The sequence below is a fragment of the Fodinicurvata sp. EGI_FJ10296 genome (assembly GCF_040712075.1).
Taxonomy (GTDB): Bacteria; Pseudomonadota; Alphaproteobacteria; order DSM-16000; family Inquilinaceae; genus JBFCVL01.
In genome coordinates, this window is sequence record NZ_JBFCVL010000012.1 from 1 (window position 1) to 56,941 (window position 56,941).

Genomic DNA, 56,941 nt, shown 5'->3' on the forward strand with positions numbered 1-56,941 from the left:
CTCCCCCTTCCCTTTCCCGGCAACTGTGTTTATTGACACCGCATCCGCCGCCTTCTCCTCCCCGGAAGCACGAAGTGCTGTCCGGGGTCCACACGCGCCGGTGGAACCCGGCTCGCGCTTGGATCGCCGAGAGCCACCGCACCAGATCCCGGGTCTGCAGCGCGTCACTGCCGTGCCGCGCAGCGCACGGGAATTGGTGACGGCGGAAGCGGCAAGGTCGGGCGGCGCAACCTCCCATTCCTGTCCCCGGCCCCGACCCGGATGAGCCGCTTCGCGTTTCAGGCGTCGATGGTCAGGGCCGCAGCACGACCTTGGTCGTGCGATCCTGCTCCTCGGCGAACATGCGGTATCCCTCTGGGCCCTCTTCCAGCGACATGTGGTGACTGATCAGGAAGCGTGTATCGATCTTGCCGTCCTGCACGAGTTGCAGCAGTTTGGGCAGGTATCGGTGGACCGGCGTCTGGCCCGTGCGCACCGTCAGCCCCGACGCGCACGTCCTTCTTGCCGTGCCAGGTCAGAGCTCTCATCGGTATCTCCGTTTTCAGGCCCGCGGCGCCGCGGGACCGGGTTCGGTGTTGGCGATTTCGCCAGCTTCCATGAGCTGCTTGAACCGCTTCAGATCGCGCCGTGCCTGGATTTTCGGTTCCCGCTGAAAGATCTTCGCGGCGAGCCGGCCCATCGCGCCGTCCGGCGGATCATAGGCAATGGTCGCCGCGACCTCTGTCCCCCGTCCGGCCGGCGCGTCGCGGAACTCGATCCGGCCGCTGTTGCGCACCGGCGCGTCGTCGTCGGACTGCCAGGCTATCACCTCGTTCGGCCGCTCCTCGACGATGGTGGCGCCGAATTCGATATCCTGCCCGCCGGGGCCGGCGATCACCCATTTTGACCGCGTGTCGTCCACAATGGTGACCCGGCGCACGTTTTCCATGAAGTCCGGCAATCTGGTGAAATCGCGCCAGAAGGCATAAAGCTGCTCGCGGGGCCGGCGGATGGTCACCGTCCGGCCGACAAGCGTCTTTTCGCGCATCTGCGACTTGTAGCGCCGCAGTGCCTTGGCCGGCGCCGTCCCGGTATAGCGTCCGCCATAAGCCAAGGAACCGTCGGCGACGCTGCGCGCCACCAGAAAAGTGCCGGCGCCAACAGCGAAGGCCAACAGCGCGAGCCCCATCCCCGTCCCGGCACGCGCGCGGGAACGGTCGGTCCTGCCACCATGGTCGAAGCGGCGATCGTTTCGCTGGTTCATGGTCCCCGTCCGTCTGGGTCGATTGACGTCAGACCGTGGAACGACGAACCAGCGCTATTGTTCCGGCAGGACGCCGGGTATGGCTGCTAGTGAATGCAGTGCCGATCGACATGATAGGGCGTTGCCGCCAGACCGGGACAGAAGCTGGCGACGGCCTTTTCCAGCTTGTAGAACAACACCTCGTTGTCGCGGCAGGCGACCTCCAGGCGTTCCCGCGCGTCGTCCAGCCGGCGGTAGAGGGCATCGAAATCGACCGTCAGCAGAACGCCGTCGCTGACGACCATCCGGCCGCCGACCATGACATGGCGCACCGCCGTGCCGTCTTCGGTCAGCACCAGTTGATTGATGGCGTTGTTCAGCGGCATCCAGTTCGGGTGGCGCAGCGACAGCGCGACGAGATCGGCCTTGTAGCCGGGCGCGATGCGTCCGATCGTCGATTCCATGCCCAGCGACCGGGCGCTGCCGATGGTGGCGGCGCGGAACGCCTCGGCGGTGGAAATCCATCGGCCCGGATCGAGATGGCACACCCGGCTGACCAGGGCCGCCATGCGCATGGCCTCGTACATGTTCAGATTGTCGGAACAGTTGGCCCCATCGGTGCCGATACCGAGATTGACGCCGAGGTCGAGCATCCGGCGCGTGTCGGCGATGCCGCTGCCCAGGCGCAGATTGCTGCCCGGGTTGTGGGAGACGCTGCAACCGTGATCGCCCAGCAGGGCCATGTCCTCGGGGTCGAGCCAGACGCCGTGGGCGGCGGTGAATCGGCCGTCGAAAAAGCCCATCTCCGCCATGTGGCGGGCCAGGGTATGGCCATAGACCTTCATGCCGGTCAGCGCCTGGACCTTCGATTCCAGCAGATGGGTCTGGATCGCGACATCGTGGTCCCGGGCAAGCGTCAGCGTGCCGGTCAGGAAATCGTCCGTGCAATGATGGGGGATCGTCGGCGCCAGCGCCGGCCGGATCCGGTCCCGGTCGAAGGCCCAGTTCTCCAGTACCCTGGCGACATTGGCCAGCGTGGTTTCAGCCGGGGCCATGGTCATCGCGCGCACCGCCTCGCGACCGTCCTCCGGCATGGCGTCGATCAGGCCGGGAATGGCCTGAAAGAATGTCCGATCGGCAATCATCGGCGCCACGACGGCCCGCATGCCGGTTTCGTCATACGCCCGTCCGACGGCGGTCATGCCGTCGACAGAGGGCACCGGGAACTCGAAGAACATGTCGTAGGCGGCCGTGCAGCCTTTCATCAGCATTTCCGCCGCGCCCAGTTGGGCGGTCAGAAACTTGTCCTCTTCGGTACGATTGCCGCCGACCCATGGCGCCGCCGTCAGCAACAGCTCCAGCGTCCAGCGGTCGCCCATGCCCTTGCTCATGCTGCCATGGGCGTGGGTGTGGGCATTGACCAGACCGGGATGGACCAGATGTCCGGAAAGATCCACCACCCGCGCGTTTTCGCTCACGGCCTCACCCGGCGCCAGCAGGTCAACAATGGTGTCGCCTTGAACGAGGATATCGAGGGCGGCTGGCTCCGACATCAGCGGGTCGAGCACGCGCGCACCGCGCAGAATGGTTTTATCGTCGGTCATGAACGGACTCCTGCGATGGGTGCGGATGTGTCGAAAAGCCTGCCGATCGGTACCGGCGGCCGGGCCGTTACACCGACCGCCCGCAGCGCCCGCCACAGAAGGGCCAGGTTCGAGGAAACCACCGGCTTGTCCAACGCATTCTCGATCGCCGGAATGACGCCGAATGTCGGCAGATCGGTGGCCAGCAGAACGACGGCGTCGGCGCTGTCGGTCATCAACCCGGCGGCAAGGCTGGTTACAGCCGACGCCGGTGTCAGCGGCACATCGCTGACGGCAAGGATGTCGAGGGTCTCGTCATCGACCACGGTATAGCCGGCATCGGCGAAGAACGGCCGCGCCATGGCGTGGATGCTGCGCGGATAGGGCGAGCCGATGACGACACGCCGCGCGCCCAGCGCCGTCAGCGCATCGTTCAGCGTCGCCCAGGCCGACAGGCAGGGAACGCCGGTGCCCTCGGCCAGCTGGGCCATGCGATCCGCATTCCACGCCGCGCCCATAATGAACGAGGTCACCATGTCGGCATAGACCAGCACGTCGACGCCCGTGGCCATCAGCTCGTCGATGGCGCGGTCGGTCTCGGCTTCCATCCGGTGAATGGCGTCTTCCGTAAGGTCGCCCGTGACCAGAATGCGGGTCGCGAAGAACGCCGCGCCGGGCACGAGCGCCCTGTTCAGTTCCGGCTCGATCACCGCGTTGTTGGCCGGTACGACCAGCCCGATCCGCGCCTCTCTATTGGCCACACTTGCCTCCTCAACAGCATATGATCGCATTTTGGATACAATTATCCAAATCGGGCAGCCCGTCAATCAGTTCGGGCGGCCCGGCGATCGAAATCGATACTTGCCATATGGCATAACTCTGTCTATATTTGCCATAAGGAGACCGACCATGCTGCACGAAGTTCCGCATACGCAAGCTGCCCCCGACCGCGCCCAAATCACGGCGGATGAGGCGAAAGCGATGGCGCGCGCGGCAATCAACCTCTTCGACAGGTGGGGGCTTTCGGACGCCGAGGCTCGCGAGATTCTGGGCGGCATCGCCGCGCGGACCTTTGCACGGTGGAAGGTTGGCGAGATCGGGCGCATCGACCGCGACCTCGCCACGCGTCTGTCGCTGCTCATCGGCATCCACAAGGGGCTGCGCTATCTGTTTTCCGACCCGCAGCGCGGCTACGCCTGGGTCAGGAAAGCCAACCGTGCCTTTGGCGGACGCAGCCCGGCCGATATCATGGCAGAGGGTGATATATTCTCGCTGGCGCGTGTTCGCGCATATCTCGACGCCGAGCGCGGCGGCTGGTGACCGAGGGCATCGACCGCAACCGGGTTCGCTGGCCTGCCGCATGGCGCCTGATCCGCTCGATCCATCCGCCGATCGACCTGTTCGAGGATATCGCCGACCCACAGGACTGGGAGGCGCTGGCCTCGGCGGAATCCAAGACCAACCCGCGCATCCAGGCACATATCGGCAAGCTTGATCTGGTGCCGCCGAACCGGCGCGTCGGCGGACCCGGGGCCAGCTATCTGATGGCGCCCTTCGTCCATGTCAGCACCGACCGGCCGGGGCGGTTCACCGATGGCAGCTATGGCGTTTACAGCGCCGGCAATCGTGAAGACGTCGCCATCCGGGAGGTGGCGTACCATCACGGCCGGGCGATGGCCAACAGCGGCGAAGAACCGGGCTGGACGTCGCAGTTCCGCATGCTCACCAACAGTGTCGACCTCGACCTGCACGATGTCCGGCCGCACGACCTGTACCACGCGCCGGATGACTATCGGCCGTCGCAGGCCCTGGGGCGGCACCTGCGCGACAGTGGCGCGAACGGCATCGTCTATCGCAGCGTCCGCTGCCCGTCCGGCGAATGCGTGGCGATCTTCTGGCCCGACCTCATGACCATCCCTGTGCAGGGCGACCATTTCGATTATCACTGGAACGGCAGCCGGGTCGACAGGATCCGCAACCGCCGGACCAACGCCATTTTCACACTCTGACGGCCCTCACAGAATCCGCACCGCCCCGTCGGCTTCCAGCAGCCGTTTGATGGCGGCGCGGTCGTATTTTCCGGCGGGGTTGAGCGGGAGATCGCGGCAGAACGCGATATACCTGGGATGCAGATAGGCCGGCGCGTTTTCCAGGCAGAACGCACGCAGTTCGTCGGCCGTCACGGATTGCCCCTGCCCTGTTTCGCCCGGCGCCAGTCGGACCAGCGCCGCCGGTGCCGCGCCCTTGGTGGCGTGATGCATCGGCATGACCACGGCCTCGGCGACCGCCGGATGGCCGAGCAGCAGATCCTCGACTTCCTTGGGATAGACGTTCTCGCCGCCGCAATTGAACATGTCATCGGTCCGGCCCCGGAAGTAATAGAAGCCGGCCTCGTCGCGGGCGAACAGATCGCCGGTTTTCAGCCAGCCATCGGGCAGCCGCTCGCGCGTCAGGTCGGGCAGATTGTGGTACTCGCGCGCGACATAGGGGCTCTTCATCCAGAGTTCGCCGATGTCGCCTTCGGCGCCGGTCGACGGGTCGATCAGCTTCACCTGATAACCGGGAGCCAGATAGCCGCAACTGCCGCCGGGCGTCGGCAGTCCGTCGGGATGCGGCCAGAACGGCGACCCGCCCTCGGTCAGACCATAGCTTTCCTTGATTGCCGCATTGGGGAAGATCCGGGTCAGCCGGTCGACCATCTCCGGCGACACTGTTGCCGAGCCGACCGCGATCATGCTCAGGCTGGACAGATCGCGTCCCTCGGCTCTTTGGCGCTCGGCGTGCAGAATGTTGAACGCGGCCGGTACGCCACTGGTATAGGTGCATTTGTAGTCATGGATCGCCGCAAAGAAACTCTCGGCGTCCAGCGTCGGCAGAATGACGATCGAGGCACCGGCATAAAGCATCGGTTTGACGATGCCGCGCATGGCGTTCTTGTGAAACATCGGCAGGGCGATCAGACCGCGCGCTGTCGGCGACACCGGCAAATGCCGCTGCGCGTGCTCCAGGCTCCACAGCATGCCGCCATGGGTCAGGATCACGCCCTTGGGGACGCCCGTCGACCCCGAGGTATAGGTATGGATGGCTGTATCGTCCGCCTGCATCTGTGCGACCGGGGGGCCGGCCGGATCGGTACCGAAAGCGGTCATCCGCGCCCTGAGGTCGATGACGCCGGCGGGCGTGCCGGAACCGGCGGACGCCGTCGCCTCGCCGTAGATCGTCACCGGGGCATGGGCCTGCAGGGACGCCAGCAACTGAGGGCGGATGGCATCAGAGATGACGGCGGCCCGGGCGCCGCTGTCACTCAGAACATGGTCCAGCGTCGCCTCGGCCATGGCGACGTTCAGAGGCACCGGCACGGCGCCAATCCGCATGATGGCGAAGAATGCTTCGACGAACAGACAGCGGTTGCCGGTCAGCACCAGGACGCGGTCGCCGCGACGGATGCCGTCGTCATGAAGAACCCGGGCGATCCGGCACATCCGTGCATCCAGCTCGGCATACGAAAGCCGGTCGACTGGCGATTGGCCGGCGTCGATGATCGCCGTTCGATCCGGTGTTGCCGACAATGCGCCGGCGAAGAACGTCCCCAAATTCATGACGTGCAGATCCCGATCTCAGGTTGCGGTACCAATGCCGTTTGCGACGGCAACTTCTTTTTGGATAAATGGATACATTTATACTAGCATGGACGGCCGGTCGAGTCCCCGCGTCGCTCCCCCGGACACCCTATGCCCGGCAACGGGACCGGAACGCGGAAAACAGTGGAATGATCGACCTGATGGTAGTGGCCCGGTCGTCAGACGGGATGGGGAACTGAGATGGACAGGAATAATCACGAAAGCCTTGCGGATCTGCAAGCCGACATCGATCTGGCGCCGTTTCACGGCTTTCTTCGCCCGAAGGTCGAGGCACTGAACGCCGAGGCCGGGACAGTGACGATCACCCTGGCGGTGCGCCCGGAAATGGGGCGCGTGCCCGGCGAACCGGCAGCCCATGGCGGCATCGTGGCATCGCTGGCCGACCTTACCGCCCATGCCGCCGTCCGGGCCCGTGTCGGACATTCGGTGCCCACGGTCGACCTGCGCCTCGACTATCTCCGCCCGGCCAACGGCGCCCGCCTGTCAGCAACGGCGACAATCCTGAAATGCGGCCAAACGCTGGCGATTGTCGACGTTACAATCACCACCGACGCCGGCAAGACCGCCGCCGTTGCCCGGGCGACATTTCTGACCACCGGGCCGACGGGAAATGCCAAACCGCGCAGACAGGGATCGGCACAATGACCGCCACCCTTTCCAGCCCCGATGCAGCGTCCGGTATTGTATCTCTGGCTCAGGCGCTCGTCCGGCATCCGAGCGAACAGTCCGACCAAATGGAAGCCGACCCCGCCGTCGTCTCGCTGATTTCCGACGTGATCGCACCGTGGCTGAGTGCGCGCGGGATCGGCTTCGAGCGCGACGGCATGGGCAATCTGATTGCCGGCATTGGCGACACCGAAACCGGCCCTCATCTGATGTTCGTCTGTTATGCGATGACCCATCCCGCCGGCCGCATGACCGGACCATTTGATGGTGAACTGATCGACATCGACGGCGAAAGCTGTTTGCGCGGGCGCGGCGTTTCCGAACAGAAGGGCGCGATGGCCTCGGCGCTGTCCGCTTTCGCGTATCTTTACGCCGATGGCGGCCCCAGGGCCGGACGGGTTTCGCTCGCCGTCGTCACGGCGGGTGAAACCGGCCGGCACGATGCGGTGGCCAGCGTCGTGGATCATCTGGGCGGTCATCCCGATCACGCCGTTATCGTGCTGGGCACGGGCGGGGCGGTGGCGATCGGCAACCGGGGCCGAATCGACGTGGACGTCGAGATCGCCGGCCGCGCGGCGCACAGCTCCACGCCCGAGCGCGGCATCGACGCCATTCGGGGCGCGCGCGCGGCGATGGACCGGCTCGACGCCCTGGCAGACAGCTGGCCGCAGGATACCGGCACGATGGGCCGCCGTACCCTCACCGTCACGGCCATCGAAAGCTCACCCGGCGCAACCCATACCATCCAGGACCGGGTGCGCATGACGATCGATCGCCGGCTTCTGCCGGACGACGATCCCGACACCGCCCTGGCGGAAATCCGAACCGCGCTGGACGGGATGGCGCCATGGGCCGTGGACGTCACCCTCGGCCCGGTCATGTATCCGGCGCGCGAACCGGCAGATTCGGCTCTGGTTCGCGCCATTGCTGCCTCGGCCACAGATATTGGCCTGGAGCCACCATCGACAGCCTTCAGTCAGGCTGCACTCGACGCCGGCTATTTCCAGAAGGCAGGCGCCGGCGCCGTCATGTGGGGGCCGGGCGACATGAACCAGTTTCATTCGGAAGAAGAGCATGTGGCCTTGTCGGCGCTGGTCGAGGGCGCGCGCCGATACCGCGCATTGATCGATGCATTGTGTTTATAGCCTCATTCCGTGCAAAGACAGGCGATCTGCCGACCTCAGGTATGCTAATCGTTGACGGTCGGCACGAACGGAAAGATATCGGTAGGCATCTCAATCATGAAGATATTCGCGACGGCCCAGCACCAGGCTTACGAGTTCCTGAGGGATCGGATCATCCTCGGCGAATACCCGGGCGGCATGCGCCTCAAGCCGGAGCACATTGCCGAGACCATGGGACTGAGCCGGATGCCGGTGCGCGAGGCGCTGCGCCAATTGGACAGCGAGGGGCTGGTCACGATCCACCCCAACCGCGGCGCCAGCGTGACGCTGCTGACCGCTGACGACATTCTGGAATTCTTCGAAATGCGGGCGGCGCTGGAAGGCGTGGCCGTACGTCTGGCGACCCCGAACATCGGCGACGACGGGTTGCACGATCTCGACCACTATCTGGAAAAGATGCGCCGTTCGGAAAACGATCACCTCGTGTGGATCGACCGTCACGACGAATTTCACGAGTTCCTGTGCGGATGGAGCCGGCGGCCCCGCCTTTGCGCGGAAATCAAGCGATTGCGCATCACCATCGTGCCGTATCTCAGGCTCTACACTGCGCATTTTCAGGAACGGGAAATTCCCGGTTACGAGCACGAGGTCATACTCGACGCCATACGGCAGGGTGACCCCGATGTCGCCGAGGATTGCATGCGCAAACACGTCATGGCCAATGCCCACAACATTGCCCATTGCCTGAGCGATGCGCGCAATGTCATTCCCGCGGCCGGTTCCTCCGCGGACTCAAAACCCGGCAGCGGCCCGGCGGGCGCCCTGTCAAGATGACCGGAGTCTCGCCTGCCGTCCCGACATCACGCGCCTGCTCCCGGGAACACATGTATGGATTGCGCGCCACGGTGGATCGTGCAACATATGTTAGGGTGGGTTAGGCAATCAAATGTGAAAATGCATGGCGCGTCTGACAGATCTTGTTGTGATTGGTGCGGGCTGGGCAGGGCTTTATGCAGCGAAATATGCCCGGGCTGCGGGTCTCTCGGTGCAAATCCTTGAAAAGCGCGAGGCTCCGGGCGGCGTGTGGAATTACAGCGACGATCCCCGGACGATCACTGTCATGCGCAACACCGTGTCCTCGTCGTCGCGCCATGTAACCGAAGCCTCCGATTTCGCCATGAGCCCCGAGGCGGGGAACCTGTTCCGCCACGACGATGCTTTGGCCTATCTGCACTCTTACGCTGACGCATTTGGACTGACGCCGTTCATCGAAACGGGGGTGCATGTGGCACGCGCCCACAAAACCAACGGTGAATGGCGTGTGGAGGCTGCCGACGGCCGCGTGTTCCGGGCTCATCGCATTGCCGTTTGCACCGGTGTTCACCAGCGCAAACGCCCCATCACCGGCCCTGCGGCCGACTTCACCGGCCAGATCATCCATGCCGGGGATATCAAGCATCCTGCCGACCTGCAGATCGGCCAAGACGATCATGTCATCGTCTATGGCGGCGGTGAAACCGCATCCGACATCGTGAATGACCTGGCAAACCAGACCGGCGCAAGGGTGACATGGGCCATCAGGGGCGGGCAGCACTTTTTTCGCAAGGTACCGCTGCGGCACGGCCAGAAAGCGGGGGAATACGACCGCCACGACATCGCGCTGGACGAATATTCTTCCGCCGTGGTGGGCATCTTCAGCCCACCCGAACGCGGCAAGCCCGGGATGCGCTATCGCTGCAATCTTGCGTCATCAGGTAGCGTGCTTTCCTATCAGGGCCACGGCGTGGCGGAATGGTGCAACGACATTCCGTGGTTCAAGCAATTCTTCAACAAGAACGCCCATGCGCTGGACCATGTGTGGAACGGGCGGGTTACGCCCGCTCGCGCCATTACCGCGTGCGAGGGCGACATCGTGGCGTTCGAGGATGGCCGCACGGCGCGGGCCACCCATGTCATCTGCTGTTTCGGGTACATGTCCGACGTCTCGTTTCTGCCGGAAAACATCCGTGAGGTTCCGTCAAACAAGCTCTTCAAGCTGGTGTTTCATCCTGACGATCCGTCGGTCTCATTTTTCGGGCTTGCGCGGCCCACGATCCTTTCGCTGCCCTACATGATCGAATTGCAGTGCATGTATGCGCAGAAGGTCTGGTCCGGCGACTTGCCCCTTCCGGACAGGGAGGCACGCTGGTCCGAAGCCGAAGCGGAAGCCGCCGAAATGGATGCCACGTTCGGGCATGCGCGGTCCAATCGGAACGTCACCTGCCCGTTTCTCTATACCCGGAACATGCTTCGCCTCCTCGGTGGGGCGCGCCACGAGGCTCACCTTCTTTTCCGTCACTTCCCTCCGCTTCGCGACTGGCGTGGTTTCTCGCGCGTCATCCGTTTGCCTCTGACACCCCTGCTGCTGCGGTCGTTGCTGGGCGGCGCGGGCGCGGCTGAACGCGAACGCATGGACAGGATCGTCTCCCTGATGCCGTTCGGATACAAGCGGCGGGCCAATACATCCCTGCCGCGCTATGTCCTGACCTATGCTGTTGTATTGGGGATTCCGCGTCTGCTGGCGCTCGACCGTCTTTTCGACTGGTTCGCGCGGCGGCGCATCGCCCGCGACGGACGGGCGATCGGATTGCGCGATACGGTCGCCGTTGCGTGTCGCGCGGACCAGCCGGCAGGTGAAGACGGCGCCGCGCCAACCAGACCCCGCAAAGCTGCGTGAATGTCCGCTTCTTGCCGTTCCGAACCGACCTTGGCCGTGTCTCTGGCGAGGCAGGCGACCGAGTGAAACGGATTCTGTTTGTCACCGATGCATGGCACCCACAGGTGAACGGCGTCGTTCGGACGCTGGAGCATACGATTGCCGCGCTGGCGGACAAATCGGTAGCCGCAGATGTTCTGAGCCCGCAAGGCTTTTCCAGCGTGCCTTGCCCCACCTATCCCGACATCCGGCTGTCGGTGACGACCAGTGGGACGCTGGACCGGATCATCACCGAGTCTGCTTCCGACCACGTCCACATCGCTACCGAGGGGCCTCTGGGGCTTTTGGCCGCCGCGGCGCTGCGTCGACGCGGGCGCAGCTATACCAGCAGCTATCACACCCGGTTTCCCGAATACATCGCCGCCCGCCTGCCCGTCCCGAAAGGGCCGGTCTACGCTTGGCTGCGGCGGTTTCACAATCGCGGCGCCGGCTGCATGGTGGCAACCGAAACGCTGCGCCGCGACCTTGCGGCGCGCGGGTTCCGCAATCTGATGCTTTGGCCGCGTGGCGTGGATACCGGACTGTTCCGGCCCATGCCGGATCGCGGCATCTTCCACGGTCTGGCTCGTCCGATATGGCTGAACACCGGGCGTGTCGCGGTGGAAAAGAACCTGCCGGCCTTTCTGGATCTCGATCTGCCGGGCACCAAGGTGGTCGTGGGTGATGGGCCGCAACTGGTGCGCTTGCGGCGGAACTATCCGGCAGTGCATTTCACCGGCGCGAAATCGGGCGGCGATCTGGCCCACTGCTATGCCGATGCGGATGTGTTCGTGTTCCCCTCGCGCACCGACACCTTCGGCCTGGTCCTGCTCGAGGCGCAAGCCGCCGGTTTGCCGGTGGCAGCCTATCCCGTGATGGGGCCTCTCGATGTGGTGACGCAGTGGCAGACGGGCGTCTTGTCGGAAAACCTCCGCACCGCCGCGCTGGCCGCGCTTGAATTGCCACGTGCCGGCCGCCGGTCCACGGCCGAAGGCCGATCCTGGGCCGCCTGCACCGAGTTCTTTCTGAACAACCTCTCAGTCGCCGAACCCCAGTCGGTGATCGCTGCCTAACCCACGCGATCGGGCTGCGCACGGGCCTGCTCGAACGCATCGGTCAGCCTGCCTTGTCCGTCCGTCACGGCGAGCGGTTCGAAATCGGCGGCAAAACGGTCTGGCATGCGGATCAAGGGGCGATAGGCCAATCGTCGAGCGTCGGTCGTAGCCGAATAGGTCAGACGCGGCTCCTGCCACGTCTGGCGCATCTGTGCAGGGCTACCCAACCCGATCCTCGGCCCGAAGCGATGCAAGGGCCGCACCACGGAAAGGGCCGTCAGTTCGGCGGGCAGCGCCTTTCGCCAGTGCCATGCATGGCGCATCACATGGCGCATCAAGGCGAGCTTTCGGCCCCGCATCCGGAGCATGTCGCGCAGGAACGCTTTAACCTGCCCGACCGGTTCCCGGGGCCATTCCACCAACTTCTGACCGTCCATATCGCTGAGCAACACGCCCGGCATCATCCGTCCCGCAGATATCGACGTGTCGAAATAGGGCGTCCCGACGATCGGAATCGTCAGCGACAGCAGCCCCGGCATCGGCATCCTGTGATCGCGGATCAGACCATCGATCTGCGCATCCACCTCGGCCATGGTCTGCTGGGCAAAATCCACGATCAAACCGTAGTCGAACTGGATCCCGTGTTCTGCGCAGGCCTGTGCCAGCGACAGGGGATCCGACGCAAGGCTCTGTTTCTTGTTGAATGTCTTCAGCACCTCCGGGTCGAGCGACTCCACCCCGGAGAACAGACCCAGACAGCCGTTCTCGGCCACAAGTTTCAGGTTGTCGGGGCGTTTGAAGAAGTCCCCGGTCACCAACGCCGCCCAACCCCGGAACTGGCCGGCGCGCCAGCGATCGCCCAGCAGCTTGACCCGGTGTTCAAAGCCCTTGCGGTTGCTGCCGAAGAAATTGTTGTCCAGGACCATCACACCCTTGACCCGGCCCATCGCGTCCATCTGCCGGGTAATAGAGTCGTCCGAGTGCGCGAGATAAGGGCGGCTTTCACCTGTCAACGAGCAGAAGGAACAGGCAAAATTGCAGTTCGTCGTCGTTTCGACGAATCCCAGCCCCATTTTCGGGCCCGTCATGTCAAAGCGCGGCGCCCCCGCCGGGTCGACGGCGTCCTTGCCCAGCAAGTCTTGGATGACCTGGGCGATCTGTTCCGCGTCGCCCATGCAGACATGATCGAAGACTGTCTTGCAGATACCCGGCAAGGCCCGTGGAATCGGACCGCCAATGACCGTTACAGCCTTTGGATTGCCGCAACGGAAATACGCGGCCAACTGCCGCGCACGATCAAACGACGCGGTCAGCCCGGTAAAGACGACCATATCCGGCCATGAAAACAGCCGCCTGTCGACGAAGGCGCCGTGAAAAGCCTCGTCCCAGACCCGCACCTCGCAGATCTGGCGGTTGAAGTGCCCCGCCAGAAAATAGGGCGCCATGGCGCGCGGCACGAACAGCCGGGTTGGCGTTGCCATGCGCCAGGGGTCGAAATAGGCGTTGATGACAAGCACCCGATGTTTCGCGCCGTCGTTCATCGGTACACCTCTTGACGTTGCTTTCGAGGCGAGAGCGTAATCGCATCGGTCGGCAATTGCCAATTCAGCGCGGCGTAAACGTACCGGTTGCACGCGATCGCAGCAGTTGCGAGAGGCGAATTTTGTTGTTGGTTCATTGTTTCAAAGTGCATCAGCGGGCAGAGTGTCGGCGCAATTCGACGGGAACCCAACGATGAACCAAAGCTTGCGCGACCACCTGTTGACGAATCCTGCCATTCGCACCCTGGAAGCCGGGGCGCTGGACGCAGTCGCGGGTGTGTCGGAACAATCTGATGTTGCCGCAGGCGACATCATACTGCACGAGGGCGAGCGCAGCAGCGATCTGGTTCTTCTGATGTCCGGCACGGCGCAGGCGTTTCGCAATGACCCCGATGGCAGCGGTGACGTTGAACTGAGTGTGATCGACGCGGGCGACTGCATCGGAGAAATTGCCTATCTCGATGCCGGACCAAGGTCAGCTTCGGTCAGGGCGCGCACGCCCTGTTCGATCATTCGCATCCATATGGATCGCGTGGATGACCGCGTCGTTGTCAACGAACTCAAGGCGGCACTGGCAACCGTTGCGGTCAAACGCGTCCGCAAGCTTAGCGACGAAATGCTGGAGAGCATGCGGGCGAAACTTGAAGCCCGCGCATTGCAAAATCAGTTTGGCCATTTTCTGATCTTCACCATCGCAATCTTCGTCATCTCCACATCGATTTTTTATCTCGTGGCCGAAGATTACGTGGAAGATGTCTATGATCCCGGATTTTCCTGGCAGGCCGTGCTCCTGCTCGCGATTCCCTGCCTCCTTATCATCCGATTTCTGAAGATCCCGCTTGCCCAGATGGGCATCAAGCGCGAAGGCCTCTGGCGCTCGGTCTGGCAATCGCTCGTTTTCTGCGCGGTTCTGTCGTCTCCGGCGATCATCTACATGCTGTTCTTTCGCGCCCCGCCCGGGCCGGAGGACCGTCCGGTCCAGATCACGACACTGTTCCTGATCCAGTATTTTCTGCACACCGTCATCCAGGAGATCGGCGCACGTGGCCTCATTCAGGGTCTCTTCGTCAAGTTTTTCAACGATACCAAGGGACATCGGGCCGTTCTGCTGGCCAGCACGATCTTTGCCAGTCTGCACGTGGCATTCGGCCTGGACGCCGTCGTGCTGACCTTCTTCGCAAGTATCGTTTTCGGCTATGTATACCACTATCAGAAGAACCTGGCAGGCGTGGTGATCATGCACTACTGGTTCGGCGTGCTGGCAGCTCTTTTGGTCGCGCTCTGAGGGCGGCCATGCCCCGGCCACCCTGATCGCCCCCGACACTGATCAGGCAACTGTGTTTGTTGAGCCGAAATCGAATAGACAGGAAGCATGCAGCGCTATCCGGGGCAGGAAAAGGTGGTCCGGGGCGCTTTCCACCTTCTCCAATTCCCGTGCGCAGCGCGGCGCGAAGTGACGCGCTGCAGACCCGGGATCGGGTGCCGTGGCTCTCGGCGGACGAAACGCGGGCCGGGCTCTCGCGGAACGTGTAGGCCCCGGACAGCACTTCGTGCTTCCGGGGATGAGATAGGGGGCGGATGCTGAGGCAATAAACACAGTTGCCGGATCAGCAAAGCAACATTTCATGTTGCATCGCATCCGGGGCAGGGAAATTCCTGGCCGTGCTGCCCCCCAGATCTTTAGCCCCCGGTGGCGAAGTTGTTCTCGCTGCGGGTCGCCCAGCCGGTCATGCGCCGTTCTATCAACGAGAAGATCACATACATTCCGATGCCCATGGCGCTGATCACAAACAGCCCGGCGAAGACCAGAGGCACGCGGAAGCTGGAACTGGCGATCAACATCAAATGGCCGATCCCGGAACTGCCGGCGATGGTCTCGGCGATGACGGCGCCGACAAACGCCAGGGTTATCGCAATCTTGAGCGAGGCAAAGAAATAAGGCAGCGAGCGCGGAATACCGACCTTCAGCATGATGTCGAGCTTTCCCGCGCCCAGTGACCGGAGGACGTCTTTCAATTCGGGCTCGATCGTGGCCAAACCCGTCGCGACATTGACCACGATCGGGAAGAACGAGATCGAAAATGCGGTCAGGATCGATGGCGTGGGACCGATACCGAACCAAACGACCAGAATCGGAACGATCGCTACTTTGGGAATGCTGTTAAAGGCAATCAGCAACGGGTAAATCGCATGATACAGGGTCGCCGACGCGCCGACGGCAATGCCCAGCGCCATGCCGAATGCGACGGCCAAAGCAAACCCGATTGCCGTGGTGTAGAGCGTGATCAGCGAATGGTGCCAGAGCGGGCCCCAGTTTTCCCACATCGCACCCATGGCATCACTCGGCGCCGGCAGAATGAAGGTGTCGATATCGAAGACCCGGCAGGTCAGTTCCCAGAGACCGAAGAACAGGATCGTGGCGATCCAGGGTGCAAGTGTTTGTTGGGTTTGGTCGTTCATGCCACCTGCCTTCCATGCTGGATCTTGTTGCGCATTTCGTGAACCAGATCGACCATTTCCGGCCGGAACAGATCCTCAAGATCGCGCGGTCGCCCCAGCGGAACCTCCCAGTCCTCGATGATTCGTCCAGGCCGCGCGGACATGATGGCGACACGATTGGCCAGATAAGCCGCTTCCCTCAGGTCATGGGTGATCAGCATGACCGTACACTCCCGATCCAGGTAAAGCGTTTGCAAAACGTTCCACAATTCTTCGCGGGTGAAGGCATCCAGAGCGCCGAACGGCTCGTCCAGCAGCAGCAATTCCGGTTCATGGATCAAGGCGCGGCAAAGCTGCGTGCGCTGCTGCATGCCGCCGGAAAGCTGCCAGGGAAATCTGTCGCCAAATCCTTCCAGGCCGACGGTGGCGAGAAGTTTCTCAGCCTTGGCCCGGTTCCGATCGTAGTCGCGACGAAAGCTGCTGCGGTGCGGCCTTACGATTTCAAGCGGCAGCAGAACATTGTCGATAGCCGTCCGCCAGGGCAGCAGGGTTGCATTCTGAAAGGCCATGCCGACGATCTTGACCGGCTTGGTGATGGTTTCCCCATTGACGACCACCCGGCCGCCGGTGGGCGGCATCAGACCCGAAACGAGCTTGAGCAGAGAAGATTTCCCGCAGCCGCTGGGCCCGACGATGGCGACGAACTCGCCCTTCTTGATCGTCAGATCGAGGGATTCCACGGCGACTGTCCTTTGCCCGCCATTGCCATAGGCCAGGGCGACGTCTTCCAGTTGTACGAAGCTCAATTGATCCCCGCCTGTCTTGATTGATCTATAATGGAAACCGCCGGCCGCGGACGAAGCGGCCGGCGGCGATCACAGTGGAACCGGCCGGCACGGGGCCGACCCCGATTTCACGACGGATCGTTACTGAATCATCCGCTCTTCGGCGGGCGGCAGGTAGTCGGGGTTATACATCTCGTCGACGCTGGGTGCCCTGTCCAGGCCGAACGCCTCGACCACCTTGACGAGCGCCTCTTCGAACCGGTCCGGATCGATTGCGCCGAAACCGATCTCCTGAACCGTCTCGGTCACCAGGCAGCATTCCAGGGCCAGATCGAGGCGCGCACGCTCGATGTCGCGGTCGAGAAGCGGCTCGAATTCCATGACGGCATCGATCGCCAGTTCAGGATTTTCGACAATGTCCTTGACGCTGCGAATCGTGGCACGGATGAAGCCTTCGACTGCTTCGGGGTGCTCCTGCTGGAACTCGCTGGAGACCGCAACGCCGTTGGCATAGAAATCGATGCCGACATCGCCATAAAGGAAGTATCGGACGTCTTCTTCCGGCGTGCCGGTTTGCACGATGTTCAGAAGCGACGACCAGACATGGCCGGTGATGGCATCCACATCGCCGCGCACCAGCATCGTTTCACGAAGCTGCGGTGACATGTTCTCGATGTTGATCGCATCCATATCCATGCCGAGTTCCGCCGCCACCGCGGGGAACAAGCGCATGCTGGCGTCGAACGACGGGGCGCCCAGGGTGTGGCCTTCAAGGTCGGATATTTCCTGGATATCGCTGTCGGCCATGGTGAAGATCGAGAACGGTCCGCTGTTATAGACCATCAGAACGGTCTGAATGGCATTATCGGGATTCTGCGAATTGAACTCGATCAGCGAGTTGATGTCGGGAAAGCCCATATCGTGCGAGCCACCGGCGATCCGGTTCGCTGCGTCGCCTGACCCCTGAGACGGATCGAACGTGACGTTCAGCCCTTCTTCCTCGTAATATCCGGCGTCCTTGGCATGGAAGAAAATGCCGTGCGGGCCCTGCGCGACCCAGTCGAGCGTGAATGCGATGTCCACCTCGTCCTGCGCGCGGGCGTCGGCCGGCGCCATGGCGGCCATTGCCAGAATGGCCGTGGAAACGGAAAAGGCGATCCTGTTTCGGTTTTTCATTTGATGCTCCCAGTTCTGCAGATCTGACGTTGAATGCCCGGACGAGGGCCGGTCATCCGCCGCGTCGGTTGACCCATTGTCGGTGTCGTTCCCGGCCGACGCAATTATTGTTCCATTCCCGAATACGCCTTTCCAAAAGAAAAGGCGCTTCAGTTCCGGACGCCGATCTTTTGACCGAACGTCTGTATCATTGTATCCATTTTTCGGCCGCAGGATCGACTCTGAAATTCGACAACCATCTAGAGGCCGGGCTCAGGGTTCCATGATAATCTTGCCGAACAAGCTGCGATCCTCGATCATTCGGTGCGCCTCGACGATGTCAGACAGCGGCAGTACGCAATTGATCGCCGGAGCCAAGTGCCCGTCGGCCGCAAGTTGGATCGACTGTGCAATGTCGTCCTGGGAGTAGCTGTTCGACCCCAGCACCTGCAGTTCGCGAACCCAGAGATAACGCAGGTCGGTGACCGGGTCGTGTCCCGCCGTCGCGCCGCAGGTCAGCAGCCGCCCTCTTGGGCGAAGTGCCTTTAATGTCGGCACCCAGGTGTCGCCGCCGGTGAAATTTACGGCAACATCGACGCCCTTCTTGCCCGATATGCGCCAGGCTTCGCGGCTGAAATCGTCCTGGCCGTAATCGATCGTGTATTCGGCACCCAAATCCGCCAATTGCCGGCATTTCTCCTGCGAGCCGGCGGCGGCGATCACCCGTGCGCCCAAATGGCGACCAATCTGGACGCAGGCCGTACCGACGCCGCCACTGGCGCCAAGCACGAGCATGAGTTCGCCGGGCTGAACCTTGCCAATCGTCGTCAGCATCCGTTGGGCCGTGCCATAGGCGATCGGCATGGCGGCCGCCGTGCGGAAATCGAGGCTATCCGGCATGGCGATGAGGTTGGCGGCCGGGACCGCGACCCGTTCGGCAAGCCCGCCCAGGCGTTCTTCGCCCAGCATGCCCTTGGCCGTGGCCGGATTGACGACGACCCGGTCACCCGATTTCCAGCCGGAGACATCGGCGCCGGCCGACTCCACGACGCCGGCGATGTCGCCACCGGATATGAATGGCATCGGCACCGGAAATCCCGGCATGCCGCGACGCACGAAGACATCCAGATGGTTGAGGCCGACCGCCTTGACGCGGATGACGACTTCATCGGATTCGGGAACCGGATCCGGCCAGTCGCGATAGCTCAGTACGTCGAGTCCGCCCTGGCTTTCGATGACGGCTGCTTTCATATTCACCCCCTGTTGGCGCGTGGCGCGGTCAGTCCGCGCGGGCCGCGACGACCTCGATTTCGACGAGCAGTTCCGGCTTCGCCAGACCGGCGACCAGCAGCCCGGTGGCACAGGCATGATTGTCGCCCAGATGCCGCGCCCTCACCCGTGGATGCACTGCGAAATCCTCAGCCCGCGTGATGTAGGTCGTAACCTTCACGATATCTGCGGCAGTCATGCCGGCCGAGGCCAGGGTTGCATGGATATTCGTCCAGATGATCTCCATCTGCGCCTCGCTGTCCGGCGGGATCGTCCCGTCGGGGCCGACGCCGACCTGGCCCGAAATATACAGGCGGCGGGCGTTTGCCGGCACTTCGACCCCGTGGCTGTACTGACCGAGCGGCGGCGAGATCGTCGGCGGATTATGGCGCTTCATTTCACGATACTCCCAGGTTTCGGACGTCAGGCACGCCCCTTCGATCCGGCCCAAAGCTTGCGACACACACTCGAATGCGACGGCTTGCAAATCCTCAGAACCTGTGATCAACTTTGAAAATGGATACAATGATCCAGACGGTGAGGCAACATCCGATCTGGTCATGTGGCGAGAGCACAACAAATGTCCGCCTGAAGTCCTGGAACTGGTGAATACGATTGATGAATCGCGTAATGCGAGAATCAGCGGAGGCTTCTAATATGGTAAGTAAGATCAACGCAAAAGCACTGTTGAGCGGGGCAGCGCTCGCCATCGCGATGGCGGCAATGGCGCCGGCAACAGCAGACGCGCAGGATTACGTCATCCGGCTGTCGCATGGCATGCCGGAGGAAATGGAATCCGGTCAGCATGCCTATGCTGTCGTCTTCAAGGAATTCGTCGAGGCGCAGACCGGCGGCGATGTCGAGGTCCGCATCCTTGGCGCGAACGTCGTCGGAGCTGAGCGCGAACAACTTCAGAGCGTTCAGACCGGCATCAACCAGATGCTGCTGGTCTCCGAGATTACGCAGCCTTCGTTCTTCGAACCGGCGTTGATCTGGGGCATACCGTTCCTGTTCCCCTCGTCGGCCGTAGCCTGGGAGGTTCTGGACGGCCCGTTCGGCGAACGCTACAACCAGGAATTTCTGGATGCAACGGGCATCAGAATCCTCAATCACATCGAAAGCGGCTTCCGCAGCATCTTCAACAGCGAACGGCCGATTCATTCGCCGGAAGATCTCGATGGCCTGCGCATCCGTACCGGCGAGAACGCCGTGCATATGGAACTGATGTCGTCGCTGGGTGCCAGCCCGACGCCGATCTCGTGGTCCGAGGTCTACACCTCGCTGCAGCAGGGCGTGGTCGACGGCATGGAGAACCCGCCCGGCCTGTTCTATTCCATGCGCTTCTACGAGCATCAGGACTATCTGACCGTCAACCGTCACCTGTATAGTCTCCATTCCGCCATGATAAACGAAGCCTTCTTCCAGTCGCTGCCGGAGGATTACCAGGCGATCGTTCTGGAAGGTGCGGAAGTCGCCAAGACCGTCGGTCGTTCGACGGCTTACCTGGCCGAGCGTGCGGCGCTGGATCAGCTCCGCGAAGAAGGCATCGAGGTCTATATCCCGACGACCGAGGAGTATGAGGCTTTCCGTGACCTGGGACAGCCCAACGCACTGCAGCTCGTCCGCGACGAAGTCGGCGACGACTGGGTTGACGGCGTCCTGACGGCAGTCGACGAAGCAGCGGCCGGACTCGGCCAGCTCTGACGTCAGGATCGGTCTTGCGGCGCTGCCGGCCCCTCGGAATGCGGGACCGGCAGTGCTGCAGGCGAAACAACCGACAACCCTCCGGACGCTTCCGACACCTTCACGAAACGCCCCCGAGGCACGCATGCTGCGCACCATAGACAGATCGATAGAAATGACGACCGTGGCCATCATCGTGGTACTGATGTCGGTGATGACGGTTTCGATTGTTGCCGGCGTCTTCTACCGGTACGTCCTGAACGCGCCGCTGAGCTGGACGGAAGAGATCGCCCGCTACGCGATGGTCTGGGTTTCGGTGCTGGGCGGCGGGTTGGCGTTCCGGCGCGGCGGGCATGTTGCCGTGACCTTCGTCGTCGATGCGTTTCCCAACGCCTTACGCACGATCACGTTGTTCCTGGGCGGCGTCGCGATACTGACATTCCTGTTCATCATGTTCTGGTATGGCTGGCAGATGGCCGAGCAGGTCCGGTTCCAGCGCAGCGCTGCGTTGCGGTTCTCCATGAGCTATGCCTATGCCGCCATCCCGGTCGGCGCGGCGCTGATGATCTATCACATGCTCGTCGCCACCTATCTCCAGGTGTTCATGAACGAGAGCCCCTCCTCCCGGCAAACGGGAATCTAGGACGGACCGGCACCCGGTTCGCCCCGGCACCCGATTCGGGTCTTCCCTTCTTTCGCGCGGCGACACGACAAACGAAAAGGTCTTCGAATGCTGGGCACGGTAATGTTTGGCGGAATGCTGGCCCTGATGCTGCTGGGCGTGCCGATCCTGTTCGCGATCGGGATCGCCTCGGCGCTCGGAATTCTTACCATCGGCGCTTCCGCCCCCTGGATCATTATCCCCGCCAGCATGTTCAACGGGATGAATTCCTTCCCGCTGATGGCGATTCCGTTCTTCGTTCTGGCCGGGGAACTGATGAACCGTGGCGGCATTTCGCGACGGCTCGTCTCCTTCGCGGTCGCGCTGGTCGGGCATGTCCAGGGCGGGCTGGGGCACGCCAATGTCGTTGCAAACGCCATGCTGGCGGCAGTGTCCGGATCGGCGCTGGCCAACATCGCCGCCGTCGGCCGGGTCATGATCCCGGAAATGGAGAAAAAGGGCTACGAGCGGGAATTTGCCACCGGCATCACGATCAGTTCCTCCCTGCTCGGCCCGATCATCCCGCCCAGCATCACGATGGTCGTCTATGCCGTGACCGCCGGCGCCTCGATCGGCGGGCTGTTTCTGGCCGGCGTCTTGCCCGGCATTCTGATGGCCCTGCTGCTGATGGCGGTCATCTATATCCGCGCGCGGAAAATGAACTACCCGGTGAACGACTCCTTCACCGTTCGCGGGGTCGTCGACACCGGTCGCGAAGCGATCATCGCCCTGCTCATGCCGGTCATCATTCTGGGCGGGATCTTTGGCGGCATCATGACGCCGACGGAAGCGGCCGCAGTCGCCGTGGCCTATGCACTGATCGTCGGTCTTTTCGTCTTTCGCGAACTCAAGCTGAAGGATGTCGGCGACATCCTTGCCAATACCGGCATCCTGACCGGCTTCATCATGCTGATCGTCGGCGCAGCGCGGGTCTTTTCGGACCTGCTGGCCCAGGAAGCGGTGCCACAGGCCATCGCAGCCGTCGTTTTATCCATCACCAGCAACGAAATCCTGATGTTGCTGCTGATCAATCTTCTGCTTCTCGTCGTCGGCTGCCTGATGGACACGACGGCGGCCATCATCATCCTGGTGCCGATCCTGTTGCCGATCGCGACCGAGCTTGGCATCGACCCGCTGCTGTTCGGCGTGATGATGTGCATCAATCTGGTTATCGGTTTGGCGACACCGCCAGTGGGCATCGCTCTCTATCTGGGCGCCGATGTCGCCAATCTGAAGGTCGAGAAGGTGATCCGGGCAACGCTGCCGTTCCTGATCGTCCAGATCGGCGTCCTGCTGCTCGTGACCTTCGTTCCGGCCATATCGCTCACCCTGCCAAGACTGATGGGATACTGACCGCGTCGCGCGGCAAGCCTTCAACCTGACCTGCTACCGGAGACACCATATGACGACCGCTTTTGACCTGCCGTTCTCGATCGAGGAATACCGGAGCCGTGTCACCGCCGTGCAGGCTGAAATGGCCAGGCGCGGTATCGATGCCCTGCTCGTTCACACGCCGGAGAACATCTATTACCTCACCGGCTATCGGACGCTTGGCTACTACTCGTACATGATGCTGGTCGTGCCGCCCGAGGGCGACCCGGTGCATCTGGCGCGCTTCATCGAGAAGTCGGTTCTGCAGGGCACATCCTGGGTGCCGAACATCGAAACTCACCCCGACACCGAACACTATCTCGATGCCACCATCCGCGTGCTGCATGACCGCGGCTTCGATCGCGGCACGCTGGCCGTCGATCACAGTGCCTGGTATCTGACCATCGCCGATTTCAACGCGCTGAAGGAACGCCTGCCCGACGTCAAATGGCAGGACAGTGCCCTGATGATCGAGACCATGCGTCTCATCAAGAGCCCGGCTGAACAGGAATACAGCCGCCTGGCCGGCCGGGCGGCATCGCAGGGTATGCGCGATGCGGTCGAAGCGATCCGCGACGGCATTACCGAGAACGAGATCATGGCCGCCGCCTATAACGGCATGTTCGCCATGGGCAGCGAATTCACCGCGCTGCCGCCGCTGATCAATGCCGGTGTGCGCCATACCATGGCCCATGCCACAGCCGACGGGAATGCCGCACGCTGGAACGAGGCGGTCCATCTGGAGATCGGCGCCAGCATCAAGCGCTATCACGCCGCCAATCTGCGCGTCTGCCATCTGGGTGAACCGCCGAAGCTGTTCATGGACCTGACCGACCTCTGCCGCCGCTCGCTGGAAGCCGGCATCGCGGCGATGAAGCCCGGCGTCCCGGCAGAAACCGTTGACCATGCCGCCCGCAAGGTCATCGACGACGCCGGTTATGGCGACAAGTTCCGGCACAAGGCCGGCTATTCCATCGGCATCGCCCTGCCCCCGGACTGGAGCGAGGCGCGCAGCTTCATGCTGCGCGGTGGCGAGAAGCGCGAGCTTCAGCCGGGCATGGTCTTCCACATCCTGCCGGCGGTGTTCGAATACAAGGAATACGGCATCGGCCTCAGCGAAACGGTGCTGATCACCGATACCGGCGCGGAGGTTCTGACCAACGCGGAACAGAAACTGTTCGTGAAGAAATAAGCCGGTTCGGGAATCAGGCGGGTCCGCCAGAACCGGGACCAGAACCGGGGCCGGACCCGACAAGGGAGCAGAAGATGTCCAGTACAGGCAAGACCCTGATCATCAAGGGTGGGCGCGTCTACGACCACGACGGCGACGTCCATATGCCGCCGAAGGCCGACATCCTGATCGAAAACGGGATTATCAAGGCGATCGGTCCGGATCTGGCCGATCGTCTGGCCGCCGGCCAGTCGGTCGAGGGCATTTCCGGCGCGGCGGTGTCGGAAACCATCGACGCCAACGGTCAGCTCGTCCTGCCGGGATTCGTCAACGCCCACTATCACTCGCACGATGTGCTGCTGAAGGGCAGCTACGAGACCATCCCGCTGGAGTTCTGGGTGCTGAACGCGCTCCCGCCCAGTTATCCGAAGCGAAGCCCGGAAGAACTGCGGGCGCGCACGCTGCTGGGCGTGCTGGAATGCCTGAAAAGCGGCATGACCACCGTTCAGGACATGGTGACGGTGTTCCCGTTCGACCCGGCGGATATCGACGTTATCCAGGATGCCTATGACGAAATCGGCATCCGCTCGGTCCTGGCGCTGCAGGTCGCCGACGTGCCGGGGCTGAAATCGATCCCGTTCTGGGAAGACATCATTCCCGAAGAGATGCGCGCCAACCTGACCGGCGCGGTCGAACCGTTCGGCCCGGACGTCGACCTGTTCACCATGATGGAAGACACCATCAAGGCCAAGCGTGGCGCCAAATCGCGCGTGCACTGGGCACTGGGTCCATCCAGCCCCGAACGCTGCACCGAGAGCTTCATGGAGCGGCTGGCCGACCTGTCGGCGCGGGAAAATCTGCCGATCTACTCGCATCTGTACGAATCCAAGGCGATGACCCTGATCGCCCGTCAGGAATTCAAGGCCGATGGCGGATCGCTGATCCGCTATATGCAGCGCACGGGCGTTCTTGGCCCCCGCCTGAGCCTTGCGCACAGTGTCTGGCTCTTGCCCGACGAAATCGACATGCTTGCCGAGGCGGGCGCAAACGTCGTTCTGAACCCGGTCGGCAACCTGAAGACCCGCAGCGGCATCGCCCCGATCACGGACCTGGTCGCCAAGGGCGTCAATGTCGCGCTCGGCAGCGACAATTGCAGTTGCAGCGACGTCCAGAACATGTTCCAGGCGATGAAACTGTACTGTTCGCTGGCCGGTGTGCTGGACCCGATGCCGGGCCGGCCCTTTGCCGCCGATGCGTTGAAAGCCGCCACGGTCAACGGCGCCCGCACAGCCGGGCTCCAGGATCGGATCGGCGCGCTGAAACCGGGCATGGCCGCCGATCTTTCCATCCTGGATCTGTCGGATGTCAGCTATGTGCCGCTCAACAGTGTCGCGCGCCAGACGGTCTTCACGGAGACCGCGCGATCGGTACGCACGGTCATGGTGGACGGCGAGGTCATCCTGCGCGACGGCCGCTCGACCCGCATCGATGAACAGGCGCTTTATGCCGAGGTCGAAGGCCTTATGGACGTCGTCCGCCGCGACCGCGACGCCGTCGAGGCGCGCACCCGGATGATGGAGCCGTACCTTCTGAAGGCGCACAAGATGATCTGGGACGACGATGTCGGCACCAACCGCTATGTCGCCGGTCCCAGCTTCTGACGGGCGCCCGCAAGTGAGTCCAAAGGGCGATGCAACAACCAGCGCCCATCTCTGGAGGTATTCGTGAAGGCCTATCCCTTCGATTATATCAGGGCGGAAAGCGTCGACGATGTGCTGTCGGCGCTGGACCGCTATGGCACCGAGGCGCGGATCATCGCCGGCGGGCAAAGCCTGATGCCGATGCTGAATTTCCGGCTCGCGCGGCCGGAAGTGCTGATCGACATCAACCGCCTGGCCGAACTGTCCGGCATCGAGGACCGCGGCGACCACATCCGCGTCGGTGCCCTGACCCGCCACGTCGATGTCGCCCGCTCGCCGATCATTGCACGCCATGTGCCGGTGGTGGCCGAAGCCATGACCCACGTCGCCCATCCGGCCGTGCGCAATCGCGGCACCCTGGGCGGCAGCCTGTGCCTCGCCGACCCGGCGGCGGAACTGCCGGCCTGTATGGTCGCCCTGGGCGCAGATCTGGTCGTGGCCGGCAACAACGGACGACGAACGGTACCCGCCGACGCGTTTTTCATGGGCATGTTCGAAACCGCGGTCGACGACGGCGAAATGCTGATCGAAGTGCTGCTGCCGAAATCCGGCCCCGGCACCCGTTCGGCCATGGATGAGGTTGCGCGGCGTCATGGCGACTACGCCATCGTCGGGGCGGCGGCGGTGGCCGAAATGGACGGGCCGGCGTTCCGTGACCTGCGTCTGGTCTATTTCGGGGTCGAGGACAAGCCGATTCTGGCCCGCGAAACCGCGGCCGCCCTGATAGGGCAGTCCTGGTCACCCGCGCTGGCAGAGGATCTGAAATCGACGTTGGCGCAGGATCTTTCCCCCAACGACGACAGCCAGGCCAGCAGTGCCATGCGCCTTCATCTGGCCGATGTTCTGGCCCGGCGGCTGTTGCCGCGTCTGGCCGACCCGGACGGGCCCCACCCGTCTCGCACAGAAAACGAGAGCGTATCCCGATGAGCGATCGATCCTATTCCGTGTCGATGACGGTCAACGGCGAAGTGGTGAATGCCAATGTCAGCGCGCGCACCAATCTGGTCGATTTCCTGCGCCAGGATCTCGAACTGACCGGGAGTCATGTCGGCTGCGAGCATGGTGTCTGCGGCGCCTGCACCGTCCGTGTCGACGGCCGGATCATGCGCGGCTGCCTTTTGCTGGCGGTCCAGGCAGACGGTCAATCCGTCGAAACCATCGAAGGAATGGCCGGCGACCCGCTGATGACCTCGCTGCAGGATGTGTTCGTCGAGGAGAACGCCCTGCAATGCGGGTTCTGCACGCCAGCGATGCTGCTGACCGCCCATGAGTTCATCAGCCGGGTCGTGGAGACCGGGGCATACCGGCCGGACCGGGACGCTATCCGCGACACTATCTCGGGCAACTACTGCCGCTGTACCGGTTACCAGTCAATCGTGCAGGCCGTGGAGCGGGTCCTGATCCAGTACGAAACGGCCCCGACCAAAGCCCCTAACGGTGCCCCGAACCCAGGGAGCGATCGATGACCGACGCCGCAAGCGATCACCTGCCCCATACCGATTCTCCGCACACCGTTTCGGGGCCCATCGGCCACAACGAACCGCGCGCGCGGGCGCGGCGCACCGTGGCCGGCAAGGGGCGCTATGTCGATGACATCGTCCTGCCGCGCATGCTGCATGTCGCCTTTCTGCGCAGCCCCCACGCCCACGCCGCAATCCTGTCAATCGACGCGGCCGAAGCCCGCGAAGCGCCCGGCATCGTCGCCGTGGTGACGGGCAAGGACATGGCGACACAGTGCACGCCGTATGCCGGATCGCACCAATTGTTCAAGCGGCTCAAAGCCCCGGATCAGTACCCGCTGGCCGTCGATCGCGTGCTGTGGCAGGGCGAACCGGTGGTCGCGGTCGTTGCCACCAGCCGGGCGCTGGCCGAGGATGCGGCCGAACTGGTCGATGTCGACTACGACATTCTGCCCGCCGTCACCTCGTTCGAGCGCGGCACGCCGCCGGCCGTCCAGTTGCATGACGACATCCCCGACAACATTGCGCTGGTCGAACAACTGGGTACCGCCACTGTCGGCGAGGACTTCCCCGGCGCCGATCAGGTGTTCGAAGCGCAGTTCCGCTTCGGCCGCATCACCGGCACGACGCTGGAGCCACGCGGCATCATCGCCGACTACGAGCCGCGCGAGGGGGCGTTGACGGTCCATTGCTCGCACCAGTGCCCGCATCAGCAACAGGATATTTTCGCGCGGCATCTGGGTTTGCCGGAACACAAGGTGCGCGTCCTCTGCCCCGATGTCGGCGGCGCCTTCGGCCTGAAACAGCAGTTGTACGGCGACGAATTCGCCGTGTGCGCGCTGTCGATCATGCTCGGCCGTCCGGTGAAATTCATCGCCGACCGCCTGGAATCCATGGTATCCGACAACCACGCCCGCGACCATGCCGCCACGGCGCGCATCGCCGTCAAATCCGACGGCACCATCGTCGGGATGGAAGTCGACGACATCTTCGGCATCGGCCCCTATTCGCAGTATCCGCGGTCCAGCGTCGGCGAAGGCAACCATGTTCTGCGGATCACCGGCGCGCCCTATCGGCTCGACGACTATCGCGCCCGGCTGACCATGGTCTATCAGAACAAGTCGATGATCGGCCATTACCGCTCGGTCGGGCATCCGGTCGCCTGCGCGATCACCGAGGGGCTGGTCGATCTGGCCGCCGATGGACTGGGTCTCGACCCTGCCGATATCAGGCGCCGGAATTTCGTCCGCTCGTCGGATTGTCCGCGCGTGTCGCCAGGCGGCATCGACATGCCGGACATGTCGCTGGAGACATGCTTCGACGCCGTGGTCGCGGCGATGGATCTGCCCGCCCTGCGCGCCGAACAGGCCGAAATGCGCAAGAAGGGAGTTTATCGCGGCATCGGAATCGCCGCCTTCGTGGAACTGACGGCCTCGGGGCCGGAATATTACGGGCCGGGTGGCAACCGCATCACGTCGCAGGAAGGCTGCCATCTCAAGCTCGAACCATCCGGCGTCGTCAGATGCTGGATATCCGTCACCGATCAGGGCCAGGGCACCGACACCGGCATTGGTCAGGTCGTGGCGTCGCATCTGGGCGTCGCCATGGCCGATGTCCGGGTGTTCAGCGGCGACAGCGAAACCACGCCCTATGGCGGCGGTGCCTGGGCATCGCGCGGGATCGCCATCGGCGGCGAAGCCGCGCTGCGCGCCGCAACGGCGCTGAAGGCGAACATCCTGGAACTGGCCGCCGTCGTACTTCAGGCCGATGCCGGCACGCTGGATATCGTCGGCGGCCGGGTCGTCGATCGCGATACCGGCACCGAGCGGATGCCGCTGTCGGATGTCGCCCGCATCGGCTATTTCCGGCAGGACACGCTGCCGCCGGGCGTTCAGCCCGAACTGTCGGTCGTGCGCCATTACGTGACGCCGCGCGGCCGCAAGTTCATGGCGACCAACGGCGTTCACGCCGCCCATGTCGAGGTCGACACCCAGACCGGGATCGTCCGGTGCCTCGGCCATTGGGTCGCCCATGACGCCGGCGTGGTAGTCAACCCGTCGCTGGTCGAAGAACAGATCCGCGGGGGCGTCGTGCAGGGCATCGGCTCGGCGCTGTTCGAGGAACTGCGCTATGACGACGACGGCCAGATGCTGTCCGGCAGTCTGGCGGATTATCTCGTACCGATGGCCTCGGAAATGCCGGAAATCACCGTCCTTCACGTCGAGGGAACGGGCGTGGAGGAAGAACTCGGCGCCAAGGGTGTCGGCGAGGCTGGCGTTGCAGGCTCGCCGGCGGCCATCATGAACGCGGTCAACGATGCGATCGCCGGCGCCGGACTGGGCCAGCGCATCCATACGCTGCCGCTGTCGCCGGAACGCATCCTGGGGGCGCTCGGCAAGGTGCCCGGCGAACTCTGATCGATCAATAAACGACACACGAAAAACCGAAAGCTCCCACGCTTTCGACGGAGGACGATATGCAGTTGCGGATTCTTTCCGAGCAGGACGTTCGGTCGGTCATTACCATGACGGAAGCCATCGACGTGCAGGCCGAGGCCTTTGTCGCCTTGTCCCAGGACAAGTCGATCGAGGGGCTGCGCAGTTTCGCCCTTTCCGAAACACCGCCGGGCATCGCCATCTTCAACCCGTCCTTTCTGAAGAACGGTGGCGGCTATGGCATCAAGGTGGTGTCGGATTTCTACGACAACGAAAAGAAGAAGCTGCCCCGGATGTCGTCGCTGGTCGCGCTGTTCGACGGCGAGACCGGCGCGCCGCGCACGGTCATGGAGGGCGGCTATCTGACCGATCTCAGAACCGGAGCGGGCACGGCGCTGGCCGCCCGTTATCTCGCCCGCAAGGACAGCCGCACGGTGGCCATCATTGGTGCGGGCCGCGTGGCGCGCAATCAACTGGAAGCGATCTGCGCCGAGTTCTCGATCGAGCGCGTTCTGGTTTCGACGCGCAGCCAGTGGCGTGGCGAAGCCTATATCGACCGCATGAAGAAAACGGGCAACGGTGTGCCGACGGATATCGTACTGGTGGACAGCCCCGCCGACGCCGTGCGCGAGGCCGACATCGTCGTTGCGGCCACGACGGCGCATGATCCGGTCTTCTCCGGCGACGATCTGCGGCTGGGAACCTTCGTCGCCGCCGCCGGTGCCTACGAGGCTTCGATGCGCGAGGTCGACAGCCGGACGATCGCGCGGTCAACCAAATGGGTGGTGGACAGCCGCGCGGACTGCCTGGACCACGCCGGCGACCTGGTGGCACCGATGAAAGAGGGCATCATCACCGCCGATCAGGTGTCGGAGATCGCCGATCTGGTGTCAGGGCGCCGGTCCGGGCGCGAGAACGACGACGAGATCACGTATTTCAAGTCGATCGGCGTGCCCATCCAGGACCTGATGACGGCCCAGCATATCGAACGCCGGGCGCTTGAGCGGTCGATCGGCACGATGATCGAGTTCGGCGGAGACGACGGCTGAGATATCAGTTAGGACGGGTTTCAAACGGCGGCTGCCGGGACGGACGGTACATTGAAAACGGCTGGGACGGGGGATGCGGGTATGTTGGACCTACTGATCAAGGGCGGCGCCGTGATGATTGACGGCAGGCCGTCGCCGGTCAATCTGGCGATCGCCGACGGCCGCATTACGGCCGTGCTGTCGCCAAGCATACCGGCACCGGCGGCGCGCGAAACCGTCGACGCCGACGGTCTCACCGTTCTGCCCGGTCTCGTCGATGCCCATGTGCATTGCCGGCAGCCCGGCTTCGAACACAAGGAAAATTTCGCCTCGGCATCGCGTGCCGCGGCGGCCGGGGGCGTCACGACGATCATGGTGATGCCGACCGACAATCCGTTCACCGACACACTGGACCGGTTCCGCGAGAAAGTCGCCATGGCACGGGCGTCCAGCATCGTGGATATCGCGCTGCAGGCGGCCATCGTTCCTGACAGCCCGGACACCGCTGCCATTCACGATGTCGGCGCAGTCTCGTTCGAAGCATTCCTCAGCGATGCCCCCGAGGCGTATCTGCTCAAGGATGACGGCGACCTGTTCGCGGTCATGGAAGCGGTCGCCGCCGTTGGCGGCGTGCTGGGCGTAACGCCCGGAACCCCGGCGATCAGTGGCCGGATCGAGGCCCGGCTGCATGCGCAGAACCGGCGCGATCCCGGCGCCTTCATCGAATCCCGTCCGGCTGCGGCCGAAGCGGTCGCGGTTGCGAGGATCTGCCTCGCCGCGCGGGCGACCGGCGCCCGGGTTCACATCCGCCAGGTCAGTACAGCGGAAAGCGTTGCCGTACTGCGGGCGTTGAAGCCGGGCACGGCGATTACGGCTGAAGTCACGGCCCACAACCTGATGTTGGACGAAAGCCGGCTGCACGCGTTGGGCCCTTTTGCGAAAGTCGTCCCGCCCCTGCGGCCCAAAACCGATATCGATGCCGTCCGGGCCGCCCTAAAGGACGGCGTGATCGACATCGTCGTCACAGATCACGCGCCCCATGCAGAGGCCGAGAAACAGGCCGGGGCAACGGATATCTGGGCAGCGCCGGGCGGGTTTCCCGGGCTTCAGACCCTGCTGCCCACGCTATTGAAGCTGGGAACCCAAGGCGATTTCGACCTTGGCAAACTGTCATCGGTGGCGGCCCGACAGCCGGCGCTGCTGTTCAATCTCTATCCCCGCAAAGGCTGGCTTGGCCCCGGCGCCGATGCCGACATCGTTCTGGTGGACATGACCGCGGAATCGACCGTGACGGCGGACGAGCAGTTCAGCCGCGCCCGGCGTACGCCGTTCGAGGGCATGCGCTATCCCGGCCGGGTCGTGCGCACCCTGCTACGGGGGCGCACGATCTATGCCGACGGTGCCTGTATCGACGAACCGGTCGGCTGCGTGATCGGCACGCCCGACCCGCACTGAGACGCCGCCGCGCCAACGCCCCTTTGGCGGGCGCGGCATCAGTGCCGGACGAGAAGCCCGGCGGCAGCAAGTTTCGCTGCGGCCTGCCGGTCCGCAAGCTGCTTCAACAAGGCGTCGTCGGCACTGTTTCTCCCGCCGCCCGCCCTGTTGGTTCGGACGCGCCATTCGTTGCCCAGCCCGTTCGTCACCGATGCAGTATCGGGATCGTCCGACGCCAGGGCGAACAGTCCACGCCGCCCTTCCAGAATCGCGCGCGGGCCATCCAGGCCGGCGAAGATCAGCCGGGCGGCTTCGATCCCGTTGAAGCTGGCTTTGGCGGGGTGCAGTGAATAGGCCGCATAGCCCTGTTGCGCTTGCAGCCCTGCGGCCTGCGTGGCGCCCAGACCGATGCATTGTTCGGTCTGTTCAGGCGAAAGCCCCATCAGCCGTGCCGCCGCTGCCGCCGCTCCGACAACGCCTGCCGTCCCCAGCAGGTGCCAGCCGCGCCCGGGATGCGTGCTGCCCAGCGCCTCGGCAACACGGATCGCCGCCTCGGCACCGACCAACGCCGCCTCGACGATCTGGAACGCCGATGCGTTCTGCAGTTCACCGACAGCCAGCGCGACTGGCACGACCACCGTTCCGATCGGCATGCCGTCCGGCGTATTGGCACCAGTGGCGGGTGGCAGATCGCCATGAACGGCAAATGCATTGGCAAAGGCCGCCCACTCGGCCTGCCGACGCGCGCCACCGGCCCAAACCGTCGCCTCGGCGCCGGTTCCGCCCAGGTTGTCCATGGTACTGGTGATTGCGGCATCGGAACCCGAACCGGCCCCGGCCCCGCCCGCACCAGACGAAGCAAGCATTGCGGCAACCATGCCGGCGGCCCACTGCCATTCGTCGTCACCGACCACGACCGGCGAAGCGGCGAAGGCCGACAACGCCGAGGTTGTTGTGTAATCAGGCATCCAAGTCTCCGTTGTTATCGGCATCCGCCGCTTAAACCGGCGTCGCCGCCGCGATCAGGGCGCCGATATTGCCCGTGCCTGCCGGGTCGCCCAGAAGCGTCCACAGCGCGTCGGTCCTGTCGTGCAGCCGGCCCGAAACCTGGCTGCGAAACTTGTCCTGCAGTTCGGCATCCGATAAGGGGCGCGCCACGCTGCCTCGGGCAACGGGCACCTTTACAGTGATCTCGTCACCATTGGTCAGTCGCGCCGTGCCGAAACACCCGGTCCAGCCGACGCTTTCGTCGTCGACAAGATCGATTTTCTGCCGGACCTGCGGAATGTCCCTGTGGCTGAGGCCGGCAACGTCGAATTCCTCGACCCCCGCCTTTCCGAACACCAGTCCCATAGCCAGGCCATGAACCCCGCTGAACCGCGCTTCCAGCGGCGTCACCGGTGTCGGGTTGCCGGTCAACTCACGCACGATCGGGTGGCTGGAAACAGTGATCCGGTCGATGGCTTCGGCGGTGACACCCTTTTCCCTGAATTCGATCCCGAGGTCGATCAGCGGGTGGATGACCAGACCGCACGGATAGGGCTTGTAGGTGTTTTCGGCCAGAAGCCAGGTTTCGCCGAAACCGTCCAGCACGCGATCGGCAACCACGGTGTCGCTCAGGACCGCGAAATAGCCGGCCGGTCCGAACAACGCGTCGGGGGACCCCTTGACGCCGGCCCTCGCCAGTTCGACCGCCAGCAATCCGTTCGCCGCCGCCTTGCCCGGATGGAACGGTTTGCCGGATGTACCGAAGGCCTCACGCAGTCCCAGGCTCTGGCTGCAGGCGAGTGCGATGGCCTGCGCCAGCGTGTCGGCGTCGAGGCCCCGGACGATGCCCGCAGCCACGGCGGCACCAAGCGAACCGACGGTTCCGGTGATGTGCCAACCGCGCTCGTAATGCCACGGCATCATCGCCCGGCCGATCCGCAGTTGAAACTCGCAGCCCAGCGCAAAGGCCGCGAAGAAGTCGGCGGCGTTCGCCCCGTCCATCTGTGCGGCGGTCAACGTCGCCGCAAAAGACGCGGCGGAGGAATGGACCGACGATGCAACATGCGTGTCGTCGAAATCATCCATATGCGCGGAGAGCCCGCAGATCACGGCCGCCGCGTGGCCCGAAAAGGTGCTGTCCGTGCCGAGCAGGTGGATTGCGCCGGGCGCGGTTGCTTCGAAATGCCGACGGACGGTCAGCACGCCCGGCGTCTCCAGTCCGCCGATTGCCGTTGCACAGATATTCCGCAGGGACCGAATGGCTTCCGGCGCGATGGCGTCGGACAAAACAGCAGCCCTTGCGGCGGGCATCCTCTCCGCGAGGAGCCTCAGCCGGTCGTCGTTTGTCATTTCCAGAGCATCCTTGCATCAGGCGCCGGCCCGGAAATCGCATCCATGCCGGCAAGTCGTTATGGTTTGGCCGTTCGTCTGCCCAGATATGTCTGGATGGCGTTGAAGAGCATCAGCGCGACGATTGCGGCGATGAACGATTTGGAAAGCGGCGAGGCCCAGAATATCGAGAGCTCATAGCGCCCGAGCATCAGCGATCTGACGAAGCTGCCCTCGGCCATGGGTCCGAGAATCAGCCCCAGAATGACGGGTATCATGGGAAACCCGCCGAACTTCAGCGCCAGCCCCAGGAACCCGAACGCGACCGCAATCATCACGTCGACCATGGAATTTCGGACGGCGAACGCGCCGATGATCGAAACAACGATGATCAACGGGATCAGCACCTCGCGGCGCACGGCCAGGATCGACGTCATCGGGGCCGCCAGCAGGATGCCGATCGGCAGGATCAGAACCGACGAGATCAACAGCGCCAACAGCACCGCATAGGCGATCGGCGCGTTCTGAACCATGACTTGCGGTCCCGGCGCGATGCCGTGCAGATACAGCGCCGCCAGCATGACGGCCGTTGTCGCGTTGCCGGGAATGCCCAGCGTCAGGGTCGGCACCATGGTGCCGCCGGCCAGGGCGCTGTCGCAGGATTCCGAGGCCAGCACGCCGTCGGGGTTGCCCTTGCCGAACGTCTCCGGCGACCGCGACCGGCGCTTGGCGATCCCATAGCTGACGAAATTGGCCACCGCCGCGCCGACGCCGGGAATGGCGCCGAAAAGGACGCCAACCAGGGCGGCGCGCGCGACCTGGAACGGCCGCAGAGCAGAGTAGACGACGCCCTCCCACAACTGTGGGAGATTGCGCAGACCGACCCATCCGAGCACCTTGTCAAAACTGGACTGGCCGGCACTTCCATCCCCGATCACCGACCGGGCGAGCTTGTCGCCGCTATAGGTCCCGCGCCGGGCCATCTGGATCATTTCGTTGAACGCAAACAGGCCGATGACGGCCGCCACGATCGGTATATCCTCGTACAGTTCCAGAATGCCGAAGGTCATGCGCCCCTGAGCGGTGATGGGATCGGCCGAAATGGCCGCAATCAGCATCCCGAGCAGGCCTGCCGCCAAGCCCTTCCAGACATCGGTCCCCACCACGGTCGCGATCACGCTCAACCCGAACATGGCGATAAGGAACAATTCCGGCGGCCCTACTCGCAGAGCCATCAGCGACATCGGCCCGATGATCGACAAGGTGATGATCAGCCCAACCACGCCGCCGAACGCCGATGCCGAACGGGCAACGCCGATAGCCAGATCAACCTTGCCCGCCAGCGCCATGGGCCGGCCGTCCAGCGTGGTCGCGGCAGCGCCGGCAGTGCCGGGAATGTTCAGCAGGATTGCGGGCACGGCACCGGCAAACGTCGTTCCTGAATAGATCGCCGCAAACAGGATCAAGGCATCGTGAGGCGCCATCGCCAGCGAAAACGGCAGTAGAATGGCCGCGGCGTTCGGACTGCTGAACCCTGGCAGCACGCCCACGATGAAACCGACCACGAGGCCGGCGACGATCAGAAGCATGCTGGTCGGGGTCAGCAGTAGCGCCAACCCGGCCTGTATGCCTTCGAGAGTTCCCATCGTTCACCACACTCCCGGAAGCGGAATCTGAAACAGGCGAATGAAAAGCAGATAGATGGTGAGCAGCGTTCCGCCGGTTATGCTGATGATCCCGACCCACGACCGGTACCCCAGGGTGATCAGCACGCCGGGAATGAAAACCGCGACAGCGGGCAAGGTGCCGACCTGCGGCAGCACCGCGGCGAAGCCGATCAGCCACAGGCTGAGCGCGGCTGACGGTATCCAGTCGCGCCAGACAGCGGCGCCGTCGCTGCTTTCCGCGGCCATCGCCGGCGCGGCGTCGCGGTCACGCTTCGAACGAAAGGCCGCGAGAACCTCCCGCAGAATCACGATCAGCATTACCGGTACCAGGATGGCCATGAGAAAGCGGGGATATCCGGCGGCGATGAACTGCAGATCCCGCGATTCCCAGGCAAATACGGCCATGAACCCCAGGATCAGGAAGGGCACGGCAAGGCGCGCGGCCAATGCCTGAATCAACGAGGGCCCGTCCGATGGTGACGCCATCGGTTTCCTCCATTTTCCGACATTCATTGGCTGACAGATTTCCGAGGCCAATGGCCGGATTTTCGGGATAGAGACGACCGGATCGACAAGAGCAAGCCCCCGTGACCGGAAAACATCCGGCCACGGGGAATGCGGTCATCGGTCGGCGTCAGTCCTGGGCGTCGCGGGCGAACGCTTCCAGGCCCTCGCGCGCGTCACGGATCTGGGCGTCATACTCGTCGGCCGGCAGGAACGACAACCGATCCAGTTCGTCGAGTTCTTCGAGCTGGGCACGGTACTCTTCGTTGTGCAGTGCGGCCTCGACGGCGGCAGTCAGCATTTCGTAGCGATCCGGGTGATTGTCGCGGCAGGCTGCGGAGGTGAATATTCCGTAGCTCGGTCCCTGGGGAGGAAGATCCGTACCCAGCGCCTCGTTGATCGTCGGGGCGTCGTTGGTCTTGCCCGGCCACTGATTGGTATTCGCCGCCACACCCAGAACACGGGTATGTTCGGCAATCGAAAGGCTGTTGTAGACGGCGGCATAGTTCATATCCGCGTGGCCGCCGGCCAGAGCGTTACGCGCTTCCGATCCGCCGCCGAAAGGCACGATGTTGAACTCGACGCCCGTGGCTTCTTCGAGCTGTTTCGTACCAAGATAGTAGGCATCCTGGAACGAACCGGCGCTGACGATGACTTCGCCCGGATTCTCGCGGGCATGGTCGATCAATTCCTGCAGGTTCTCCCAGGGCGCGTCGTTGCGGACACGAATGACGCCGGCATCCACGCTGACCTGCGCCAGAGGAGCGAAATCGTCATAAGTATAGCCGGTTTCCTGGTTCATATAGGAAAAGATCAGATGCGGGATGCCCCACATCAGGATCGTCCGGCAGCTGTCATCGGAAACGGTCAACTGACCACCGACCGCACCGCCGCCGGCGGCGTGGTTCTCGACGACCAGATTGGCGTCGAGTTCTTCTTCCAGATAGGCTTCGAGCTGCCGGGCGGTGGTATCAAATCCGCCGCCGGCGCTGGAACCGACGATGAAACGCATCTGGCCGTCGTTCCACGAGGTATCGGCGTTTGCCGCTCCAGAAGCCCAGGCAACTGACGCGACGCCAGCCAGAAGAATTGATGATACCGCTTTTTTGGCGATCCTGGTCATGATTCCATCCCTATGTTTGTATAGCAAGCCGGACTCGACACATCTCAAGCGAGTAATGCGCGAAGCTGAAAACTCATTTCAAACATGCGCACGCTTAAGTTTTATTCCGGCAGCCATTTAATTTCTGATCGATCCCGGCAGCGAAGCGAAAAGCTACTTGCCTGCACGCCAGTAACGACACAACTTTAGGGCCAAAGGAAATTCCGGGCAAGACGGCCTGCACGATAGCAGATATAAGGATTGGATATGGGACGGCCGATGGGCAGACAGCGTAGAGAGCGTCCCGGAGGGAACCCGAATGGATCTGCGAAAACTCCGCTATTTCGTTTCAATCGCCGAGGCTGGAAGCTTCACCCAGGCGGCCCATGTACTGGGCGTGGCGCAACCAGCCCTTTCCCAGCAGATATCCGGCCTTGAGGGCGATCTCGGCGTCGAACTGTTCTATCGCACCGGCAGGGGGGTGGTTCTGACCGAAGCCGGGGCCGACCTCCTGCCACGGGCACAACACATCCTGGGCGATATCGAGGTCGCCCGCAACGAGATGGCCCTGCTGCGCGCGACTCCGCACGGCACGATCTCACTCGGGGTGCCGCCGTCTGTCAGCCATTCAGTCGTCGCGGGATTCGTCCTGCGGATGCGGGAGCGGTTTCCGAAAATCCGGTTGACGATTATCGAAGGGTCGAGCGGATTCATCAAGGAGTGGCTGAACAAGGGCCGTCTGGATATCGGCATTCTCTATCAGGTCGGATCTGAACAATCGCTGCCCGATGAGCGGCTGTTGGCGGAGGATCTGTCCCTGGTCGGAAAGGCCGACGACCCCATCATCGCCAATGGCAAGGTGGCCTTCGACACGCTCGCCGACTTGCCGCTGATCCTGCCGAGCCGGCCTCACGGCCTGCGCACCCTGGTCGACACGATCGCCCGCAGTCGATCGATCGAACTGAAATCGGTACTGGAACTCGACGGCGCGGCACTGATCCGCAGCCTGGTGAATTCCGGCTGCGGGTACTCTATCCTGCCCGACGTCACGGTCCGTCTCGATCTGAGTGCCGCCGGCGTCGGCTCGGCGAAGATCGTCGACCCGGTCATCACCCGGACGATGATCATCACCAGCACCAACGAGCGCCGCGCCAAGGCAACGACACGCACCGCCATCGCTCTTCTGCGCGAAGTCGTGGGCGATCTGTCTCACCTTCATGCCGCAGCGGCCGACCCGTCTATCCGCAATGAAATTGTGGCCGGCGTCGTCCCCAACTGATCGTCACACGATGAATTCGTGGCCGCGCGGGTGCTCATGAAGCATCCGATGCGCATAATGCGCCGCCCTGCCGACGACGGGCGGCGCCAGCTTTCCGGTCCGTCGCCGGGGATATGCAGCGATCGGGGTCGGCCCGGCATCACTCTGGCACGGTTGCGACTGCCCCTTGTTGCTTACGTTGCATACGCTTCCAGTTTTAGAAACAATATTATCGGCTGTTTTTGCTCGGTTTTTTTGTCCCCTGCCCCGGTTTTCGATAAAATCTTGCACTCAGCGCGATGTCCTGCCATGTTGGAATGAGTACGTATGCATTCGTTTGCAATTGGTGAAGCGGAACGGCCCATGGCTCAGATCATGTCAGGCCAGTTCAGGACTGACCCGGCAGGCGAACACGCCGCAGAGACAGGATCACAAAAAATTCGGAGGAAACCATGAAGACCAGCATTTTCACAGCGACCGCCCTCGTCGCGCTATTGACCGCCAACGTCAGCGCCGCACAGACCACGATCCGGATTGCCCATGCGCAGCCCGAAGCCTCGCCTCTGCACGAGGCACTGGATCATTTCAAAACCACGCTGGAAGAGCGTTCGGATGGCGGCTTCGTGGTCGAGCTGTTTGCAGGCGGACAGCTTGGCAGCGTCAGCGAAGCCACAGAGCTTGTGCAGTCGGGCAATATCGAAATGACGACAGGGGCGTCCGTCCTGCTGTCCTCAGCCGTGCCGGAGCTTGCGGTTCTGGACCAGTTCCTGCTGTTCGACGATGAGGAACATGCCCGCAATGTGCTGGACGGCGAAGCCGGCGACACAATTCTGGCCGCCATGGAAGAACGCGGCCTGAAGGGCATCGGCTTTCTGGAACTTGGCTTCCGCAGCTTCACCAACAGCCGCGCTCCCCTCGACAGCCTCGAGGCGTTCGAAGGTCTGCGCATGCGCTCGGCCGACAACCCGATCCAGATCAAGGCATGGCGGTCCATCGGCGCTGTGCCCGTGCCGCTGGCCTGGGGTGAAATCTATTCGTCCCTGCAGCAGGGTCTGATCGACGGGCAGGAAAGCGCGCTGTCGTCGATGGTCGTGGAACGCTTCTATGAAGTGCAGGACTACGTCTCGCTCACCGGGCACATCTACTGGCCGGAAATGTGGTTCGCCAATCTCGAATTCTTCAACAGCCTGAGCGACGAAGACCAGGCGCTGCTCATGGAAGTGGCGGCCGAAACGACTGACGTGCAGCGCGACCTCGTCGCCACGGCCAATGCCGAAACGCTGGACCAGCTGGCCGAAGAGGGTCTTGCCATAAACGAGCTTCCGGCAGAGGACCGTGCGGAAATGGGGGCGACAATGAACGCCGCCATCGAAGAGGATATTCGCGCCAGCGTCGGTGACGAATTTTACGACGCGTTCAGCGCTGCGCTGAACCAGTAATCCGCTTCGAGCGACCGACCCCTGACCGGGTCGGTCGCCCATGTGACAGGGAGCCGCGCAACATGTTCCGTCTGCTGCGCCTGATCGAGCAGTATTTCGAACCCGTGATCATTGTGACCAGCCTGGGTCTGGTGATCACGCTGCTCTTCGCGGATGTGGTCGCACGCTTTGCCTTTCAGACTTCGGTCTTCTGGGCAGGTGAGGTTGCAAGCTTTGCCTTCGTCTACATGATCTATTTCGGCATCAGCTACGCAATTCGCGAAAAGCGGCATCTGCGGGTGACAATGCTGGTCGAAATGGCCCCACCGCTGGTGCAGCGCGCCCTTCTGGCGCTCGCGGAAGTGGTTTTTCTTGTCTATTCCGTGATCGTCTGCTGGCTGGGAGTCGTGATCACGACCAACGCCATCGACCGCGGCCAGATCCTGTCGGCGACGCAATGGCCGACCGCATTTCTCTATGCTGCCATCATCTTTTCCGGCGCACTGTGCGTGCTCCGGTTGCTCTATTCGCTCTGGATGATCGTGCGCCATGGAGAGACCGTACTGTCCTCCCCGTCCGGGGGGGCTGCATGACCAGCGCCGTCCTTTTCGGAAGCTTCGTATTGCTCCTGCTGATCGGGGTGCCCATCGGGATCGCACTCGGGACTGCCAGCTTGCTGGCGATCAGCACGATTTCCTTCCTGACCTATGATTTTTACGCGCTCGGTCTGGTCAGCGGCGTCAATTCCTTCACGCTGATGGCGGTGGTCCTGTTCACGCTGGCCGGCAATCTGATGAGCCGCGGCGGTATTTCCCGCCGGCTGATCGCTGTGGCCGAAGCGTTTTTCGGTACGGCACCGGGCGGGCTTGGCACCGTCACCATCATGGCCTGCCTGTTTTTCGCGGCGATTTCCGGCACAGGATCGGCCACTGTGGCCGCGATCGGGCTGGCGATGATCCCGGCACTGGTGCGGCGCGGCTATGACCGGGCGTATGCCGGCTCGATGGTGGCATCGGCCGGGGCGCTTGGCGTCATGATCCCGCCATCGGTGGTGATGATCGTCTACGCGGTCACGGCCGGCGTTTCCGTGTCGGCGCTGTTTCTGGCGGGGATTCTCCCCGGCATCGTGATCGCGTTCGCGTTGATTCTGTTCAATATCTATCAGACCTGGCGTGGCGGCTGGGAAGCAGAGGCAGAGGCCGCCACCTGGGCCGAAAGGTTTCGCCGCGTCAATGACGCCAAGCTGGCGCTTCTGATGCCCGTTGTGGTGCTGGGCGGTATCTATGGCGGCATCGTCACACCCACTGAATCTGCCGCCGTAGCCGTTGTCTATGCGCTGATCGTGTCAACACTCGTCTATAAAGAGCTGAAATGGGCAGAGCTGCCGCGCATCATGCTCGATTCCGCGCTGCTGGTTGCGGCGGTGCTTGTCATCATCGGCGCCTCGGTCGGGTTCGGCCGGATCATAGCGTTGGAACGCATCCCGCTGGAACTGTCGCAATTCGTTCTCGGACTCACTCAAAACTGGGTCATCGTCCTTCTGGCCATTATCGTGCTTTTGCTGATCATCGGCACGTTTCTGGAGACTCTGGCGGCCATTGTCATACTGACACCGGTACTGCTTCCGATGATTACTCAACTCGGCGTCGATCCCATCCATTTCGGGATTATCATGATTGTGGCGCTGGCTATTGGTTTCGTCACACCGCCACTCGGGGCCAATCTGTTCATGGCCGCGCAGGTGGGCCAGATCCCCTACGACGATCTCGTGCGGCGAATCTTCAAATGGGTGCTGGTTTTGACCGCAGCGCTTCTGGTGATCGCTTTCTGGCCGGGGCTGTCGTTGATCCTTCCACGAATTCTGCTGGGATATGGCACTTAAAAAGGAGGCACTCATGACTATCGACCATCTCAAAACCGCCAAATCCGAAGCCGAGCGCAGCGAGGATGACGCCAGGACCCGCAGCGTGGTCGAGGCCACCCTGAAAGACATCGAAGCGCGCGGCGACGCGGCAGTGGCCGATCTCAGCCAGAAATTCGACAATGTGTCGCGTCCCTCGTTCCGCTTGACCCCGTCGGAGATCGAGGCTGCGATGCAAAAGGTCGGCACACGCGACATGGAGGATATCCGTTTCGCGCAATCCCAGATCCGACGTTTTGCCGAGGCACAGCGCGCGTCGATGACCGATATCGAGGTCGAAACCCTGCCGGGTGTCATCCTGGGTCACAAGCACATCCCTGTGCAGTCGGTGGGGTGCTATGTGCCCGGCGGAAAATTCCCGATGGTGGCCAGCGCGCATATGTCCGTCCTGACCGCAAATGTCGCGGGCGTGCCGCGCATCGTGGCCAGCGCACCGCCGGTCAAGGGGGAACCCCATCCTGCCATCGTTGCCGCCATGCATATGGGCGGGGCGCATGAGATTTATGTGCTGGGCGGCATTCAGGCCGTCGGCGCCATGGCGATCGGCACCGAAACCATCGACCCGGTCCATATGCTTGTGGGTCCCGGCAATGCCTTCGTCGCCGAAGCCAAGCGCCAGCTTTTCGGCCGCGTCGGCATCGACTTGTTTGCAGGCCCCACTGAAACCATGGTCATCGCCGACGACACCGTCGATGCGGAACTGTGTGCAACCGACCTGTTGGGGCAGGCGGAGCACGGCTACAATTCGCCGGCTTGCCTCATCACGACGTCGCGCAAGCTGGCCGAAGCCACGCTGGCCGAGATCGACCGGCTGCTTACAATTCTGCCCACCTCGGACACCGCCGCCATCAGTTGGCGTGATTACGGCGAAGTGATCCTGTGCGACAGCCATGACGAGATGCTCGCCGTCGCCAACGACATGGCCTATGAGCATGTGCAGGTGATGACCGACCGCGACGACTGGTACCTTGAGAACATGCACAGCTATGGCGCGCTGTTCCTGGGTCCGCGCACCAATGTCGCCAATGGCGACAAGGTCATCGGCACCAACCACACGCTGCCGACAAAAAAGGCCGGCCGCTATACAGGCGGGCTCTGGGTCGGCAAGTTCCTGAAGACCCATTCTTATCAGAAGGTAACCACCGATGAGGCCGCCGCCCATATCGGTGAATATGGCTCGCGGCTATGCATGCTCGAAGGCTTTGTCGGTCATGCCGAGCAGTGCAATGTCCGTGTGCGCCGCTATGGCGGCCGGAACGTGCCCTATGGCGAGGCTGCGGATTAACTCCGCATCTTCATCATGCCCGATGCCACCGGTCCTGTTGGTCCGGTCTTTTTAACAGAGCAGAGCAATGCCGCTTCCCGTGACACCATCCTTCCGCCTTGAAGGCCGCCGCGCCATCGTTACCGGTGCCTCCTCGGGCATCGGGCTGGGCTGCGCCACCGCTCTGGCAGAGGCCGGGGCCGAAGTGACGATGATCGCTCGCGGCGCCTCCCGGCTGAAGGACGCGTGCGCGCAGATCCGGGATATCGGCGGGCAGTCCGGATACGAAGTGCTCGACATTACCGACACGGCGGCGCTGCGCGCGTTGGTACAGCGCGACGGTCCGTTCGACATTCTCGTCAATGCCGCCGGTCTGGCCCGCCACAGCCCCGCAGTCGATACGACGGAGGACGATTTCGACGTCGTCACGGGCGTCAATGTGAAAGCCGCCTATTTCGCCGCCCAGTTCGTGGCACAGGGGTTGATCGCGGCGGGCAGGCCTGGCTCGATCATTCAGATCTCCAGCCAGATGGGGCATGTCGGCGGCATCGACCGCGCGGTCTATTGCGCAAGCAAACACGCGGTCGAAGGGATGACCAAGGCCATGGCCATCGAATGGGGGCCTCATGGCATTCGGGTCAACACGATCTGCCCGACCTTCATTCTTACGCCACTGTCCAAGCCCACATTCGACAATCCGGAGCGTCGCGCCTGGATCGAAAGCAGGATCAAGCTGAACCGCGTCGGACACATCGAGGATATCATGGGGGCCGTGCTCTATCTGGCGTCCGATGCCTCTGCTCTCGTCACGGGCACCGCGCTCAAGGTTGATGGCGGGTGGACAGCGGAATGAGTGGCGGAACGCGCATCACCGCAATGGATGTCGCCCGTCTGGCCGGTGTCAGCCAGTCCGCTGTCAGCCGATTCTTCACGCCCGGCGCCAGTGTCGCTCCGGCCACGGCAGACAAGGTTCGCGCTGCGGCGACAAAGCTGGGCTATACCCCCAACCCGCTGGCCCGCGCGATGATCACTGGCAAGAGCCGGATAATAGGGCTGGTGGTAACCTATCTGGAAAACCAGTTCTACCCAGTGGCGATCGAACGGCTCAGCCATGCGCTGCAGGCGCAGGGTTATCACATACTGCTTTTCATGGCCTCCAACGCGCCGGGCGAACTGGATCGGCTGGTCACCAATCTTCTGGCCTATCAGGTCGACGGCATCATCACGGCCTCGGTCGCCATCAGTAACGACGTGACCGTGCGCTGTGCCGACGCCGGTATCCCTTTGGTGATGTTCAATCGCGGCCAGCCTGGATCGGGTCTGTCCTCGGTGACGTCGGCCAACAGGGAAGGCGGGCGCAAGGTTGCCCGTTTTCTGATCGAAGGCGGGCATCAGCGCATTGCCCATATCAGTGGCTGGCAAGGCTCCAGCACGGGGCGCGACCGCCAGCAAGGGTTGATCGAAGGGTTGGCCGATCTCGGTGCATCGCCCATCGCGATCATCGACGGGCACTACGACCGCGACGTTGCCGCCGCGGCAACCCGCGAGTTGATGGGCGCAAGCAAGCCTCCCGACGCGATTTTCGCCGGCAACGATCACATGGCGTTTGCCGTGATCGACACGCTGAGGGCCATGGGCGTTGCCGTGCCGCAAGACGTGTCGGTGGTGGGCTATGACGATGTGCCCATCGCTGCCTGGCCCTCCTATGACCTCACGACGATGCGCCAGCCTGTCAATCGCATGGTCGAGGCGACTGTTGAAACGTTGATCAACCAAATTCAGGACCCGGACCGGCCGGTCCAGCAAATGGAGATCGACGCGCCGCTCATCATGCGCGGGTCGGCCCGACGCCCGGCCCCGAGCGCTGAAACTGAGGGCACATGAATGACTGCGCCCTGAAATGGCAGAATCCCCATTGGCGGGAACAACGAAACCGCGATCTGGAAACAGGTCCTTTGCACACAGGTGAGATATGACCCCAGAGGAAATGGAAGCGCGCATTGTTCGCTACGGCGACCTGCAGCCCTGCAAGACCGCCTTCATCGACGCCCACACGCCGGGCAGCGATCGGAAGGAAAATTTCACCATCATCGGGGGCGGCGTGTCCGAATCCCCTGATCAGCATGTCCATATCCACGAGACGCCCGGCTTCAATATCGGCGCGGCAGGCCAGCCGCCGAACTGCCGCAACTCGCTGCATTCACACCGCACGGCCGAAGTGTTCTTCGTGCTCAAGGGCCGCTGGCGCTTTTTCTGGGGACGCTGGGGCAATGCGGGCGAAGTTGTGCTGGAAGAGGGCGATATCTTCAACATTCCCACCGGCATCTTTCGCGGCTTTGAAAACATCGGTACCGACTACGGCATGATCATGGCCATTCTCGGCGGCGACGATGCCGGCGGCGGCGTGATCTGGGCGCCACAGGTGATCGAGGATGCACGCGATCACGGCCTTGTACTGGGCGACAACGGCAAGCTCTATGACAGCAAGAAGGGCGAAAGCCTGCCTCAGGGCGTTAGCCCCAAACCCACCCTGACCGACGAAGAACTCAAGGCGTTTCCCGAGCCCACCACGGCGGATGTCGTTCCAAACTTCGTCGCCCGTTACCGGGACCTGATGGCGCTGTCGGACCACCAGCCCGCCCGGGTGATCGGCGCCGACGCAAAGCTGCGCGATCGCCCCGGTTTCGAGGTCGAGTTCCTGTCTCGCAATTCCGTCTCCGACACTGCCTATGCGACCGACAGTCACGAGATCCTGATGCCTGTGCGCGGGCATTGGCGGCTTTCATGGGACGGCGGCACAACAGCGTTGAACCCCGGTGACACAGCCGCCATTCCGCCGGGATTGCCGCACAGCCTGGCTCCGGCGATGACCGGCGAATCCAGCCTTTATCGGATACGTAACACGGCCGATCCGGCAGGTCTTACGGGCCGTCTGACGTGACAATTCACAATCGAGCCGAAGCGCGGTTCTGAAGGCGGTCGTTATCGGGTCCGCCGGAATCCCGGCGGAAACGTCCGGCATTCAGCGGAACCGCTTCAACCGCGCTTTTTTGGGCCCATGAAGGAGAAACCAAATGCCCATTCGCAGCACCCATGTCGGTAGCCTGCCCCGCAGTCAGGACGTCGCTGATTTCCTTTTTGCGCGGGAACAGGGCAAGCCTTATGACACCGCCGCCTTCGATGCCTGCATGACCGCCGCCGTGCTTGAGAATGTGCGTCGTCAGAAAGAGGTTGGCATCGATATCGTATCGGATGGCGAATGCTCCAAGATCAGCTACGCCACCTATGTCAAGGACCGCTACACCGGCTTTGACGGGGACAGCCCGCGCAATGCGCCGGCCGACCTGAAGATGTTCCCGAGCTTCCTGGACCGGATCGCCAAATCCGGCGGAACGCCAAGCTATGCGCGCCCGCAATGCGTCGGGCCTGTTGAAAGCAAGAGCACTTCGGATCTGCAAAAGGACATCGCCAACCTCACAGCGGCCATGACAACCCATGGGGTCAGCGACGGGTTCATGAATGCAGCCTCACCCGGCGTGATCTCGTTGTTTCTGGAAAACACCTACTACAAGGACCGCGAAACCTATCTCTTCGCGCTCGCCGATGCGATGCGCGATGAATATCGCACCATTCTCGATGCCGGGCTGATGCTGCAACTGGATTGCCCCGATCTGGCGTTGTCGCGGCATATGCTGTTTACGGATCTCAGCGACGCGGAATTCGTGAAGATCGCGCGCACCCATGTCGATGCGCTGACCCACGCACTTGACGGTTTGCCGAAAGATCGTGTGCGCCTGCACATCTGCTGGGGCAATTACGAGGGGCCGCATTGCTGCGATATCGAGATGGCCGCCGTCTTCCCCATGCTGATGGCGGTTCCTGCGCGCTATGTGCTGTTCGAGACCGCCAATCCGCGCCACCGGCATGAATGGCGGTTGTTCCGCGATCGCGCGGCCGAGATCCCCGACGACAAGGTTCTGGTGCCGGGCGCGGTGGACACGACCAGCAACTTCATCGAACACCCGGATGTGGTGGCCGAGCAATTGCAGCATTTCGTCGATATCGTCGGCCCGGACCGGGTGATCGCCAGCAGCGATTGCGGCTTCGGCACATTTGCCGGATTCGGCGCGGTGGACCCGGAAATCGCGTGGGCAAAGCTGGCCACCCTGGCCGAAGGCGCACGACGCGTGAAATGACACCGCTTGTCCTGATCCCCGGCATGATGTGCGACGCCCGGATGTGGGGCGATATCCCCACCCATCTGCCCGCCCTTGTGCATCATGCGCTGCCAACGGGCGCGGACAGCATGGCCGGGCTCGCCGCGCGGATTCTGCACGACGCTCCCGATCGGTTCGCATTGGCCGGGTTGTCGATGGGCGGGATCGTGGCGATGGAAATGCTGGCTCAGGCGGCAGACCGCATCACGCGGCTGGCGCTTCTGGACACCAACCCCTGCGCCGAAGCCTCCGCCGTCCAGTCGCGTCGCGGGCCCCAGATCGACCGCGCGCTGTCGGGCGGCCTGGACCATGTCATGCGCGATGAAATGAAGCCGAACTATCTGGCCGAGGGGCCGCAGCGGGGCCCAATCCTCGATCTGTGCATGGACATGGCGCTTGCCGTCGGCCCTCAGGTTTTTCGCGACCAGTCCGTCGCCTTGCGCGACCGTGCCGACCGCCAGCAGGCGCTGGCGGCCTTCAAGGGTCCCGCGCTTGTGCTGATGGGCGAAGACGACCGACTCTGCCCCCGCGACCGGCACGAACGCATGCATGCGCTCATGCCGCAATCACGCTTCGTCATGGTGCCGGGGGCGGGCCATCTACCCCCACTCGAACAACCTCAGGCGACGGAACAAGCGCTGCGTCACTGGCTGGAGGAATAAATGGACCAGACCCTTTTGGCCCTGTTGAGCAAGGTCGATACCCCGACCGTCTGCAACGCCATCGAGACCGTTCAGGGCCGCCGCGGCTTTGCCGGCTTCACCCGCGGCACCATGATCTGTACGCAACCGGGCACCGCTGTCGTGGGCTATGCCGCCACGGCTCGTATCGCCGCGCTTGCCCCATCTACCGAGCCGCCGGAAGTCATCCGCGCGCGTCGCATGGCCTATTACAAGGCTATGCATGACGCGCCGAAGCCGTCGGTTGCGGTCGTCGAGGATCTGGATTTTCCCAATTGTATCGGTGCTTACTGGGGCGAAATCAACGCGACGGTGCACAAGGGTTTCGGCATGGCCGGGGCGCTGACAAATGGTGTCGTACGCGATCTGGCCGATCACCCCGAGGGCTTTCCGGTCATTGCGGGCAGCATCGGCCCCAGCCATGGCCATGTGCATGTCACGGAGCTGGGCACGCAGGTGCGTGTCTTTGGGCTGCATGTCGCGCAAGGCGATCTGATCCATGCCGACCGCCATGGTGCGTTGGTCGTCCCGCCGGATGTCGTTCCGGCCCTTGCCGAAGGCATCGACAAGCTGTTGAGCACGGAAAAGATAATTCTGGACGCCGCGCGCCGCCCGGATTTCGACTTCGCTGCATTCGAAGCGGCCTGGGCCGCGTTCGAAAAGGCACGCACCTGACACCAACCCGCGCTGCCATTGCCGGCCGTCGCATGTCAATCAATCGTCCCGGCGCAGCCGATCGGCCCCGGCATGGCAACCCGGGGCCGATCGTCAATGAGCCCGCCGGTTCCTAGCGCAGCAATTCGGTGATCCGTCGCACGGCGACGCGCCGGTTCTCCCGCGATGGGCCGAGGGTCGGCACCACCAGATCCTGCTCGCCATAACCCTGCGTGATCAGGTTTTCCGGCGGCACCTCATAGAATTCCGTCAACAACGACGCCACGGTGTCGGCCCGCCGGTCCGACAAGGTCAGATTATAGAGATCGGGGCCAACGGCGTCGGTATGGCCCTCGATCAGGAAGACCTCGTCCGGGTTGCGGTCGATAAGGTCGGCCAGCGTCTGCCCGATCTCATCCAGCGCCCGCACCTCGCTCGCGCCCAGTTCGGCACTGTTGGTGGCGAAGGTGACGGTGTCGAGTTCCAGGCTGGGGGCCAGCCACCGAAGCCGCTCGTTCTCGCGGATCTGGCGGAGCGAGTAGGCCTGTTCATGATCGCGTATCGGCGGCGCGGTCAACAGCGACCGAATATCAGCCTGCGACGACTGGCTGAGAGACTGCGAGACCCGTTCCTCGCGCCGGAGCCACGGCAGGTCTTCATCAATCGTCTCTACGGAAACGTCGGTGTCCCTCTCGTCGAACAGGACCACTTCGTCGCCGTTCGGCAGCCGACGGACACGCCGAACCGGATTTCCGCCAGCGTCCCGCAGGGTAATGACCTCGATCCCGTCAGGATAGGTCACGGTCACCCGGCTCCGGCCCTCGGCCAATTCCTCCACTGATACGGTACTGCCATCGGTGAGCAGCCGCTCGGTCTCGTCCTTACGCACGATCAACCGATCGTCCTGCTGGATGACCACACGATCATCATCCTGCGTAATCAACCGGCCGCCGAGTTCAGGAATCAGCGCACCAACGGCCCATCCTGCCGCACCAATGCCCAGCATGCGGATCAGTTCGTCGCGGTCACTGTCCTGCTCTTCCTCGGATTCCCCGGTCTCCTCGGCCGCCGCAGCCTCCTCGGCCTGACGCGCCAGCGCTTCCTCGACCGCACGCTCGATCGACTCCTGCTGCGCCTGTTCCAGCTCTTCCTCGCTCAGCGTCTCGGCGCTTCGCGCCGCCGCTTCGGCTTCGGCCTCGGTATCGGTATCGGAAGCCGCTTCGGTTTCTTCGGCTTCGACTGTTGCCTCGGTCTCGGCTTCAACCGTTGCCTCGGTTTCCTGCGTTTCGATGACCGCATCTTCATCGGCCTCGACAGCGGTTTCTTCCGCTTCCTCCGCCTGCGTTTCCTCTTCAGAGGCAGTCTCCGGGTCCGCTTCAGGATCCGTCACCGGCTCGTCGGCATCCTGGCTTTCGACCGGCTCATCGGCGCCGGTTGCCGTCGTTTCCGCCGCCGCGTCGGATTCATCCACCGCAGCATCAGTTTCTACACCGGTCGTTTCGCCGTCTTCAGCCGGTGCGTCAGGCTCTATCTCTGATGGTTCCGTTCCGGACTCCTCAACAGCCGTCGGCTCCTGCGTCTCAGGCTCAGCGTCGGCTTCTGGTTCCGACCCCGCTTCGGCTTCAGGCTCGGGCTCTGGTTCCGGCTCCGCTTCGGCCTCGGGCTCGGGCTCTGGTTCCGGCTCCGCTTCGGCCTCGGGCTCGGGTGCTGGTTCCGGCTCGGGTTCAGGCTCCGCTTCAGCCTCGGGTTCGGGCGCTGGTTCCGGCTCGGGTTCAGGCTCCGCTTCAGCCTCGGGTTCGGGCGCTGGTTCCGGCTCGGGTTCAGGCTCCGCTTCGGCCTCGGGCTCGGATTCGGGCGCGGGCTCTTGCGCAGCCTCCAGCGCGGCCGCTTCGGCTTCGGCCTCCGCCAGTGCGGCCGAAGCTGCCTCAAGCTCGGCTTCGGCAGCCTCTACATCGCCGCCTTCGGCCTGGGCGCGTTCGAGAGCCGTCCGGGCCGTTTCGACACGCGCACGCAGTTCCGTGACCGCTGTGATCGCCGATTCCATTGCAGCAGCATCATCCGTCGCCGCAACCGCCTCATTCACGGTTCCGCCGCTAACGGCCAGTACCAGCGAAAGTGCGGCGCCGCTCAGGAGCATCGAGTGGAAACGTCTCATCGGTCATTCCTTTACGTGCTTTGTCGGTTCATTGAATAAGAAACGCTTTCACAGGCCAAACGTTCCCACAGCGCCGATTGAACGCCGCGTGCAGGGGCGGGGAGGTTTCTGGCCCGAGGGTCAGCACGTCGTATAAATTCCGTCGACATAGACATCGGAGCAGATGATGCCACCCCAGTGATAGCCATCACCGATGGCGGTGCGGACATAAAACCAGGGGAAATCGAGGTAATAAAAGCCGCTGTCTTCCATGATATCCAGATAGTCGCCGTCGGCCAGCATACCCAGCGATCTGTACTCAGTGCCGGGTCCGGCACGCAGATGTCCGCCATAGGAATAGCCCTGCGAAAGCATATACGGCTGGGAGTATCCCCGGCTTTGCTCCTCGTAATATTCGCGCTCCATCTCTACGGCAGCCTGGAAATCGCCCTCGCATTGCTGTGGCACCCGGCTCCACCCCTGAACGGTCAGACAGTCCGTAATCGATTGGCCGGAACCGCACATGTTTGTCATAGCCGCGGCACAATAGTCTTCGCCCTGGGCGTAAAAATCGCCTGGCCGTTCATTGTAGTGACGCTCGGTTTCGAGCATCGACTGAACATCTCCAATACATTCGTTGGGAATGTTGTTCCAGTTCTGCTGATCGCTGAAGCACATATCCAGATTGGCGACGCCGCACAGCGCCGTGACCGCCCCTTCGCAAAACCCGGTTTTCGACTGCGCCCAACCCACATTGGCGCCGAGAATACAGACACCCGCAACAATTACCGTTGCGGCCAGAGACCTTTTCATTCCGAATTTGTTCCTTATTATTTTCCGACAAGAACCTGCCGACTGGCGTTATAAAATTATCCTGCCATGGATAGATAGGCAGAGATTCAAGCGGATTCATGGCAACGAACAGGCCGCGCGAAAGGTCCTCGGATCAGGCTGGACGAGCGCACCGACGACGCCGGAGCGCTCAAGTCCCCCTTCAGTGCCCCTGCCGCCGCAGCCGATTGACGGCCAGATCCATCGCCGACAGGAAACTCGACCGATCGCGTGGCGAGAAAGGTTTTGGCCCGCCGGTCACCTCGCCGGCTTCGCGCAGATCGGCCATCAGGTTACGGGTCGCCAGGGCCATGCCGATCGACTGTTCGCTGAAATGCTTTCCGGTCGGACCGATCACGGTCGCACCGGCCCCGACACAGCGGCTGGCCAGCGGAACATCGGCCGTGACCACGATCGCGCCGGGACGCGCGCGCTCGGCGATCCAGTCGTCGGCGGCATCGAAGCCGTCGCTCACCAGCACGCTGTTGAACAGCGGATTGCGGGGCACGGCGATATAGCTGTTGGCGACCACATGCACCGGCAACGAATACCGCTCGGCGACGCGGTATATTTCCGCCTTTACCGGACAGGCATCCGCATCGACAAAGACGATGATCGGCTGGGTCTCTGACGTCATCTGATATGGGCCTCGATTTCACTGACGATCCGGTCCCAGTCCCGCTCGTTCAATTCGTGTCCGGCGTCGTCAAGCGTGACCATCCGGGCATTTGCGACGGTATCAGCCAAGGCGGCACCGTGGGCATGGGAAAGATTCGGGTCGAACCTGCCATGGATGACGAGGAACGGCACGCGGATTTCACCAAGCCGCCCGATGAACCGGTCGCCGCCGGCCAGCATCGAATGGTTCATGGCGGCCCCGGGGATGCGCGCCCGATCATGCTCGGCAAGACGGCCCGTGTCTCATCGAAGGCGGCATTTCTTCCCGCTGAGATCCGGAAACTCTAGACGGCGAAATCGACGGCTGCATGTCGATCCGACCAATCAAGTGTCGCAATGCCGCCGAAATGCTCCAGCAGGTCCGGGTCCATCGGCGGCAGCGTCGGATCGTCCTCGTCGAAGCGGGCGGAACCGATCGCTGTCAACCTCGCCACCCGTTCCGGCCGCATCAATGTGACGAGTTGCGCCAGCATCCCGCCCAGCGAAATCCCCACCAGATGGGCGCGGGCAATGCCATAGCCGTCAAGGATTGCCAGCGCGTCACCCGCCAGATCGTCCAGCGAATAGTCCGGCTGGCCTGGCGGAGCGGTTGTCGACTGGCCGGTATCGCGATTGTCATAGCGAATGACGATTCGTCCCGTCGCCGCCAGCTTTGCGCACAATTCGTCCGGCCACCAGAGCATCGATGCCGTCGCGCGCATCATCAGCAGAATCGGCGGCTGCTGCGGGCCGCTGTCGTCGCCGAATGCTTCGGTTGCAAGCTCGACCCCCATCCCGCCGAACCACCTTTTCGATCGCCGTTTCACTGCCTCCACCCGCCGTCGCCGGTCCACCTTCTTAACGGTGGTGCACGTGCATGACAAAAATTTCATCGGCTTTGAGACCTTATTGACGCCAGTCATCGGTCAGCCCAGATAGATCGGCATGTCCGAAAATCGCATGCCGCCATTTACGCGCGCCTCGCTGGCGCTCGACCTGACGCGACTGGGCCTGCAGCCCGGCGACACAGTAATGGTGCACGCCGCAATCAGCCGCATCGGTCCGGTGCTGGGCGGTCCGGACGCCGTCATCGGTGCGGTGCTGGACGCTGTTGACGCGGGCGGGAACGCGGGCGGCACGGTCATGGCCTATGTCGATTGGGGCGTCGACTATGACGATCTTCTGGAGGAGGACGGCCGCGTCCCGGCGCAATGGCGCGCCCATATTCCGCCCTTCGACCCGGCCAGCGGCCGTGCCATTCGCGACAATGGCATTTTCGCGGAGTTCTTCCGCACGACACCGGGCGCGCGGCGCAGCGGCAATCCCGGCGCTTCGGTGGCGGCGATCGGCAGCCGCGCCGACTGGCTGACACGGGACCACCCGCTCGACTATGGCTATGGCGAAGGCTCACCCTTTGCAAAACTGGTCGAGGCCGGCGGCAAGGTGCTGATGCTGGGCGCGCCGCTGGACACCATGACGCTGCTGCATCATGCCGAACACCTGGCCCCGCTGCCGGGCAAGCGGATCCGCCGTTACGAAGTGCCGCTGGCCGGCCCCGAAGGCACGATCTGGCGCATGATCGAGGAGTTCGATACCACCCACCCGGTCTTGACGGGATTGGCCGAGGACTATTTCGCCACCGTCGTGCGCGATTTCCTCAACACAGGCGCCGGGGTGGAAGGGCATGTCGGCCACGCCCCGTCGGTCCTCGTGAATGCCGACGAGGTCTGTCACTTTGCCGTGGCCTGGCTACTGCGCACCGCCGGCTGATTTTTGTCCCCGAATCGAGTGGTCGAACCCCCTGGACCCAGAACAGGGCCTGTTGAATTCAGGACGCCGACCGCCTGATGGCCGCCGTTGCCAATCCCATTGCGACGAGAGCGCCACCACCGATCCGGGTAAGGGCGGGCACTACGGATGGCCGCACGATCCGGCGGCGCAATTTGTCTGCGAGCAAAGCGTAGGCAAGGGCATTCAAGGCCGCAAAACCAACGAAGGTCGCAACGAGCAACGCGAATTGCGGTGCCAGCGCAGCCTCCGGGACGATGAACTGCGGAACGAAGGCAATGAAGAACACGATGGATTTCGGATTGAGCGCCGTAACTGTCGTAGAATGCATGAACACCTGTCTGGGTGATACTTCCGATGTTTCGCCCAGCACGCCAATCGAAGCTGAAGGGGCGCTTCGGAATAACTTGATCCCGAGGTAGACGAGATAAATCGCACCGACCCATTTAAGAACCATGAACAAAGTGGCCGAGGCCAGAACGAGGGCCCCGAGCCCCGCCAGAGATGCGGTCATCGCGATCAGATCGCCCAGAGCAACACCCGCTGCCGTTGCCAACGCGACCCGGCGCCCCTGGCTGATCGCATAACTCAGAATCAACAGAACGGTTGGCCCCGGGATCAGAAGCAGGGCTATGGAGGCTGAGGAAAATGTAAGCCAGGCGTAAAAATCCATTCCAGCAACTCCAGGGCGGTCATTTGGCTGAAAGCAAGCCATAGAAGCCCCGGCGGTGTAAAGTTGCCTTTTTCGGATCGCATGGAGGGGTCAAGTCGGCGAGCGCCGGAGCCGTGTACTAACAGAAAATCGCTATACCCCTCCTGCTCCGACTGCTGGATGGCAAGGAAGATTTTCCCATTGGCATTTGCCGGGATGTCGTTTGTGATAGTAGACTGGTTTTCCGATGGCAATGGATGGCATCAGAGCCGCTGGCGACATTTCAGCACGGGCCGACCGATAGGGGCACCGAACCGGCAATACCCCACGAACAGCTTTCCGGCATAGCCGCGCACAGATGTCACGATGACGGATGGAGAGGCGCCGTCGAAAGCCTTTCAGTTTCCTTGGAGGATCCGGATGATCGACCTCATCCTCACCACCTTTGATTGGGTTCCGGAAATACCGCGGGGGTTCGTGCGCGATTTGCGTGTACGCTGGGCGCTGGAGGAGGCCGGGCTTCCCTATCGGGTCGAGAGCGTCCCATTCGGTGAAAGGAACGCCGGCCATTTTTCGCACCAGCCCTTTGGCCAGGTTCCCTGGCTGAAAGATGGTGACATGTCGATCTTCGAGAGCGGCGCAATCCTGCTGCATCTGGGAGAGATGAGCGACGCGCTGATGTCTACCGATCGGCGTGAACGCGCAAGAGTACTGGAATGGTTGTTCGCGGCGCTCAATTCAGTCGAGATGGCAAGCTTGCCCTGGTCCATATTCCAATTCACCGGCGACACGCAGAGCGGTCCGGGACGAAAGCAACTGGATGCATTCCTCAAGGCGCGGCTTCAACACATGGAAACGGCCTTGACGCAGCGCGAATGGCTGGCCGGATCCTTCTCGATCGCTGATATACTCATGGCAGATGTACTGCGCCTCGTCGATCGCTTCGATGGGCTGGCGGAATTTCCCACCTGCCGTGGCTATGTTGCGCGCGCCGTGGATCGTCCCGCCTTCGCAAGGGCATACGCGGATCAAATCGCCCATTTTGCTGCGGCTGACCCGACGACGTCTGTCTGAACGCCTCAGGCTCGGATGCGTCGGGCTCTGCGACAGTTCCTCTTCCTTCCAGTCGCTCGAACGTATGGATCTGCAATCTGGAGCGGACGCCAACCAGGGCAGGTTCGTATGCCATCTTCAAAACGAGTGCGACATTGTTGAAATTCGTTGAGTATTGCCGACAATTTGACCAGTCGCGCGTTATCCGACGAGGGCCGCGCGCAAGGCCGGTATATCGTCCAGGACACAGTCGACAAAGGCGGCGATGCGGGGTGTCCTGCGCAAATCCGATGGCGTCAGCAAATACCAGGCGCGCGTGAGTTCCGGGACCGGCGGCAGGATTCGGACCAGCGTCTCCTCGGCATCGCCGAGCGTCGTGGGCAGCGGCGCGACACCGACCCCGGCTTTCACCGATGACACGACGCCGAGCATGCTTGAACAGCGGCTTGCGATTCGGGCACCCGGGACCGCCGTTGGCAGCCATGTGGCGACACGGTGGTTCTGCATGATGCCGTCGAAGCCGATCAGCGCATGCTTTGCCAGGTCGGCAATGCTTTCGGGCTGCCCATGCTTCCGGATGTAGTCCTTGCTGGCGTAGATGGCCCATACCGAATCGCAAATCCTGCGGCCCATGAGGCGTTCGTCCGTTGGCTCGCCAGAGCGGAAAG

54 protein-coding genes (1 of these 54 cut by a window edge) are annotated in these 56,941 nt (G+C 63.0%); 31 read left to right on the top strand and 23 right to left on the bottom strand.

The window, feature by feature from the left end:
* Positions 1–292: 292 nt before the first annotated feature.
* From ABZ728_RS20955 to ABZ728_RS20970, 4 genes are all read right to left on the bottom strand, one after another.
* Positions 293–475, bottom strand: a complete 183-nt coding sequence (locus ABZ728_RS20955; RefSeq protein WP_366658344.1) for a hypothetical protein — start codon at positions 473–475, stop codon at positions 293–295.
* 66 nt (positions 476–541) lie between these two features.
* On the bottom strand, positions 542–1,243 hold the full coding sequence (locus ABZ728_RS20960; RefSeq protein WP_366658345.1) for an SRPBCC family protein: 702 nt from the start codon (positions 1,241–1,243) through the stop codon (positions 542–544).
* A gap of 86 nt (positions 1,244–1,329) precedes the next feature.
* Entirely contained in the window at positions 1,330–2,826 is a 1,497-nt protein-coding gene (locus ABZ728_RS20965) for an amidohydrolase (RefSeq protein WP_366658346.1), read from the bottom strand.
* The gene (locus ABZ728_RS20970; protein WP_366658347.1) at positions 2,823–3,566 is read right to left on the bottom strand and encodes a hypothetical protein; all 744 of its coding nucleotides are present in this window, start codon (positions 3,564–3,566) and stop codon (positions 2,823–2,825) included. Before ABZ728_RS20970 ends, ABZ728_RS20965 begins: the two co-directional genes overlap by 4 nt.
* 148 nt (positions 3,567–3,714) lie before the next feature.
* Here ABZ728_RS20970 and ABZ728_RS20975 point away from each other — a divergent pair, with 148 nt between their 5' ends.
* Both ABZ728_RS20975 and ABZ728_RS20980 read left to right on the top strand, forming a co-directional pair.
* Positions 3,715–4,125, top strand: a complete 411-nt coding sequence (locus ABZ728_RS20975) for an MbcA/ParS/Xre antitoxin family protein (RefSeq protein WP_366658349.1) — start codon at positions 3,715–3,717, stop codon at positions 4,123–4,125.
* Positions 4,122–4,814, top strand: a complete 693-nt coding sequence (locus ABZ728_RS20980; protein WP_366658350.1) for an RES family NAD+ phosphorylase — start codon at positions 4,122–4,124, stop codon at positions 4,812–4,814. The genes ABZ728_RS20975 and ABZ728_RS20980 overlap by 4 nt, the downstream gene beginning before the upstream one ends.
* A gap of 6 nt (positions 4,815–4,820) precedes the next feature.
* On the opposite strand, the gene ABZ728_RS20985 is transcribed toward ABZ728_RS20980, so the two are convergent.
* The gene (locus ABZ728_RS20985) at positions 4,821–6,404 is read right to left on the bottom strand and encodes a class I adenylate-forming enzyme family protein (RefSeq protein WP_366658351.1); all 1,584 of its coding nucleotides are present in this window, start codon (positions 6,402–6,404) and stop codon (positions 4,821–4,823) included.
* 222 nt (positions 6,405–6,626) lie between these two features.
* Between ABZ728_RS20985 and ABZ728_RS20990 the strand changes: the two genes are divergently transcribed.
* The 5 genes from ABZ728_RS20990 to ABZ728_RS21010 all read left to right on the top strand — a co-directional run bounded on the left by ABZ728_RS20990 (position 6,627) and on the right by ABZ728_RS21010 (position 12,043).
* On the top strand, positions 6,627–7,091 hold the full coding sequence (locus ABZ728_RS20990) for a PaaI family thioesterase (RefSeq protein WP_366658352.1): 465 nt from the start codon (positions 6,627–6,629) through the stop codon (positions 7,089–7,091).
* Positions 7,088–8,257, top strand: coding sequence for a M20/M25/M40 family metallo-hydrolase (locus ABZ728_RS20995; RefSeq protein ID WP_366658353.1), 1,170 nt, complete (start codon positions 7,088–7,090; stop codon positions 8,255–8,257). The genes ABZ728_RS20990 and ABZ728_RS20995 overlap by 4 nt, the downstream gene beginning before the upstream one ends.
* Positions 8,258–8,353: 96 nt before the next feature.
* Positions 8,354–9,070 carry a GntR family transcriptional regulator gene (locus ABZ728_RS21000; protein ID WP_366658354.1) on the top strand — a complete coding sequence of 239 codons (717 nt, stop codon included), beginning with the start codon at positions 8,354–8,356 and terminating at the stop codon, positions 9,068–9,070.
* A 124-nt stretch (positions 9,071–9,194) separates the two neighbouring features.
* Entirely contained in the window at positions 9,195–10,952 is a 1,758-nt protein-coding gene (locus ABZ728_RS21005; RefSeq protein ID WP_366658356.1) for an NAD(P)-binding domain-containing protein, read from the top strand.
* 62 nt (positions 10,953–11,014) lie between these two features.
* The gene (locus ABZ728_RS21010) at positions 11,015–12,043 is read left to right on the top strand and encodes a glycosyltransferase family 1 protein (RefSeq protein ID WP_366658357.1); all 1,029 of its coding nucleotides are present in this window, start codon (positions 11,015–11,017) and stop codon (positions 12,041–12,043) included.
* Here ABZ728_RS21010 and ABZ728_RS21015 read toward each other — a convergent pair.
* Complete coding sequence (locus tag ABZ728_RS21015) at positions 12,040–13,566, bottom strand: radical SAM protein (protein WP_366658358.1); 1,527 nt, start codon at positions 13,564–13,566, stop codon at positions 12,040–12,042. The genes ABZ728_RS21010 and ABZ728_RS21015 overlap by 4 nt on opposite strands.
* A gap of 193 nt (positions 13,567–13,759) precedes the next feature.
* Between ABZ728_RS21015 and ABZ728_RS21020 the strand changes: the two genes are divergently transcribed.
* The gene (locus tag ABZ728_RS21020) at positions 13,760–14,851 is read left to right on the top strand and encodes a cyclic nucleotide-binding domain-containing protein (RefSeq protein WP_366658359.1); all 1,092 of its coding nucleotides are present in this window, start codon (positions 13,760–13,762) and stop codon (positions 14,849–14,851) included.
* 395 nt (positions 14,852–15,246) lie between these two features.
* Here ABZ728_RS21020 and ABZ728_RS21025 read toward each other — a convergent pair whose 3' ends face one another.
* From ABZ728_RS21025 to ABZ728_RS21045, 5 genes are all read right to left on the bottom strand, one after another.
* Positions 15,247–16,026, bottom strand: coding sequence for an ABC transporter permease (locus ABZ728_RS21025; protein ID WP_366658360.1), 780 nt, complete (start codon positions 16,024–16,026; stop codon positions 15,247–15,249).
* Positions 16,023–16,811 (bottom strand): ABC transporter ATP-binding protein, encoded by a 789-nt coding sequence (locus ABZ728_RS21030; RefSeq protein WP_366658361.1) that lies wholly within the window; start codon positions 16,809–16,811, stop codon positions 16,023–16,025. The genes ABZ728_RS21025 and ABZ728_RS21030 overlap by 4 nt, the downstream gene beginning before the upstream one ends.
* Before the next feature lie 120 nt (positions 16,812–16,931).
* Positions 16,932–17,966: an ABC transporter substrate-binding protein gene (locus ABZ728_RS21035; RefSeq protein ID WP_366658362.1), complete on the bottom strand. Its 1,035-nt coding sequence runs from the start codon at positions 17,964–17,966 to the stop codon at positions 16,932–16,934.
* A 252-nt stretch (positions 17,967–18,218) separates the two neighbouring features.
* Positions 18,219–19,196: a zinc-binding dehydrogenase gene (locus tag ABZ728_RS21040; RefSeq protein WP_366658363.1), complete on the bottom strand. Its 978-nt coding sequence runs from the start codon at positions 19,194–19,196 to the stop codon at positions 18,219–18,221.
* 28 nt (positions 19,197–19,224) lie between these two features.
* Positions 19,225–19,611, bottom strand: a complete 387-nt coding sequence (locus ABZ728_RS21045) for a RidA family protein (RefSeq protein ID WP_366658364.1) — start codon at positions 19,609–19,611, stop codon at positions 19,225–19,227.
* A gap of 260 nt (positions 19,612–19,871) precedes the next feature.
* On the opposite strand from ABZ728_RS21045, the gene ABZ728_RS21050 reads away from it, so the two are divergent.
* The 10 genes from ABZ728_RS21050 to ABZ728_RS21095 all read left to right on the top strand — a co-directional run bounded on the left by ABZ728_RS21050 (position 19,872) and on the right by ABZ728_RS21095 (position 32,178).
* A complete protein-coding gene (locus tag ABZ728_RS21050) occupies positions 19,872–20,918 on the top strand; it encodes a DctP family TRAP transporter solute-binding subunit (protein WP_366658366.1) in 1,047 nt (348 codons plus the stop codon).
* A 124-nt stretch (positions 20,919–21,042) separates the two neighbouring features.
* On the top strand, positions 21,043–21,540 hold the full coding sequence (locus ABZ728_RS21055; protein WP_366658367.1) for a TRAP transporter small permease: 498 nt from the start codon (positions 21,043–21,045) through the stop codon (positions 21,538–21,540).
* An 87-nt stretch (positions 21,541–21,627) separates the two neighbouring features.
* Complete coding sequence (locus ABZ728_RS21060; protein WP_366658368.1) at positions 21,628–22,911, top strand: TRAP transporter large permease; 1,284 nt, start codon at positions 21,628–21,630, stop codon at positions 22,909–22,911.
* A gap of 49 nt (positions 22,912–22,960) precedes the next feature.
* Positions 22,961–24,121, top strand: a complete 1,161-nt coding sequence (locus ABZ728_RS21065) for a Xaa-Pro peptidase family protein (protein ID WP_366658370.1) — start codon at positions 22,961–22,963, stop codon at positions 24,119–24,121.
* A gap of 74 nt (positions 24,122–24,195) precedes the next feature.
* Positions 24,196–25,761, top strand: coding sequence for an amidohydrolase family protein (locus ABZ728_RS21070; RefSeq protein WP_366658371.1), 1,566 nt, complete (start codon positions 24,196–24,198; stop codon positions 25,759–25,761).
* A gap of 63 nt (positions 25,762–25,824) precedes the next feature.
* Complete coding sequence (locus ABZ728_RS21075; RefSeq protein WP_366658373.1) at positions 25,825–26,727, top strand: xanthine dehydrogenase family protein subunit M; 903 nt, start codon at positions 25,825–25,827, stop codon at positions 26,725–26,727.
* Positions 26,724–27,266, top strand: coding sequence for a (2Fe-2S)-binding protein (locus tag ABZ728_RS21080; RefSeq protein ID WP_366658375.1), 543 nt, complete (start codon positions 26,724–26,726; stop codon positions 27,264–27,266). The genes ABZ728_RS21075 and ABZ728_RS21080 overlap by 4 nt, the downstream gene beginning before the upstream one ends.
* On the top strand, positions 27,263–29,677 hold the full coding sequence (locus ABZ728_RS21085; RefSeq protein WP_366658376.1) for a xanthine dehydrogenase family protein molybdopterin-binding subunit: 2,415 nt from the start codon (positions 27,263–27,265) through the stop codon (positions 29,675–29,677). The genes ABZ728_RS21080 and ABZ728_RS21085 overlap by 4 nt, the downstream gene beginning before the upstream one ends.
* A gap of 59 nt (positions 29,678–29,736) precedes the next feature.
* Positions 29,737–30,744 (top strand): ornithine cyclodeaminase family protein, encoded by a 1,008-nt coding sequence (locus ABZ728_RS21090; RefSeq protein ID WP_366658377.1) that lies wholly within the window; start codon positions 29,737–29,739, stop codon positions 30,742–30,744.
* 81 nt (positions 30,745–30,825) lie between these two features.
* Complete coding sequence (locus ABZ728_RS21095) at positions 30,826–32,178, top strand: dihydroorotase family protein (RefSeq protein ID WP_366658378.1); 1,353 nt, start codon at positions 30,826–30,828, stop codon at positions 32,176–32,178.
* A 38-nt stretch (positions 32,179–32,216) separates the two neighbouring features.
* Here ABZ728_RS21095 and ABZ728_RS21100 read toward each other — a convergent pair whose 3' ends face one another.
* From ABZ728_RS21100 to ABZ728_RS21120, 5 genes are all read right to left on the bottom strand, one after another.
* Complete coding sequence (locus ABZ728_RS21100; protein ID WP_366658379.1) at positions 32,217–33,125, bottom strand: MmgE/PrpD family protein; 909 nt, start codon at positions 33,123–33,125, stop codon at positions 32,217–32,219.
* A 31-nt stretch (positions 33,126–33,156) separates the two neighbouring features.
* Positions 33,157–34,494, bottom strand: coding sequence for an MmgE/PrpD family protein (locus ABZ728_RS21105; protein ID WP_366658381.1), 1,338 nt, complete (start codon positions 34,492–34,494; stop codon positions 33,157–33,159).
* Between the two features lie 59 nt (positions 34,495–34,553).
* Positions 34,554–36,119 (bottom strand): tripartite tricarboxylate transporter permease, encoded by a 1,566-nt coding sequence (locus ABZ728_RS21110; protein ID WP_366658383.1) that lies wholly within the window; start codon positions 36,117–36,119, stop codon positions 34,554–34,556.
* Between the two features lie 3 nt (positions 36,120–36,122).
* Positions 36,123–36,626, bottom strand: a complete 504-nt coding sequence (locus tag ABZ728_RS21115; protein WP_366658384.1) for a tripartite tricarboxylate transporter TctB family protein — start codon at positions 36,624–36,626, stop codon at positions 36,123–36,125.
* Positions 36,627–36,774: 148 nt separating this feature from the next.
* Entirely contained in the window at positions 36,775–37,767 is a 993-nt protein-coding gene (locus ABZ728_RS21120) for a tripartite tricarboxylate transporter substrate-binding protein (RefSeq protein WP_366658386.1), read from the bottom strand.
* A gap of 298 nt (positions 37,768–38,065) precedes the next feature.
* On the opposite strand from ABZ728_RS21120, the gene ABZ728_RS21125 reads away from it, so the two are divergent.
* From ABZ728_RS21125 to ABZ728_RS21175, 11 genes are all read left to right on the top strand, one after another.
* The gene (locus ABZ728_RS21125) at positions 38,066–39,025 is read left to right on the top strand and encodes a LysR family transcriptional regulator (protein ID WP_366658388.1); all 960 of its coding nucleotides are present in this window, start codon (positions 38,066–38,068) and stop codon (positions 39,023–39,025) included.
* A gap of 431 nt (positions 39,026–39,456) precedes the next feature.
* Positions 39,457–40,443, top strand: coding sequence for a TRAP transporter substrate-binding protein (locus ABZ728_RS21130; protein WP_366658390.1), 987 nt, complete (start codon positions 39,457–39,459; stop codon positions 40,441–40,443).
* A 62-nt stretch (positions 40,444–40,505) separates the two neighbouring features.
* A complete protein-coding gene (locus ABZ728_RS21135; RefSeq protein WP_366658391.1) occupies positions 40,506–41,015 on the top strand; it encodes a TRAP transporter small permease in 510 nt (169 codons plus the stop codon).
* Positions 41,012–42,304, top strand: a complete 1,293-nt coding sequence (locus ABZ728_RS21140) for a TRAP transporter large permease (protein ID WP_366658393.1) — start codon at positions 41,012–41,014, stop codon at positions 42,302–42,304. Before ABZ728_RS21135 ends, ABZ728_RS21140 begins: the two co-directional genes overlap by 4 nt.
* A gap of 13 nt (positions 42,305–42,317) precedes the next feature.
* Entirely contained in the window at positions 42,318–43,628 is a 1,311-nt protein-coding gene (gene hisD / locus ABZ728_RS21145; protein ID WP_366658394.1) for a histidinol dehydrogenase, read from the top strand.
* Positions 43,629–43,695: 67 nt separating this feature from the next.
* Entirely contained in the window at positions 43,696–44,460 is a 765-nt protein-coding gene (locus ABZ728_RS21150; RefSeq protein ID WP_366658396.1) for an SDR family oxidoreductase, read from the top strand.
* Positions 44,457–45,491, top strand: a complete 1,035-nt coding sequence (locus ABZ728_RS21155; protein ID WP_366658397.1) for a LacI family DNA-binding transcriptional regulator — start codon at positions 44,457–44,459, stop codon at positions 45,489–45,491. The genes ABZ728_RS21150 and ABZ728_RS21155 overlap by 4 nt, the downstream gene beginning before the upstream one ends.
* Positions 45,492–45,579: 88 nt before the next feature.
* Complete coding sequence (locus ABZ728_RS21160; protein ID WP_366658398.1) at positions 45,580–46,548, top strand: cupin domain-containing protein; 969 nt, start codon at positions 45,580–45,582, stop codon at positions 46,546–46,548.
* A gap of 133 nt (positions 46,549–46,681) precedes the next feature.
* On the top strand, positions 46,682–47,803 hold the full coding sequence (locus tag ABZ728_RS21165) for a cobalamin-independent methionine synthase II family protein (protein WP_366658399.1): 1,122 nt from the start codon (positions 46,682–46,684) through the stop codon (positions 47,801–47,803).
* A complete protein-coding gene (locus ABZ728_RS21170) occupies positions 47,800–48,486 on the top strand; it encodes an alpha/beta fold hydrolase (protein ID WP_366658401.1) in 687 nt (228 codons plus the stop codon). The genes ABZ728_RS21165 and ABZ728_RS21170 overlap by 4 nt, the downstream gene beginning before the upstream one ends.
* Positions 48,487–49,179, top strand: a complete 693-nt coding sequence (locus ABZ728_RS21175) for an RraA family protein (protein WP_366658402.1) — start codon at positions 48,487–48,489, stop codon at positions 49,177–49,179. It begins immediately after the preceding gene.
* A 112-nt stretch (positions 49,180–49,291) separates the two neighbouring features.
* Here ABZ728_RS21175 and ABZ728_RS21180 read toward each other — a convergent pair whose 3' ends face one another.
* From ABZ728_RS21180 to ABZ728_RS21200, 5 genes are all read right to left on the bottom strand, one after another.
* On the bottom strand, positions 49,292–51,313 hold the full coding sequence (locus ABZ728_RS21180) for an OmpA family protein (RefSeq protein WP_366658403.1): 2,022 nt from the start codon (positions 51,311–51,313) through the stop codon (positions 49,292–49,294).
* A gap of 120 nt (positions 51,314–51,433) precedes the next feature.
* Positions 51,434–52,105, bottom strand: coding sequence for a hypothetical protein (locus tag ABZ728_RS21185; protein WP_366658404.1), 672 nt, complete (start codon positions 52,103–52,105; stop codon positions 51,434–51,436).
* 181 nt (positions 52,106–52,286) lie between these two features.
* Positions 52,287–52,739, bottom strand: a complete 453-nt coding sequence (locus ABZ728_RS21190; protein WP_366658422.1) for a YaiI/YqxD family protein — start codon at positions 52,737–52,739, stop codon at positions 52,287–52,289.
* A 17-nt stretch (positions 52,740–52,756) separates the two neighbouring features.
* Complete coding sequence (locus ABZ728_RS21195) at positions 52,757–52,993, bottom strand: alpha/beta hydrolase (RefSeq protein WP_366658406.1); 237 nt, start codon at positions 52,991–52,993, stop codon at positions 52,757–52,759.
* 92 nt (positions 52,994–53,085) lie between these two features.
* Positions 53,086–53,574, bottom strand: a complete 489-nt coding sequence (locus ABZ728_RS21200; RefSeq protein WP_366658408.1) for an alpha/beta fold hydrolase — start codon at positions 53,572–53,574, stop codon at positions 53,086–53,088.
* Positions 53,575–53,725: 151 nt separating this feature from the next.
* On the opposite strand from ABZ728_RS21200, the gene aac(3) reads away from it, so the two are divergent.
* On the top strand, positions 53,726–54,550 hold the full coding sequence (aac(3), locus tag ABZ728_RS21205) for an aminoglycoside 3-N-acetyltransferase (RefSeq protein ID WP_366658409.1): 825 nt from the start codon (positions 53,726–53,728) through the stop codon (positions 54,548–54,550).
* A 58-nt stretch (positions 54,551–54,608) separates the two neighbouring features.
* Here the strand turns inward: aac(3) and ABZ728_RS21210 are convergent, their stop codons facing one another.
* A complete protein-coding gene (locus ABZ728_RS21210) occupies positions 54,609–55,241 on the bottom strand; it encodes a LysE family translocator (protein ID WP_366658410.1) in 633 nt (210 codons plus the stop codon).
* 399 nt (positions 55,242–55,640) lie between these two features.
* On the opposite strand from ABZ728_RS21210, the gene ABZ728_RS21215 reads away from it, so the two are divergent.
* Positions 55,641–56,294: a glutathione S-transferase family protein gene (locus tag ABZ728_RS21215; RefSeq protein WP_366658411.1), complete on the top strand. Its 654-nt coding sequence runs from the start codon at positions 55,641–55,643 to the stop codon at positions 56,292–56,294.
* 180 nt (positions 56,295–56,474) lie between these two features.
* On the opposite strand, the gene ABZ728_RS21220 is transcribed toward ABZ728_RS21215, so the two are convergent.
* On the bottom strand, positions 56,475–56,941 hold the 3' portion of the coding sequence (locus tag ABZ728_RS21220; protein ID WP_366658412.1) for a LysR family transcriptional regulator. It continues 436 nt past the right edge of the window; the window shows 467 of its 903 coding nt (coding positions 437–903); its start codon lies off the right edge, out of view; the stop codon is at positions 56,475–56,477.

Bases quoted from the DNA above. Each gene is read 5' to 3' on its own strand.
- ABZ728_RS20960 (WP_366658345.1), bottom strand. From the start codon at position 1,243: ATGAACCAGCGAAACGATCGCCGCTTCGACCATGGTGGCAGGACCGAC.
- ABZ728_RS20965 (WP_366658346.1), bottom strand. From the start codon at position 2,826: ATGACCGACGATAAAACCATTCTGCGCGGTGCGCGCGTGCTCGACCCG.
- ABZ728_RS20975 (WP_366658349.1), top strand. From the start codon at position 3,715: ATGCTGCACGAAGTTCCGCATACGCAAGCTGCCCCCGACCGCGCCCAA.
- ABZ728_RS20985 (WP_366658351.1), bottom strand. From the start codon at position 6,404: ATGAATTTGGGGACGTTCTTCGCCGGCGCATTGTCGGCAACACCGGAT.
- ABZ728_RS20990 (WP_366658352.1), top strand. From the start codon at position 6,627: ATGGACAGGAATAATCACGAAAGCCTTGCGGATCTGCAAGCCGACATC.
- ABZ728_RS20995 (WP_366658353.1), top strand. From the start codon at position 7,088: ATGACCGCCACCCTTTCCAGCCCCGATGCAGCGTCCGGTATTGTATCT.
- ABZ728_RS21000 (WP_366658354.1), top strand. From the start codon at position 8,354: ATGAAGATATTCGCGACGGCCCAGCACCAGGCTTACGAGTTCCTGAGG.
- ABZ728_RS21005 (WP_366658356.1), top strand. From the start codon at position 9,195: ATGGCGCGTCTGACAGATCTTGTTGTGATTGGTGCGGGCTGGGCAGGG.
- ABZ728_RS21015 (WP_366658358.1), bottom strand. From the start codon at position 13,566: ATGAACGACGGCGCGAAACATCGGGTGCTTGTCATCAACGCCTATTTC.
- ABZ728_RS21020 (WP_366658359.1), top strand. From the start codon at position 13,760: ATGAACCAAAGCTTGCGCGACCACCTGTTGACGAATCCTGCCATTCGC.
- ABZ728_RS21025 (WP_366658360.1), bottom strand. From the start codon at position 16,026: ATGAACGACCAAACCCAACAAACACTTGCACCCTGGATCGCCACGATC.
- ABZ728_RS21035 (WP_366658362.1), bottom strand. From the start codon at position 17,966: ATGAAAAACCGAAACAGGATCGCCTTTTCCGTTTCCACGGCCATTCTG.
- ABZ728_RS21040 (WP_366658363.1), bottom strand. From the start codon at position 19,196: ATGAAAGCAGCCGTCATCGAAAGCCAGGGCGGACTCGACGTACTGAGC.
- ABZ728_RS21045 (WP_366658364.1), bottom strand. From the start codon at position 19,611: ATGAAGCGCCATAATCCGCCGACGATCTCGCCGCCGCTCGGTCAGTAC.
- ABZ728_RS21050 (WP_366658366.1), top strand. From the start codon at position 19,872: ATGGTAAGTAAGATCAACGCAAAAGCACTGTTGAGCGGGGCAGCGCTC.
- ABZ728_RS21055 (WP_366658367.1), top strand. From the start codon at position 21,043: ATGCTGCGCACCATAGACAGATCGATAGAAATGACGACCGTGGCCATC.
- ABZ728_RS21060 (WP_366658368.1), top strand. From the start codon at position 21,628: ATGCTGGGCACGGTAATGTTTGGCGGAATGCTGGCCCTGATGCTGCTG.
- ABZ728_RS21065 (WP_366658370.1), top strand. From the start codon at position 22,961: ATGACGACCGCTTTTGACCTGCCGTTCTCGATCGAGGAATACCGGAGC.
- ABZ728_RS21070 (WP_366658371.1), top strand. From the start codon at position 24,196: ATGTCCAGTACAGGCAAGACCCTGATCATCAAGGGTGGGCGCGTCTAC.
- ABZ728_RS21080 (WP_366658375.1), top strand. From the start codon at position 26,724: ATGAGCGATCGATCCTATTCCGTGTCGATGACGGTCAACGGCGAAGTG.
- ABZ728_RS21085 (WP_366658376.1), top strand. From the start codon at position 27,263: ATGACCGACGCCGCAAGCGATCACCTGCCCCATACCGATTCTCCGCAC.
- ABZ728_RS21090 (WP_366658377.1), top strand. From the start codon at position 29,737: ATGCAGTTGCGGATTCTTTCCGAGCAGGACGTTCGGTCGGTCATTACC.
- ABZ728_RS21095 (WP_366658378.1), top strand. From the start codon at position 30,826: ATGTTGGACCTACTGATCAAGGGCGGCGCCGTGATGATTGACGGCAGG.
- ABZ728_RS21100 (WP_366658379.1), bottom strand. From the start codon at position 33,125: ATGCCTGATTACACAACAACCTCGGCGTTGTCGGCCTTCGCCGCTTCG.
- ABZ728_RS21105 (WP_366658381.1), bottom strand. From the start codon at position 34,494: ATGACAAACGACGACCGGCTGAGGCTCCTCGCGGAGAGGATGCCCGCC.
- ABZ728_RS21110 (WP_366658383.1), bottom strand. From the start codon at position 36,119: ATGGGAACTCTCGAAGGCATACAGGCCGGGTTGGCGCTACTGCTGACC.
- ABZ728_RS21115 (WP_366658384.1), bottom strand. From the start codon at position 36,626: ATGGCGTCACCATCGGACGGGCCCTCGTTGATTCAGGCATTGGCCGCG.
- ABZ728_RS21120 (WP_366658386.1), bottom strand. From the start codon at position 37,767: ATGACCAGGATCGCCAAAAAAGCGGTATCATCAATTCTTCTGGCTGGC.
- ABZ728_RS21125 (WP_366658388.1), top strand. From the start codon at position 38,066: ATGGATCTGCGAAAACTCCGCTATTTCGTTTCAATCGCCGAGGCTGGA.
- ABZ728_RS21130 (WP_366658390.1), top strand. From the start codon at position 39,457: ATGAAGACCAGCATTTTCACAGCGACCGCCCTCGTCGCGCTATTGACC.
- ABZ728_RS21135 (WP_366658391.1), top strand. From the start codon at position 40,506: ATGTTCCGTCTGCTGCGCCTGATCGAGCAGTATTTCGAACCCGTGATC.
- ABZ728_RS21140 (WP_366658393.1), top strand. From the start codon at position 41,012: ATGACCAGCGCCGTCCTTTTCGGAAGCTTCGTATTGCTCCTGCTGATC.
- hisD (WP_366658394.1), top strand. From the start codon at position 42,318: ATGACTATCGACCATCTCAAAACCGCCAAATCCGAAGCCGAGCGCAGC.
- ABZ728_RS21150 (WP_366658396.1), top strand. From the start codon at position 43,696: ATGCCGCTTCCCGTGACACCATCCTTCCGCCTTGAAGGCCGCCGCGCC.
- ABZ728_RS21155 (WP_366658397.1), top strand. From the start codon at position 44,457: ATGAGTGGCGGAACGCGCATCACCGCAATGGATGTCGCCCGTCTGGCC.
- ABZ728_RS21160 (WP_366658398.1), top strand. From the start codon at position 45,580: ATGACCCCAGAGGAAATGGAAGCGCGCATTGTTCGCTACGGCGACCTG.
- ABZ728_RS21165 (WP_366658399.1), top strand. From the start codon at position 46,682: ATGCCCATTCGCAGCACCCATGTCGGTAGCCTGCCCCGCAGTCAGGAC.
- ABZ728_RS21170 (WP_366658401.1), top strand. From the start codon at position 47,800: ATGACACCGCTTGTCCTGATCCCCGGCATGATGTGCGACGCCCGGATG.
- ABZ728_RS21175 (WP_366658402.1), top strand. From the start codon at position 48,487: ATGGACCAGACCCTTTTGGCCCTGTTGAGCAAGGTCGATACCCCGACC.
- ABZ728_RS21180 (WP_366658403.1), bottom strand. From the start codon at position 51,313: ATGAGACGTTTCCACTCGATGCTCCTGAGCGGCGCCGCACTTTCGCTG.
- ABZ728_RS21185 (WP_366658404.1), bottom strand. From the start codon at position 52,105: ATGAAAAGGTCTCTGGCCGCAACGGTAATTGTTGCGGGTGTCTGTATT.
- ABZ728_RS21195 (WP_366658406.1), bottom strand. From the start codon at position 52,993: ATGAACCATTCGATGCTGGCCGGCGGCGACCGGTTCATCGGGCGGCTT.
- ABZ728_RS21200 (WP_366658408.1), bottom strand. From the start codon at position 53,574: ATGGGGGTCGAGCTTGCAACCGAAGCATTCGGCGACGACAGCGGCCCG.
- ABZ728_RS21210 (WP_366658410.1), bottom strand. From the start codon at position 55,241: ATGGATTTTTACGCCTGGCTTACATTTTCCTCAGCCTCCATAGCCCTG.
- ABZ728_RS21215 (WP_366658411.1), top strand. From the start codon at position 55,641: ATGATCGACCTCATCCTCACCACCTTTGATTGGGTTCCGGAAATACCG.